The organism is Polaribacter gochangensis, from assembly GCF_046224025.1.
In the GTDB taxonomy this organism is placed as follows: Bacteria; Bacteroidota; Bacteroidia; order Flavobacteriales; family Flavobacteriaceae; genus Polaribacter; species Polaribacter gochangensis.
Map to the genome: position 1 here is coordinate 1 of NZ_JBJXRF010000004.1, position 57,671 is coordinate 57,671.

Annotated in this window: 55 protein-coding genes (1 of these 55 running past the window's edge); 30 read left to right on the forward strand and 25 right to left on the reverse strand. The window is 31.4% G+C overall.

Annotated features, from left to right (window positions below):
- Positions 1-172: 172 nt before the first annotated feature.
- Positions 173-874: a DUF4294 domain-containing protein gene (locus tag ACEWL1_RS10370; RefSeq protein WP_409233237.1), complete on the reverse strand. Its 702-nt coding sequence runs from the start codon at positions 872-874 to the stop codon at positions 173-175.
- 165 nt (positions 875-1,039) lie between these two features.
- Here ACEWL1_RS10370 and ACEWL1_RS10375 point away from each other — a divergent pair, with 165 nt between their 5' ends.
- The 3 genes from ACEWL1_RS10375 to ACEWL1_RS10385 are packed head-to-tail and all read left to right on the forward strand — an operon-like array spanning position 1,040 to position 3,834.
- Entirely contained in the window at positions 1,040-2,128 is a 1,089-nt protein-coding gene (locus ACEWL1_RS10375; protein ID WP_409233238.1) for a M42 family metallopeptidase, read from the forward strand.
- 2 nt (positions 2,129-2,130) lie between these two features.
- Positions 2,131-3,288: an aminotransferase class V-fold PLP-dependent enzyme gene (locus ACEWL1_RS10380; RefSeq protein ID WP_409233239.1), complete on the forward strand. Its 1,158-nt coding sequence runs from the start codon at positions 2,131-2,133 to the stop codon at positions 3,286-3,288.
- 9 nt (positions 3,289-3,297) lie between these two features.
- Positions 3,298-3,834: an NUDIX hydrolase gene (locus ACEWL1_RS10385; RefSeq protein ID WP_409233240.1), complete on the forward strand. Its 537-nt coding sequence runs from the start codon at positions 3,298-3,300 to the stop codon at positions 3,832-3,834.
- Positions 3,835-3,854: 20 nt separating this feature from the next.
- Here ACEWL1_RS10385 and ACEWL1_RS10390 read toward each other — a convergent pair whose 3' ends face one another.
- The 9 genes from ACEWL1_RS10390 to acs form a co-directional block, all read right to left on the reverse strand.
- Entirely contained in the window at positions 3,855-4,235 is a 381-nt protein-coding gene (locus ACEWL1_RS10390) for a hypothetical protein (RefSeq protein WP_409233241.1), read from the reverse strand.
- A gap of 21 nt (positions 4,236-4,256) precedes the next feature.
- A complete protein-coding gene (locus ACEWL1_RS10395; RefSeq protein ID WP_409233242.1) occupies positions 4,257-4,646 on the reverse strand; it encodes a GreA/GreB family elongation factor in 390 nt (129 codons plus the stop codon).
- A gap of 14 nt (positions 4,647-4,660) precedes the next feature.
- Entirely contained in the window at positions 4,661-5,956 is a 1,296-nt protein-coding gene (locus ACEWL1_RS10400) for a Glu/Leu/Phe/Val family dehydrogenase (protein WP_409233243.1), read from the reverse strand.
- Between the two features lie 8 nt (positions 5,957-5,964).
- A complete protein-coding gene (locus ACEWL1_RS10405; RefSeq protein ID WP_409233244.1) occupies positions 5,965-6,156 on the reverse strand; it encodes a hypothetical protein in 192 nt (63 codons plus the stop codon).
- Between the two features lie 174 nt (positions 6,157-6,330).
- Positions 6,331-7,656 (reverse strand): sigma-54-dependent transcriptional regulator, encoded by a 1,326-nt coding sequence (locus tag ACEWL1_RS10410; RefSeq protein ID WP_409233245.1) that lies wholly within the window; start codon positions 7,654-7,656, stop codon positions 6,331-6,333.
- A gap of 3 nt (positions 7,657-7,659) precedes the next feature.
- Entirely contained in the window at positions 7,660-8,760 is a 1,101-nt protein-coding gene (locus ACEWL1_RS10415; protein ID WP_409233246.1) for a sensor histidine kinase, read from the reverse strand.
- Positions 8,761-8,838: 78 nt separating this feature from the next.
- A complete protein-coding gene (locus tag ACEWL1_RS10420) occupies positions 8,839-9,582 on the reverse strand; it encodes a hypothetical protein (protein WP_409233247.1) in 744 nt (247 codons plus the stop codon).
- A gap of 51 nt (positions 9,583-9,633) precedes the next feature.
- On the reverse strand, positions 9,634-11,400 hold the full coding sequence (locus tag ACEWL1_RS10425) for an ABC transporter ATP-binding protein (RefSeq protein ID WP_409233248.1): 1,767 nt from the start codon (positions 11,398-11,400) through the stop codon (positions 9,634-9,636).
- Positions 11,401-11,558: 158 nt separating this feature from the next.
- Entirely contained in the window at positions 11,559-13,469 is a 1,911-nt protein-coding gene (acs, locus tag ACEWL1_RS10430) for an acetate--CoA ligase (protein WP_409233358.1), read from the reverse strand.
- Positions 13,470-13,519: 50 nt separating this feature from the next.
- Here acs and ACEWL1_RS10435 point away from each other — a divergent pair, with 50 nt between their 5' ends.
- Entirely contained in the window at positions 13,520-14,299 is a 780-nt protein-coding gene (locus ACEWL1_RS10435) for a sulfite exporter TauE/SafE family protein (RefSeq protein WP_409233249.1), read from the forward strand.
- Here ACEWL1_RS10435 and ACEWL1_RS10440 read toward each other — a convergent pair.
- From ACEWL1_RS10440 to ACEWL1_RS10460, 5 genes are all read right to left on the reverse strand, one after another.
- Positions 14,296-14,772 (reverse strand): hypothetical protein, encoded by a 477-nt coding sequence (locus tag ACEWL1_RS10440; RefSeq protein ID WP_409233250.1) that lies wholly within the window; start codon positions 14,770-14,772, stop codon positions 14,296-14,298. The two genes, ACEWL1_RS10435 and ACEWL1_RS10440, sit on opposite strands and share 4 nt — an antisense overlap.
- Complete coding sequence (locus tag ACEWL1_RS10445) at positions 14,773-15,573, reverse strand: endonuclease/exonuclease/phosphatase family protein (protein ID WP_409233251.1); 801 nt, start codon at positions 15,571-15,573, stop codon at positions 14,773-14,775.
- A complete protein-coding gene (fabV, locus tag ACEWL1_RS10450) occupies positions 15,574-16,761 on the reverse strand; it encodes an enoyl-ACP reductase FabV (RefSeq protein WP_409233252.1) in 1,188 nt (395 codons plus the stop codon). It lies immediately after the preceding gene.
- Between the two features lie 123 nt (positions 16,762-16,884).
- Positions 16,885-17,838: a phosphoribosylaminoimidazolesuccinocarboxamide synthase gene (locus ACEWL1_RS10455; protein WP_409233253.1), complete on the reverse strand. Its 954-nt coding sequence runs from the start codon at positions 17,836-17,838 to the stop codon at positions 16,885-16,887.
- 62 nt (positions 17,839-17,900) lie between these two features.
- Positions 17,901-18,848, reverse strand: coding sequence for a PhoH family protein (locus tag ACEWL1_RS10460; RefSeq protein ID WP_409233254.1), 948 nt, complete (start codon positions 18,846-18,848; stop codon positions 17,901-17,903).
- A 244-nt stretch (positions 18,849-19,092) separates the two neighbouring features.
- On the opposite strand from ACEWL1_RS10460, the gene ACEWL1_RS10465 reads away from it, so the two are divergent.
- The 11 genes from ACEWL1_RS10465 (at position 19,093) to ACEWL1_RS10515 (ending at position 28,879) form a co-directional block, all read left to right on the forward strand.
- Positions 19,093-19,923: an SAM hydrolase/SAM-dependent halogenase family protein gene (locus tag ACEWL1_RS10465; protein WP_347173751.1), complete on the forward strand. Its 831-nt coding sequence runs from the start codon at positions 19,093-19,095 to the stop codon at positions 19,921-19,923.
- Between the two features lie 17 nt (positions 19,924-19,940).
- A complete protein-coding gene (locus ACEWL1_RS10470; protein WP_409233255.1) occupies positions 19,941-20,237 on the forward strand; it encodes a putative quinol monooxygenase in 297 nt (98 codons plus the stop codon).
- A gap of 38 nt (positions 20,238-20,275) precedes the next feature.
- Positions 20,276-20,812 carry a GNAT family N-acetyltransferase gene (locus ACEWL1_RS10475; RefSeq protein ID WP_409233256.1) on the forward strand — a complete coding sequence of 179 codons (537 nt, stop codon included), beginning with the start codon at positions 20,276-20,278 and terminating at the stop codon, positions 20,810-20,812.
- A gap of 1 nt (position 20,813) precedes the next feature.
- A complete protein-coding gene (gldF, locus tag ACEWL1_RS10480) occupies positions 20,814-21,533 on the forward strand; it encodes a gliding motility-associated ABC transporter permease subunit GldF (protein WP_409233257.1) in 720 nt (239 codons plus the stop codon).
- Positions 21,526-23,166 carry a gliding motility-associated ABC transporter substrate-binding protein GldG gene (gene gldG / locus ACEWL1_RS10485; RefSeq protein WP_409233258.1) on the forward strand — a complete coding sequence of 547 codons (1,641 nt, stop codon included), beginning with the start codon at positions 21,526-21,528 and terminating at the stop codon, positions 23,164-23,166. The genes gldF and gldG overlap by 8 nt, the downstream gene beginning before the upstream one ends.
- A 133-nt stretch (positions 23,167-23,299) precedes the next feature.
- A complete protein-coding gene (locus tag ACEWL1_RS10490) occupies positions 23,300-24,490 on the forward strand; it encodes a paraquat-inducible protein A (protein ID WP_409233259.1) in 1,191 nt (396 codons plus the stop codon).
- A 63-nt stretch (positions 24,491-24,553) separates the two neighbouring features.
- Positions 24,554-24,772, forward strand: a complete 219-nt coding sequence (locus tag ACEWL1_RS10495; protein ID WP_409233260.1) for a DUF1059 domain-containing protein — start codon at positions 24,554-24,556, stop codon at positions 24,770-24,772.
- A 21-nt stretch (positions 24,773-24,793) separates the two neighbouring features.
- Positions 24,794-25,681, forward strand: a complete 888-nt coding sequence (locus tag ACEWL1_RS10500) for a dienelactone hydrolase family protein (protein ID WP_409233261.1) — start codon at positions 24,794-24,796, stop codon at positions 25,679-25,681.
- 6 nt (positions 25,682-25,687) lie between these two features.
- Positions 25,688-26,557, forward strand: a complete 870-nt coding sequence (locus ACEWL1_RS10505) for a phosphatase PAP2 family protein (protein WP_409233262.1) — start codon at positions 25,688-25,690, stop codon at positions 26,555-26,557.
- 4 nt (positions 26,558-26,561) lie between these two features.
- On the forward strand, positions 26,562-27,680 hold the full coding sequence (locus ACEWL1_RS10510; RefSeq protein ID WP_409233263.1) for a hypothetical protein: 1,119 nt from the start codon (positions 26,562-26,564) through the stop codon (positions 27,678-27,680).
- Positions 27,677-28,879, forward strand: a complete 1,203-nt coding sequence (locus ACEWL1_RS10515) for an MFS transporter (RefSeq protein ID WP_409233264.1) — start codon at positions 27,677-27,679, stop codon at positions 28,877-28,879. Before ACEWL1_RS10510 ends, ACEWL1_RS10515 begins: the two co-directional genes overlap by 4 nt.
- Positions 28,880-28,904: 25 nt before the next feature.
- On the opposite strand, the gene ACEWL1_RS10520 is transcribed toward ACEWL1_RS10515, so the two are convergent.
- The 4 genes from ACEWL1_RS10520 to ACEWL1_RS10535 all read right to left on the reverse strand — a co-directional run bounded on the left by ACEWL1_RS10520 (position 28,905) and on the right by ACEWL1_RS10535 (position 34,209).
- Positions 28,905-29,105 carry a helix-turn-helix transcriptional regulator gene (locus ACEWL1_RS10520; protein ID WP_409233265.1) on the reverse strand — a complete coding sequence of 67 codons (201 nt, stop codon included), beginning with the start codon at positions 29,103-29,105 and terminating at the stop codon, positions 28,905-28,907.
- Entirely contained in the window at positions 29,095-29,565 is a 471-nt protein-coding gene (locus tag ACEWL1_RS10525) for a hypothetical protein (protein ID WP_409233266.1), read from the reverse strand. Before ACEWL1_RS10525 ends, ACEWL1_RS10520 begins: the two co-directional genes overlap by 11 nt.
- 152 nt (positions 29,566-29,717) lie before the next feature.
- Entirely contained in the window at positions 29,718-31,388 is a 1,671-nt protein-coding gene (locus tag ACEWL1_RS10530) for a sodium:solute symporter (RefSeq protein ID WP_409233267.1), read from the reverse strand.
- Positions 31,389-31,677: 289 nt separating this feature from the next.
- Positions 31,678-34,209: a PIG-L family deacetylase gene (locus ACEWL1_RS10535; RefSeq protein WP_409233268.1), complete on the reverse strand. Its 2,532-nt coding sequence runs from the start codon at positions 34,207-34,209 to the stop codon at positions 31,678-31,680.
- A 497-nt stretch (positions 34,210-34,706) separates the two neighbouring features.
- Here ACEWL1_RS10535 and dnaN point away from each other — a divergent pair, with 497 nt between their 5' ends.
- The 15 genes from dnaN to ACEWL1_RS10610 all read left to right on the forward strand — a co-directional run bounded on the left by dnaN (position 34,707) and on the right by ACEWL1_RS10610 (position 52,987).
- Positions 34,707-35,825: a DNA polymerase III subunit beta gene (dnaN, locus tag ACEWL1_RS10540; protein ID WP_409233269.1), complete on the forward strand. Its 1,119-nt coding sequence runs from the start codon at positions 34,707-34,709 to the stop codon at positions 35,823-35,825.
- A 263-nt stretch (positions 35,826-36,088) separates the two neighbouring features.
- A complete protein-coding gene (locus ACEWL1_RS10545) occupies positions 36,089-36,685 on the forward strand; it encodes an acyl carrier protein phosphodiesterase (RefSeq protein WP_409233270.1) in 597 nt (198 codons plus the stop codon).
- 91 nt (positions 36,686-36,776) lie between these two features.
- Positions 36,777-38,465 carry a gamma-glutamyltransferase gene (gene ggt / locus ACEWL1_RS10550; RefSeq protein WP_409233271.1) on the forward strand — a complete coding sequence of 563 codons (1,689 nt, stop codon included), beginning with the start codon at positions 36,777-36,779 and terminating at the stop codon, positions 38,463-38,465.
- Positions 38,466-38,530: 65 nt separating this feature from the next.
- Positions 38,531-38,950, forward strand: coding sequence for a VOC family protein (locus tag ACEWL1_RS10555; protein WP_409233272.1), 420 nt, complete (start codon positions 38,531-38,533; stop codon positions 38,948-38,950).
- Positions 38,951-39,817: an RluA family pseudouridine synthase gene (locus ACEWL1_RS10560; protein ID WP_409233273.1), complete on the forward strand. Its 867-nt coding sequence runs from the start codon at positions 38,951-38,953 to the stop codon at positions 39,815-39,817.
- Positions 39,818-39,834: 17 nt separating this feature from the next.
- Positions 39,835-40,353 carry a DinB family protein gene (locus ACEWL1_RS10565; protein WP_409233274.1) on the forward strand — a complete coding sequence of 173 codons (519 nt, stop codon included), beginning with the start codon at positions 39,835-39,837 and terminating at the stop codon, positions 40,351-40,353.
- A 2-nt stretch (positions 40,354-40,355) separates the two neighbouring features.
- A complete protein-coding gene (locus ACEWL1_RS10570) occupies positions 40,356-41,015 on the forward strand; it encodes a pyridoxamine 5'-phosphate oxidase family protein (RefSeq protein WP_409233275.1) in 660 nt (219 codons plus the stop codon).
- Between the two features lie 34 nt (positions 41,016-41,049).
- Complete coding sequence (locus tag ACEWL1_RS10575) at positions 41,050-42,327, forward strand: hypothetical protein (RefSeq protein ID WP_409233276.1); 1,278 nt, start codon at positions 41,050-41,052, stop codon at positions 42,325-42,327.
- A 16-nt stretch (positions 42,328-42,343) separates the two neighbouring features.
- Positions 42,344-43,426, forward strand: a complete 1,083-nt coding sequence (locus ACEWL1_RS10580) for an AI-2E family transporter (RefSeq protein ID WP_409233277.1) — start codon at positions 42,344-42,346, stop codon at positions 43,424-43,426.
- 12 nt (positions 43,427-43,438) lie between these two features.
- On the forward strand, positions 43,439-44,617 hold the full coding sequence (locus ACEWL1_RS10585; RefSeq protein WP_409233278.1) for a THUMP-like domain-containing protein: 1,179 nt from the start codon (positions 43,439-43,441) through the stop codon (positions 44,615-44,617).
- A 277-nt stretch (positions 44,618-44,894) separates the two neighbouring features.
- The gene (locus tag ACEWL1_RS10590) at positions 44,895-46,520 is read left to right on the forward strand and encodes an NADH-ubiquinone oxidoreductase-F iron-sulfur binding region domain-containing protein (protein ID WP_409233279.1); all 1,626 of its coding nucleotides are present in this window, start codon (positions 44,895-44,897) and stop codon (positions 46,518-46,520) included.
- 4 nt (positions 46,521-46,524) lie between these two features.
- Positions 46,525-49,239 carry a formate dehydrogenase subunit alpha gene (fdhF, locus tag ACEWL1_RS10595; protein ID WP_409233280.1) on the forward strand — a complete coding sequence of 905 codons (2,715 nt, stop codon included), beginning with the start codon at positions 46,525-46,527 and terminating at the stop codon, positions 49,237-49,239.
- Complete coding sequence (gene fdhD / locus ACEWL1_RS10600; protein WP_409233281.1) at positions 49,226-50,041, forward strand: formate dehydrogenase accessory sulfurtransferase FdhD; 816 nt, start codon at positions 49,226-49,228, stop codon at positions 50,039-50,041. The genes fdhF and fdhD overlap by 14 nt, the downstream gene beginning before the upstream one ends.
- 6 nt (positions 50,042-50,047) lie before the next feature.
- Positions 50,048-51,595 carry a hypothetical protein gene (locus tag ACEWL1_RS10605; RefSeq protein ID WP_409233282.1) on the forward strand — a complete coding sequence of 516 codons (1,548 nt, stop codon included), beginning with the start codon at positions 50,048-50,050 and terminating at the stop codon, positions 51,593-51,595.
- Positions 51,596-51,673: 78 nt separating this feature from the next.
- Positions 51,674-52,987 carry a dipeptidase gene (locus tag ACEWL1_RS10610; RefSeq protein WP_409233283.1) on the forward strand — a complete coding sequence of 438 codons (1,314 nt, stop codon included), beginning with the start codon at positions 51,674-51,676 and terminating at the stop codon, positions 52,985-52,987.
- A 47-nt stretch (positions 52,988-53,034) separates the two neighbouring features.
- On the opposite strand, the gene ACEWL1_RS10615 is transcribed toward ACEWL1_RS10610, so the two are convergent.
- The 6 genes from ACEWL1_RS10615 to ACEWL1_RS10640 all read right to left on the reverse strand — a co-directional run.
- A complete protein-coding gene (locus ACEWL1_RS10615) occupies positions 53,035-53,865 on the reverse strand; it encodes a DNA/RNA non-specific endonuclease (protein WP_409233284.1) in 831 nt (276 codons plus the stop codon).
- A gap of 83 nt (positions 53,866-53,948) precedes the next feature.
- Positions 53,949-54,359, reverse strand: a complete 411-nt coding sequence (locus tag ACEWL1_RS10620; protein WP_409233285.1) for a VOC family protein — start codon at positions 54,357-54,359, stop codon at positions 53,949-53,951.
- Positions 54,360-54,371: 12 nt separating this feature from the next.
- Complete coding sequence (locus tag ACEWL1_RS10625; protein ID WP_409233286.1) at positions 54,372-54,659, reverse strand: hypothetical protein; 288 nt, start codon at positions 54,657-54,659, stop codon at positions 54,372-54,374.
- A gap of 47 nt (positions 54,660-54,706) precedes the next feature.
- Positions 54,707-55,681, reverse strand: a complete 975-nt coding sequence (locus ACEWL1_RS10630) for a deoxyhypusine synthase family protein (RefSeq protein ID WP_409233287.1) — start codon at positions 55,679-55,681, stop codon at positions 54,707-54,709.
- The gene (speB, locus tag ACEWL1_RS10635) at positions 55,671-56,615 is read right to left on the reverse strand and encodes an agmatinase (RefSeq protein WP_409233288.1); all 945 of its coding nucleotides are present in this window, start codon (positions 56,613-56,615) and stop codon (positions 55,671-55,673) included. Before speB ends, ACEWL1_RS10630 begins: the two co-directional genes overlap by 11 nt.
- On the reverse strand, positions 56,605-57,671 hold the 3' portion of the coding sequence (locus ACEWL1_RS10640; RefSeq protein WP_409233289.1) for a type III PLP-dependent enzyme domain-containing protein. 331 nt of this gene lie beyond the right edge of the window; the window shows 1,067 of its 1,398 coding nt (coding positions 332-1,398); its start codon lies off the right edge, out of view — the gene reads right to left on this strand; it ends in the stop codon at positions 56,605-56,607. The genes speB and ACEWL1_RS10640 overlap by 11 nt, the downstream gene beginning before the upstream one ends.

Below are 57,671 nucleotides of genomic sequence, written 5' to 3' on the forward strand. Positions count from 1 at the left end.
AGACCAAACTTATCCCTTAGCGGCTGCAAATATACACCCCTTTTTAAACCTCACAATACCTAATCCAATCTTTTTTTAAAACCAAAACTTAAAACTCTATAAACCCAATACTTAACAAACAAAAAAAAATAAAAAATTTTTAAACTAACTTATATTTACCACTGATTAGGCTTTATTTTTTTGCTTTCGCAAACATTCTTTTATATTCTTCTACATCAACATACCCTTTAAAAACAAGATACATCTTATCTAAGTCTATTTTTAATTTAGGCTCTTGTTCAATTAATAATTCTTTAATAAAGGCTCTTTGTAAAATATCTTCAATTAAATAATCTTCATTAATAGTTTCTGGATGATATTCTGATTTTAAAGACATCTTAAAAAGGTTGGCAGTTGTATTGTACCAAAATGCTCTCCAGCCACTTCTTAAATCCTTTATCTGATCGTATGTTGTTCTACCTGTTTGTCGATGAATTAATTTAATTAAAATTCTCCCTTCAGTTCTTGTCATACTTTTTAGTTGCTCGGTAAATTCACCTTCTAAATAACGCTGAATAATTTTAATGTATTTTTTCTTATTTCTATTCCCTTTTATTTTACTCAATCTTACGTTTAATGTATCCAGTCTTTTAGAGGCAAGAATAGCAAAAGGATAGGCTTTAAAAACTTTTTTCCTAAACCAGTAGTAGTAATTAATGTCTTCTCTACTCTTGAACTTAGTTTTCGGCAATAGTTTTACCTCATCTAAATCAATTGTTAATGTATCTCCGATTTTAATTAAAATGTATTTTTCTGATAATGGGATAGAATCTTTTTTCTGCCCGAAAGAAGTAACAGAAAACAACACTATATATATATATGCAAAAATTTTCAAAACATCTACCTTATTTATAACTGCAAATATATTACAAAATGACAGGATTAAATCCTCTTTAATTGTTAAGAGAATTAAAAAATCAATGATAATGAGCTAAGTTTCTCCATATTTATACTTCATTAAATAAAAATCCTATTATTTTTACAAAAAAGAGAAAATATAATGGCAAAAAAATCAATCTTAAATAAAAAATCAATTTCATTTTTAGAAAAATATTTAAACAACGCTGCTCCTACTGGTTACGAATGGGAAGGTCAAAAAATTTGGATGGATTATCTAAAACCGTATGTTGATGAATTTATTACAGATACATACGGAACAGCAGTTGGAGTTATCAATCCAGATGCAAAATTTAAAGTAGTTATTGAAGGGCATGCAGATGAAATTTCTTGGTATGTAAATTATATTTCTGATAATGGATTAATCTACGTGATTAGAAACGGAGGATCAGATCATCAAATTGCACCTAGTAAAATTGTAAATATTCATACCAAAAACGGAATTGTAAAAGGGGTTTTTGGTTGGCCAGCAATTCACACCAGAGATAAAGCTAAAGAAGAAGCTCCAAAACCAGAAAATATTTTTATCGATACTGGTTGTGCTACAAGAAAAGAAGTAGAAGCATTAGGAATTCATGTTGGTTGTGTAATAACCTATCCGGATGAATTTCATATTTTAAACGGAGATAAGTTTGTTTGTAGAGCGCTAGATAATCGAATGGGCGGATTTATGATTGCAGAAGTTGCTCGTTTATTAAAAGAGAACAAAAAAACCTTGCCATTTGGGTTGTATATTACTAATTCTGTTCAAGAAGAAATTGGTTTGCGCGGTGCAGAAATGATAACCAATACAATTCAACCAAATGTTGCTATTGTTACTGATGTTACACACGACACCACAACTCCAATGATTGATGTTAAAAAAGCTGGTTATTTACAATTAGGAAAAGGGCCAGTTGTTGCATATGCGCCAGCAGTTCAACAAAAATTACGTGATTTAATTACAGCAACTGCAGAAGAAAATAAGATTCCGTTTCAACGTTCTGCTTTATCTAGAGCAACCGGAACAGACACTGACGCTTTTGCTTATAGCAATGGCGGAGTTGCATCTGCATTGATTTCATTGCCGCTTCGTTATATGCACACAACTGTAGAAATGGTTCATAGAGATGATGTTGAAAATGTAATTAAAATGATTTATGAAACCTTGTTAAAAATTAAAGACGGAGAAACGTTTTCTTATTTTGAATAAGTATGAGTTTACTAGATCAAAAACACTTGTTCGATATTCCTAAAGGAATTCATTATTTAAATACCGCTAGCCTTTCTGCTTCTTTCAAGTCTGTTGAAGAAGCAGGAATAAAAGCTGTTAAAGAAAAAAGTAAACCATATCTAATTCCGGTTACAGATTTTTTTGACCCAGTAATCAAACTTAAAAAATTATTTGCACAACTTATTGATGCTGATGATTATAATAGAATAGCAAATATTCCTTCTGTTTCATACGGAATGGCAACAGTTGCAAACAATATCAAGTTAAAAAAAGGTGATGAAATTGTACTTGTCGAAGAGCAATTTCCTAGTAATTATTATGTGTGGGAAAAACTAGCCACAAAATATAATGCAACCATTAAAATTGTAAAACAGCCAACAACTCAAAAGAATAATGGCAACAATTGGAATGAAGCCATTTTAGATACCATCAACGATAACACCGCTTTTATTGCTCTAGGAAATATTCATTGGGCAAACGGAACCATTTTCGATCTAAAGGCAATCAGAAAAAAAACTACAGAACACAATGCACTTTTAATTGTTGATGGGAGTCAATCTATTGGCGCAATGAAATTCTCTATAAAAGAAATTCAGCCAGACGCGTTAATTTGCGCAGGCTACAAATGGCTCTTTGGCCCTTATGGATGTGGTTATGCTTATTTTGGAAAATATTTTGATGATGGAGAACCCATTGAAGAAAACTGGTCGAATCGTTTTAATAGCGAAAATCTAAGTGATTTAATTAATTACGAACCCAAATACAAACCGTTAGCAAATAGGTATTCTGTTGGTGAGCATGCCAGTTTTATTTATGTCCAAATGCAAATTGCAGCACTTCAACAAATTATAGAATGGACGCCAAAAGCAATACAAGAATATTGTAAAGAAATTACTTTCGATTTTACAAAAACAGTTACAGAAAATGGTTGTGTTATTGAAAATTCGAATGCTAGAGCACATCATTTATTTGGAATTCAAATTCCGGAGAAGATTAATAAATCAACCTTAAAAGAAACACTTGCTAAAAACAATGTTTTTGTTTCATTTAGAGGAAACTACATTCGCGTTTCTTGTCATTTATTTAATACTTCTGCGGATTTAAAAGCTTTATCTGACTGTATTTTATCAACTTTATAACCTACTATTTTGGATGAACTTATAGATGTTTTAACTTCAGAAGGAAAACCAACTGGTACAACTGTTTTAAAATCAGAAGCACACCTAAAAGGGTTGTATCATGCAACTGTACATGTTTGGCTGTATACAGACAATCAAAAAATTCTACTTCAAAAAAGAGCTTCTGTAAAAAAAGTTTTTCCAAATCTTTGGGATGTTTCTGTTGCCGGACATATCGGAGCAGGAGAAAAAATAGAAACTGCTGCAGTTAGAGAAATTAAAGAAGAAATTGGAATATCGATTAAAGAAGCTGATTTAATAAAAATTGGCTTGCGAAAAGATGAGATCGTGCATCCAAACGGAATATTAGACAACGAGTTTAAGCATCTTTATATATATAAATTAAATAAGAAATTATCAGAATTAACAATGCAAGTTGGTGAAGTTGATGATTTGCAATTGTTTGATGCTTCTATATTAAAAGACACCACAAAACATGGAAGTTTTATGGTGCCTAATTTCAGAAATTATTACGATTTTATTTATGATCAATTAAAAACTAAGTGAAAATAATTACACAATAAATTTTACTCAGTTAACAGACTTAATAAAACCTTCTCTTTTAACTTTCTATAACCTTTGATATGCTCTAAATACAAAAATCTTGTACTTTCATGCTCATTTAAATAATACAAATCACAAGCTACATCATCACATTCATTTAGCTTCTCTGTTTCATTTCTAGCGTTATAAAGTTGAGTTATCAATTCAGAATTTTTTTCAATCATTAATAATAACTTGTCTCTTAAATTTCTGTTTTTTATTAAGTTAGAGGCTATTTTAGCCAACTTATCACATTCTTCTGTCACATAATTAACATGAGAAATCCACACATCTAACTCTCTAAAACTTCTACTCTGAATAATCTGTGTTTCAGAATCATAATCTGTATAAGTATTTGATTGCATAGTATTAATTTTAATATTCGACTACATTTTAACATCTAAAATCTCTAAAGATTTTATTCCTCCTGGAAACTCCCATTGTATTACGTCTCCTTTTGCATATCCCATAACAGCAGAGCCCATTGGCATCAGTATTGATATTTTCTTTTCGGCAATGTTGCTTTTTGATGGCACTACAAGCTGAAAAGTATTTTTCCAATTACTATCTTCTGAACTCACAGTAACTAAAGAATTAAAACGAACTACATCAGTATGCATTTCTTCTTCATCTAGAAAAATCGCTTCTTTTAACTCTTCTCTTAGTTTTAAAATATGATTTTTAACGGTAGTTTCCTTTTGTTGTTCCTCAATATTTAAAAGTTGTTTAAGTACTAGAAACTCTTTTTTTTCAATCACTAACTTTTCATATTTCATTTCCCTAATTTTATTTATGGAAAAATTCCACGTTGAACATAAGCTCTTTCTATTCGCTCAATTGCAATTACATATGCAGCTGATCTCATATCTAACTTTCTGCTTTCCGACATATTTAATACTTTGATAAAAACTTCTCTCATTTTTTTATCAAGTTTTGCCATAATTTCATCAAGCTCCCACAATTCTCCGTTTCTATTTTGTAACCACTCAAAATAACTCCCAATAACACCACCAGAATTACATAAAATATCAGGAATAATAGAAACTCCTCTTTCTAATAATAAATTTTCAGCCTCATTGGTTGTTGGCCCGTTTGCTCCTTCTGCAATTAAAAATGCTTTTATTTTTGATGCATTGTCTTTAGTAATTTGATTTCCTAAAGCTGCAGGAATACAGATATCGCAATCTAAACCAAAGAAATCTTCTTTATTAACTTCTGCTGTATTTGTAAACCCAACTAAACTTCCGTTATTAAATTTCACATATTCTGATAAGTCGTTTACCTTAATTCCTTCAGGATTTGTAATAGAACCAAATGCATCTTGAACTCCAACCATTTTTGCGCCTTCTTTTTCTAAAAAGTGAGCTGCCCAAAAACCAACATTTCCAAATCCTTGAACAATAAATTTCTTGTCTTTAAGGTTAACGTTTTTTTGTTCTGCCCAAAATTTTATATTTAAAAACACTCCATAACCTGTTGCTCTATCTCTACCTTCTAAACCTCCCGATCCAATTGGCTTTCCAGTAACAACATGCTGATTTCTTGATCTTTCTGCTGGAGCTTTTGTAGACATATATGTATCTGCAATCCAAGCCATTGTTTGAGCATTGGTATTTACATCTGGAGCAGGAATATCGTGTTCTGGTCCAATATTGTCTCCTAAAGCAAAAGTAAAACGTCTTGTAATACGCTCAAGTTCAGATTCAGAATATTTTTTAGGATCCATTTGAATTCCTCCTTTTGCTCCACCATAAGGCAAACCAGTTAAAGAAGTTTTCCAAGTCATCCACATAGCTAATGCCTTTACAGCATCAATATCAATTGTTGGATGATATCTTAAACCTCCTTTATAAGGGCCAAGTGCATTGTTGTGTTGTACACGATATCCTTTAAAGATTTCTACATCACCATTATCCATACGAACAGGAAAGTGTATGATTAACTCATTATTTGTTATTCCTAATATTTTTTTAATATTCGGGTTTAAGTTTACCAAATCTGATGCTGCATCAAATTGTTGCATCACATTGTACAACATCCCTTGTTTTGGTTCCTTTTTTTGTTTTAATTCTGCTGTTACGTTCATTTTTTAAATTAAATAAGTTCTAATTCTCTTTTGCTTTTGATTGCATTAAAATCATTAATTATTGTTGTAGACGTTTTGTTTTCTGATTCTTCTTCTTGTTCAAATTCGCTACAAGACCAAATAAAAACTTTATTTGATGTTAAAGTGCAAGCGTTAAGATGAATACAAGTACTACATAAACTTCTTTTGTAAGTGTCCATAAATTATAATATTTGAATATGGTATCTCCATTTGCAACAGGCGTACCAAAAAAACACCCTAAATAAAACAAATGCATAAGCGGGTGGTTATTAAGTAAATACAGAATAAAACTAAGAGTTGTTAAAATTTTAATTGGGTAATTACTACCCAACTGATGCATTTCTACTCGTTCTTTATTTTAATTTTTCTCGAAGCGTTTTTCTATCAATTTGAAGAATTTCAGCAGCTTTTGTTTTGTTATTTCCTGTGGCTGCTAAAACTTTAATGATGTAGTTTTTTTCAAGCTCTTTTAAAGAGATTAATTCTTCTGTTTTAGAAAAATCTATTTGGTATTTTACATATTCCGGTAGGTGTTCTACTTCTACAGATTTATCGCACATAATTACTGCACGTTGAATTACATTCTCTAATTCTCTGATATTTCCAGGCCAATGATATCTTTGTAGAATCTCTATAGCTTCTGAACTTATTTTTAAGAACTTATCTTTGTATTCGATTCCGTATTTAAAAAGAAATTTTTCTACTAGTAACGGAATGTCAGACAGTCGTTCTGCTAATGTGGGTACATCTATTTGTACAACGGTTAATCTATAATATAAATCTTCTCTAAATCTTCCTTTTTTAATCAATTCTTGTAAGTTGATATTGGTAGCTGCAATAACACGAACGTCTACTCTTTCTACTTTTTGAGTACCAACCCTTACCACTTCCTTTTCTTGTAAAACTCTAAGCAAACGCAACTGAGCAGCTAATGAAGCATTTCCTATTTCATCTAAAAATAAAGTTCCTTTATCAGCAGCTTGAAAAAATCCTGATCTGTTTGAATCTGCTCCTGTAAAAGCACCTTTTACATACCCAAACAATTCTGACTCTAATAAATTTTCTGGTATTGCCCCACAATTAACAGCAATAAAAGGCGCGTTAGAGAATTTTCCCATATAATGTATCGAACGCGCTACCAATTCTTTTCCTGTTCCGCTTTCTCCAGAAATAAAAACCGTTGCTTTATTATCTTTCAATCGTTCAATAATATCTGTAACCTTCTCAATTGCTGGTGAATTCCCAATCAATTCTCCATAAGATTTTTTTACCGCCTTTTTATCAATTTTAATTGGTCTTGCAACTTTTACAGGGTTTTCTAAAGATTTTAAAACTGCTGTCTTTAATTCATCTTTTGTAAAAGGTTTTGTAATGTAATCTACTGCGCCAGATTTCATTACTTCTAGCGCTCCATCAATAGAAGGAAAACCTGTAACTACTAATTTCTGAATGTTCGGAAAATGTTCTGACGCATATTTTATCAATTCTAAACCATCTACTCCTGGCATTTGTAAATCTGTAATTAATAAATCGATCGATTGATCTTTAAGTATCTGTAATGCCTCTTTTACAGAAATGGCTTTATATGTATGGTAATTTAAAGATTGCAAATGACGTTGAATAAGTTCAAGTATATGAATATCATCATCAACAATTAAAATGTTTTCTTTATGTAACATTGTTTATTTTTTTGGAAAACTTATTATAAAAATAGTTCCTTTAGGTTTATTTGGCTTGTATTTTATAGTTCCTCTATGGCTTTTTACAATTCCATGAACAACACTTAAACCAAGACCAGAGCCTTCTCCGACTGGTTTTGTTGTATAAAAAGGGTTGAAAATATTGTCTGTAGATGCTTTTGCAATTCCGACACCTTCGTCTGAAATTTGCAATTGTATGTTTTTATTTTTTTCTACAACAGAAATGCCAATCTTACCCTGTAAAGGTGAAAAATAAATGGCATTAATCACTAGGTTAAAAATGACCTGAGTCAATTGAATTTTATCAACTTTTAATTCAATATTTTCTTTATTAAAATCGAATTTGCATTGAATATTCTTTTTTCTAAAATTTGGTCCCAACAAACTAATTGCCTCCGTAATTACAGGAACACAGTTTATCACTTCCATCTCTTGTGGCATTTCGCAAGAAAAAAACATTAATTTTTTTACAACTTCTCTAGAATAAATGGCGCTATTTATTACTTTCTGTAAATCTTTTGCACCAACTTTATCCTCTTTAAATCGTTCTTTTAGTAGTTCTGTGAAACCTAAAATATTAGCCAAAGGTGTATTTAGTTCATGTGCAATTCCGGCTGTAATTTCACCTAAAATAGACAATCTATCTACACGTTCCATTTGTCTTTTAGAAAGAATTTCTTTTTCCTTTATCTGTTTGCGTTCAAAAAGATCTCCTATTTCAGAAGCTATTTTATTTAGCAATAATTTTTCTTCTTTTAAAAAAGCATTCTGAGAAAATTCTAATTTTGGATAACCGACTTTTATAGAGCCAAAAACTTCACCAAATACTTTTATTGCAGACAAAATAAAAATAGCTTCTAAGTTTTGTTGGCCTTTTGCAATGTTATATTCTTTGGTTTCTATTTCTACAAAAGCTGCTTTTGGAAACCTTACTGCTGATTTTACATTGGTTGCAATTCCTTTTAAGATAACTTCTTCATCAGTAAAGTCTCCATTTCTAATTAACGAACTCACATTATACAAACAAGTTAATTCTTTAATCCTCTCATTTAATTTATCTTCAGTTGATGTGTTTTGATCCATCTCTTTAAAAGGTTTTGTAAATATAGAAGTTCTGAAATACTAAATATCTATGAAGAGTACTATTTAATAAATGAAACACTATTTTGTAGGCTTTTCGAAAAAAGCATCTGATATTTTTGAGTTACTTATTAGTGGTAACGTAAATTCTGTTGCAGCTCTTTTAGGCTCAGTTGGAACGCCAAGACTATCTTGTTTGTACCACGTTATCGATTTTGGCAACAACAATCCGTTTACAGAATTCCAATTGTCATATCTAATGATGCTGTATTTTTCTGATGGTTTTTTAGAACTAAACGTTACTGTATATGCCAACCATTCCATTTGATAAGTATCTTTGTTGTAATAAATAAGATAATTATCATCTGGTGATGAACCAACATTCGCTTTATATGAAATTTTAAATCCGGGATAACTTTTCCCTTCAAATACTAAATCTGTAGTTTTTTCATACAAAATTCCATCATCCGCTAATACGAAAGGCATTGCATAAAAATAGAAATACAAATTGTAATAAAAATCTTTATTTCCTTTAAAAGAAGTTGAATCTTTTTGAGTTAACCAAACTTCTTTCCCATCAAAACCTAACGAATAATTTGGCGTATTAATAGCTATTTTTCGAGATTGTAAATCAGTTGTATGCACCTCTTCTCCTTTGTTAAATGACAACGTTTTAGCTTTTCTCCAAGCTTCAATTCCGCCATGTTTTTCAAAAACGTTTGCTAATTCATTTGGATAATTTTCATTTTTCACTTCGTTCTTTGGTTCATTTTTACATGAAACTAAAATTGTTGCAATAATAAATAATACGAGTATTTTCTTCATTAGTTATGGTTTTAAATCAAAGTCGAAAATCTAAATAAATACTTACACTTTTTAGATTTTCGATTGATATGTATACAATTCAAAATATCTACCTTCTTTTTCTATCAGTTCATCATGAGTTCCACGTTCCGCAATTTCACCAGCTTCAATCACTAAAATTTGATCTGCTTGTTTAATGGTACTCAATCTGTGTGCAATCACAATCGTGGTTCTGTCTTTTATCAATTCCGATAAACTTTTCTGAATCAACGCTTCACTTTCTGTATCTAAACTAGAAGTTGCTTCATCTAAAATAATAATTTTAGGATTCGCTAAAATTGCTCTTGCAATTGCCAAACGCTGACGTTGTCCTCCAGAAAGTTTGACACCTCTTTCTCCAATTAACGTATCTAAACCATCTTCAAAACGATCTGTAAATTCATTAACATAAGCCGCTTCTACAGCATTTTGTAATTCATCTTCTGTGGCATTTGGTCTCGGAAATAAAATGTTCTCTTTGATCGTTCCTTCAAATAAAAATTCATCTTGCAAAACAACGCCTAAATGTTTTCTATAACTATTTAACTTTACTTTTGACATGTCATTATTGTCAATAGTTACTTTCCCCGATTTCGGATTTAAAAATGTAGCAGACAATCCTGCAATAGTAGATTTTCCTGAACCAGAACTCCCAACCAAAGCGGTAACAGTTCCTTTTGGAACAACAAAACTAATATTATTTATAACTTCTTTTCCTTCTTCATAAGAAAACGAAACATCATCAAAAACCAATTTTCCTTCAATACTTTCTAATTCAATTGTTCTGTTTTCATCATCTTCTTCTGCTTCCATATTCATCAATTCTTCAGTTCTGTCTAAACCTGCTAAGGCTTCTGTTAATTGACTTCCAATATTACTCATTTGTACAATTGGCGCAATCATAAAACCAAGAATCAAAGTGAAAAATAAAAACTCACCAGAAGTCATACTGTCATTGATCATATAATAACCTCCAATTCCCATAATTCCAGTTGTTGCAACACCTATTAAAAATGTTGATGAACTGGTCATAATTGCGGTTGCCGTCAAGCTTTTTTTCACGTTTTGAAACAATTTTTCAACTCCAGTTTCAAAAACTTTATTTTCTTGTTCTTCAGCATTAAATGCTTTTATCACTCTTACACCTGCTAATGTTTCTGTTAATCTTCCTTTTACCTCTGCATTTATTTTTCCACGAGTTCTAAAAATCGGACGTATAAATTTGAATGCTTTTAATGCTACCAAACCAAAAATAGAAATTGGTAGAAAAACAAATAATGTCATCCACGGATTTAAATTGATTAAAATTATCAATGAAATAACCGCTGTAATGGTACCTCCAACTAACTGCACCAGACCTGTTCCTATTAAATTCCGAACACCTTCAACATCACTCATTATTCTAGAAACCAAAGCTCCAGATTTTGTGTTATCAAAAAAACTAATGGGCAAAGACAACACTTTCTTTTGTACCTGTGCTCTAAGTTCAGATATTAAATATTGCGCTTGTACACTTAAAATTCGGGTTAATAAAAAGGAGGTTATAGCTTGTAATACAATAGCGATTATTACAATTCCTAAAAGTGAATATAATTTATCAAAATCTTTATTTGGAACCACGTCATCTAGTAATATTTTACTTTGCCAAGGTAAAATTAAACCTGAAAGACTCTTTATAACGATTAAAATCAATCCAATAAAAACTAAATTTCTTCTTGGCCAAATAATTGTTTTAAAGGCTTTCCCCATAGAAACTTTAGGTTTCTTTTTCTTTTCTGATGATTTGCTATAGTGCTGCATGTATGTTTTTATGTTCTTAAAGTGTACGTTCTTATTTGTCAATATACATGCCACGAACTATGAACATGACACATTTACAAAATTGTTTTTCTTGATGTTAAGTAATCAATTTCAAATAAAAGCTCCTTTAAAGGAGCTTTTTAGAAATTAAAACTTTTTTACAATCTTTTATCAATAATACTTTGCACAACATCCGGATTTAATAAGGTAGAAATATCTCCTAAATTATCCATTTCATTGTGTGCAATTTTTCGTAAAATTCTACGCATTATTTTCCCAGAACGTGTTTTTGGCAATCCATCTGTAAACTGAATCTTGTCTAATTTTGCAATCGGACCAATGTGTTCTGTAATTATTTGGTTGATTTCTTTTCGTAAATTATTATGATCTCTCGTTTCTCCAACATCTTTTAAAATCACATAACCATACAATGCATTTCCTTTTACATCATGCGGAAAACCAACAATGGCACTTTCTGCAACTGCAGGATGTTCGTTAATGGCATCTTCAATTGGTGCCGTTCCTAAATTATGTCCAGAAACAATAATTACATCATCTACTCTACCTGTAATTCTGTAATAACCAACTTCGTCTCGCAAAGCGCCATCACCTGTAAAATACATATTATCAAAAGCTGAAAAATAGGTTTCTTTATAGCGCTTGTGATTTCCCCAAATTGTTCTTGCCATTCCTGGCCAAGGAAATTTAACACATAAACGTCCTTCAACTTGATTTCCTTTTAATTCATCGCCATTTTCATCCATCAACGCAGGTTGAATTCCGATAAAAGGCAATGTTGCATACGTTGGTTTTGTTGGTGTTACATACGGAATCGGAGTAATCATAATTCCGCCCGTTTCTGTTTGCCACCAAGTATCTATAATCGGACTTTTCTTTTTACCAATATTGTCATTATACCAATGCCAAGCTTCTTCATTAATCGGTTCACCAACCGAACCCAACACTTTTAAGGATGATAAATCATATTTATCAACCAATTCAGTTCCTTGTTTTGCCAGCGCTCTAATTGCAGTTGGCGCTGTATAAAACTGATTTACTTGATGCTTTTCTATAATTTTCCAAAAACGTCCAAAATCTGGGTAATGAGGAACGCCTTCAAATAAAACTGTTGTTGCTCCATTTGCTAACGGTCCATACACTATATAAGAATGTCCAGTAATCCAACCAATATCTGCTGTACACCAATACACATCGTTCTCTGTATATTGAAAAGCATTTTTAAATGTATACGCGGTATACACCATATAACCGGCAGTTGTATGAACCATTCCTTTTGGCATTCCTGTAGAGCCAGAAGTGTACAAAATAAATAGCGGATCTTCAGCGTCCATCACCTCGGCTTTTCCTTCTTTAGATGCATTGTCCAATAAAGGTTGTAACCAAAAATCTCTTCCTTCTTTCATCAAAATATCAGAATTGATACGTTTTGCAACCAACACATTTTCTACTCCAAGACAACTTTCTAATGCTTCATCTACAATTCCTTTTAAGTCGATTGTTTTTGCACCACGATAAGATCCATCAGCAGTAATAACCATTTTACAATTAGAATCATTTATTCTTGTTGATAATGCTTTGGATGAAAATCCTGCAAAAACTACTGAATGTATGGCGCCAATTCTGGCACAAGCCAAGGTTGAAATTGCTAATTCTGGAATCATCGGAACATAAATACAAACACGATCTCCTTTTTGAACCCCTTTACTTTTCAGCACATTTGCAAACTGATTTACACGTTCATACAATTGTCTATAACTGATGTGTTCTGCTGCTTCATCTGGGTTGTTTGGTTCAAAAATAATTGCCGTTTTATCTCCACGAGTTGCTAAATGTCTGTCAATACAATTTTCTGTAATGTTTAATTTTGCTCCTTTAAACCATGCAACTTTTGGTTTAGAAAAATCCCAACTTAAAACGGTGTCCCATTTTTTTCTCCATAAAAAATGTTCTTCTGCAATTTCTTCCCAAAAATTTTCTGGTTCTCGAATCGATTTTCTATAAACTTGATAATATTCTTCTAAATGCTTGATATGATAATTACTCATTATTGTTTTATTATTCTTTAGACAATCTAAAAATAGAAAATTATATTTGCTTTATGAATTTTCAAGAAGTTTTATCTGTTATAAATACAAATTGGCATATTGTTTTATTGTTTTTTACAATCGCGATGTTGTATTCTTCAGTTGGCTTTGGTGGCGGCTCTAGCTATTTAGCGGTGTTGGCATTAACAGGTTTGGCTTTTACACAAATTAGAGCAACAGCTTTGTTATGCAACATTGTTGTCGTTATTGGAAACGTATTTTATTTTCATCAACAAAAAACATACAATTTTAAAAAGGTAGTTCCCCTTGTTTTATGTAGCATCCCTTTTGCATTTATTGGCGGATATTTAAAAATCAGTCAAACCTTCTTTTTTATATTATTGGGTTTTACCTTGTTATTTGCAGCAATTACGATGTGGATTTCTAAAAAAATTGTAGCATCCGAAGAAGAAAAAACAAAACTAAATCTTTCAAAAAATGCTGGTTATGGTGGGTTTATCGGTTTTATTTCTGGAATGGTCGGAATTGGAGGCGGAATTTTCCTAGCGCCATTATTGCACTTAACCAATTGGGACTCTCCAAAAAAAATTGCTGCAACAGCAAGTTTGTTTATTTTGGTAAATTCTATCGCTGGTTTGGGCGGACAATATGTAAATCCGGAGTTTACAATTGATTGGAATCTAACAATAGTTTTACTAATTACCGTTTTTATTGGCGGACAAATTGGTAGTAGATTTAGCTCTAAATTCTTACAGCCAATTCAATTAAAAAAGGCAACCGCTATTTTGATTGCCTTTGTAAGTATAAGAATTTTATGGAAATATTTATTTTAAGAACGTAATTCTTCAATTTCTTGCTGATAATCGTATTGTAAATCTTCGTGTAAAGAGCCAACTGCTTTCTGAATTAATATTACTTGTCTTTCAAAGGTATTTGTAAGTCTTGGACTTTTATTTATTGATGGTCTAAAAGTCTTTAATTTCTGACAGAAATACATCAACAATTCTACTTCTGTTTCTTTATTTTGAGAATACCGAATAAACTTTTTTGTCAGGGTTAAAATTTTTCGAACGCTTTTTCTGATGTAAAAATAACTATTGGTATTAATTTGTTCAAACAAATCGTCAATCTGTTCTTTAACGCTTTCTATATAATTTTCTTCATTAGAAGATTCGAACAATAAATACGTTAGTAATTCTTTGTTCTCTTTTTTAAATTTTGATAAACGCAAACATAGCTCAATCAATTCTTTTGAGTTTTTATAACTCAATTCATCTTTGATTTTTTTTACCGTTACCGCTTTCATCTATTTCTGTAATTCTAAAGTCACCAAATATGCACAATGATCTGAAGCAATGGTGTCGCAAATAGTTTCTTTCGAAAGTACTTTCCATTTGCTCTTTGGATAATACATCACGTAATCAATTTTTTTAATGGGTTTATCAGAAGGAAAAGTCAATAATGGATTCGATTTATTATAGGAAGCTTTCCAAAAAGATTCTAAAATATTGATGGTTCTACTATTTGGCGTATCGTTTAAATCTCCAGTTAAAATTGTTGGATATTTATTATCAGAAAACACTTTATTAATAGCTGTTGCTTGTGAGACTCTATCTGTATCTTCTTTTAAATGATCTAAATGAGTTCCGATAAATGAAATGGTGTCACCAGATTTTAACACCGTAGTAATTTCTAAAGCAGCTCTTGGCTCATTTCCTTTTGTGTAAGGCAACGCAACATTTCTGGTTGACAAAAATGAATATTTAGACAAAACGCCTTCTCCATATTCGCCTCCATCATAATACATGGCTCTACCAAAAATTGACGCCATTTTTGTACGATAACCCAACTCTGTTGGCAAATCGTATTTCTTGGCTCTGTTGGTTTTAAAATCTACTTCTTGTAAGGAAACAAAATCGGCATCTGCTTTTTTAATGACGTTGGCGATAATATCTAAATCAAAACTTCCGTTAGTCGTTTTTCCATGAAGAATATTAAAACTCAACACTTTTACAGTTACTTTTTCTATACCTTTTTTTTGAGCAAAAAGTGTACCTGAAAAAAGAAAAATAATTAAAAATGGTATGAATTTAAATTTCCTCAACATTTAATGTTCACTAGGAATTTCTACCATTTCGTTTACATCAGCATCATAATCTACTCCATCAACTTTAAATCCGAATAAATTAAAGAAATCATCACTATATCCTTTTAAATCTCCTATTTCAGATAAATTTTCTGTAGTTGCAATTTGCCATAATTTATCAACTTCTGCTTGAACGTCTTCACGCATTTCCCAATCATCAATTCGTATTCTTCCTCTAGCGTCAAGATTTAAATCACCACCAAACAAACGTTCACTATATAATCGTTGAATTTGCTCAATGCATCCTTCATGAATTCCTTTTGATTTCATAGTTTTATACAACAAAGAGATATAAAGAGGGATCACAGGAATTGCAGAACTGGCTTGTGTAACCAATGCTTTATTTACAGAAACAAATGCTTTTCCTCCAATTGATTTTAAATCATCAGAAATTGTAAAAGCGGTAGCTTCTAAATGATCTTTTGCTGCGCCAATAGTACCTTTTCTATAAACCGCTTCTGTCAATTTTGGTCCAATATAAGAATAGGCAACAGTTGTTGCGCCTTCAGACAATAAATTTTCAGCTTTTAGAGCATCCATCCACATTTTCCAGTCTTGGCCACCCATAACTGCAACGGTATTTGCAATATCATCTCCCTCGGCAGGATTGATAGAAACTTCTGTTACATTTCCTGTATGAAAATCTACTGTTTTGTTTGAAAAAACACCACCAATTGGCTTCAAAACAGATTTGTAACGAACTCCAGTGTCTGGATGTGTTCTTACCGGTGATGCAACACTATAAATTACCAAATCAACTTGACCTAAATCATTTTTGATCATGTCTAAAGTCTGACGTTTGATTTCGTTAGAAAACGCATCGCCATTGATACTTTTTGCATACAAACCTGCTGCATGAGCGTGTTTTTCAAAAGCTGCAGTATTGTAATAACCAGCAGAACCTGTTTTCCCTGGTGATGAAGGTTTGTCAAAATACACTCCAATTGTAGCTGCTTCAGATCCAAAAGCACTAGAAATTCTAGATGCCAACCCAAATCCTGTTGATGAACCAATCACCAACACTTTTTTTGCGCCTTTAATTTTTCCTTTTGATTTTACATAGTCAATTTGATTGATTACGTTTTGCTCACAACCTGTAGGGTGTGCAGTTAAACAAATAAATCCTCTTGTTCTTGGTTCTATGATCATAATTTGGTTGTTTTATGTTTTTATTTTGATTCAAGTTGTCATTTTAGACGTTAGGAGAAATCTCAAAAAAGAGGTTTCAAATATGAGATTCCTCCTCATTCTTCATTCGGAATGACAAACCTGTTATTTGTTTGGAGTTAAAAACTCCGTTACATTTTTATTAATTCTTTCTAATACATTTTCTGTAGTTGCTTTTACAAATGTTTCACCTGTAATTTGCTCATACAATTCTATATATCGATTTGATATTTCTAAAATTTTCTCATCAGACATTGCTGGAATTTGCTGGCCATCTTTTCCTTGAAATCCATTCTCTATCAACCACTGTCTTACAAATTCTTTAGATAGCTGTTTTTGATTTTCACCTTTTTCTTGACGTGCTTCATATCCATCAGCATAAAAATAACGAGAAGAATCTGGCGTGTGAATTTCATCAATCAATACAATTTTACCTTCTTTTGTTTTTCCAAATTCGTATTTTGTATCCACCAAAATTAAACCGCGCTGTGCAGCAATTTCTGTTCCTCTGGCAAACAATTTACGTGTATAATCTTCTAAAACCAAATAATCTTCTTCAGAAACAATATTGTTGGCCAAAATGTCTTCACGAGAAATGTCTTCATCATGTTCGCCATTGTCTGCTTTTGTTGATGGTGTTATAATTGGCATCGGGAATTTGTCATTTTCTTTCAAACCTTCTGGCATTATTACTCCGCAAAGCATTCTTTTACCTGCTTTGTATTCTCTTGCTGCATGACCAGATAAATATCCACGAATAACCATTTCTACTTTAAAAGGTGAACATAAGTGACCAATTGCTACGTTTTCATCTGGAGTTGCCACCAACCAATTTGGAACAATATCAGCAGTTTCGTGCATCATTTTTGTTGCAATCTGATTTAAAATTTGTCCTTTAAACGGAATTTGACGTGGAAGAATTACATCAAAAGCTGACAATCTATCGGAAGCAATCATCACCAATACTTCGTCATTTATATTATAAACTTCTCTTACTTTTCCTTTGTACACAGATTTCTGTTTCGGGAAATTAAAGTTGGTTTCGTTAATTGTATTCATTAATTGTTGTGTTGTTGTTGCCTGCAAAAGTAAACTAAAGACTTTTTATGAACAACAAAAAACTATTCCGTTTCTATACTTTTATATGCTTTGATAATACTTTTTACCAATCGATGACGAATTACATCTTTATCATCTAAATACACTTGTGCTATTCCATCAATATCTTTTAATGCCAACAACGATTCTTTTAAACCAGAAACTTGTTTTCTTGGCAAGTCAATTTGCCCAGGATCACCATTAATCACAAACTTGGCATGCTTTCCCATTCTGGTTAAAAACATTTTCATTTGATTGTGCGTGGTGTTTTGTGCTTCATCTAAAATAACAAATGCATTGTCTAATGTTCTTCCACGCATAAATGCCAATGGTGCAATTTGTATCACTCCTTTTTCTAAATATGACTCTAATCTTTCATGGGGAATCATATCACGTAAAGCATCGTATAAAGGTTGCATGTACGGATCTAATTTTTCTTTTAAATCTCCAGGTAAAAACCCTAAATTCTCTCCAGATTCTACAGCTGGCCTTGTTAAAATGATTCTGCGAACTTCTTTTTCTTTTAATGCTTTTACAGCCAAAGCAACTGCTGTATAAGTTTTTCCTGTTCCGGCCGGACCAACAGCAAAAAGCATGTCGTTTTTCTGCATTAACGAAACCATTTTACGTTGATTTTCAGTTTGCGCTTTTATCAATTTACCACTTACGCCATGCACCAAAACCTCTTTTGCTTTTACATCTGTTCTTTCTTCTTTTCCTGTAGATGTTAAAATGCGTTCAATACTATTTTCGTCTAATTTATTGTACTTATTAAAATACTTCATCAGCATTTCCATCCGTTTTTCAAACTCGTTTAAAATTTCTGATTCTCCGAAAATTTTTAAATTATTACCTCTAGCAACAATTTTAATTTTTGGAAAGTGTTTTTTTAAGTGTGCAATGGTGCTGTTTTGAGTTCCAAAAAAATCTTTTGGATTGATGTCTGTTAGCTCAACAATTCGTTCTGTCAAATGATTCTATTTTAATAGGTTAACAATCTGTAAATTGAAATTAATTACATAAAATAAAATGAGATAAAATCTATCTACTTTTTATACAAGAAAATTACGGATAAAATTTTAGAATTGATTAGCTTTGTGTAAAATTTTTATGTTTTTTTTTAGATTCCCTTTTTCACGGGAATGACAATTTTAAACTGTGTTTAAGTAGTTCGCTTAAATGCTCTTTTTAAACTCATTAACAGGTGATTTTTACATGTCTTTAATAACTTTAACAACAGATTTCGGAACTAAAGATCATTTTGTAGGTGCTGTAAAAGGTGCTATCTACACAGAATTGCCGGATGCTAGAATTGTTGATATTACGCACGAAATTTCTCCTTTTAGCATTACAGAAACAGCATATATTTTAAAAAATTCTTATAAAAGTTTTCCCGAAAAAAGCATTCATATTGTTGGTGTAGATGCAGAATTGAGTACAGAAAATAAGCACATTGCAATCTTGCTAGACAATCATTATTTTATTTGTCCAGATAACGGAATCATTTCCATGATTGCATCAGAAATTAATCCAACACAAATTGTAGAAATTAACATTCACGATCGTGTAGAAAGCAGTTTTCCTGTGTTAGATGTTTTTGTTCAAGTTGCTTGTTTTATCGCTCGTGGCGGAAGTCTAGGTGTCATCGGAAAAGAAATTCAGACCTATAAAAAAATGACTGAAATTCAGCCTAAAATCAATGCTAATGAAACTCAAATTATTGGTAGTGTTATTTATATTGATAACTACGGAAATGTCATCAGTAATATCAGCGAAAAATTATTTTCTGATATTGGAAAAGGAAGAAACTACAAAGTAATTGCAAGACGTTATACTTTTGATAAAATCAACAAAAAATACAACGAAATTATCAATTACGAAATTGATGAAAATAGAAATCATTACGATGGCAATAGATTGGCTATTTTTAATTCTGCCGGATTCTTAGAAATTGCCATTTACAGAAGTAATTTAAATACTGTTGGTGGTGCTTCTTCTTTATTAGGATTGGATTACAGAGATACTGTAATGGTAGAATTTTATTAATCTTTTAAGAAATAAAAATGTTTGTTAGAATTGTAAAAATGGGATTTCATGAAGAAAATGTAGCCGCATTTTTAGACATTTTTGAGAACAAAAAAGAGAAAATAAGAAGCAATAAAGGTTGTCAGTTATTAGAATTGTATCGCGATAAAAAGGACCCAACCATTTTCTTTACCTATAGTTATTGGGAAACCGAACAAGATTTAGAAAACTACAGAAATTCTGATTTATTTAAAGTTGTTTGGGCAAAAACCAAAGCATTATTCAATATAAAACCAGAAGCTTGGAGTGTTGATAAAACGGTGAGTTTACCGTAAACAATTTTCAGTTATCAATTAAGAATGAACAGTTATTAATGAAGTCATTTTCTTTTACAGTTTTTCCAGAAATTAACACAGAACGTTTATCGTTACGTCAATTAAATACTGATGATGCTGATGTGATTTTTAAATTGCGTTCAAACAAAGAAATTAACAAATTTATCTCTAGAAAAACACCAAAAACTCTTGAAGAAGCAGCAGATTTTATTGCTGTTTGTCATCAAGAATTCAAAAAAGAAAATCGTATTTTTTGGGTAATGGAACTCAACGAAACCAAACAAGTAATCGGAACAATTGTGTATCACAATATTTCCTTAAAAAATGATTATGCAGAAATTGGGTACGAATTACACCCAATATTTCATCAAAAAGGGTTGATGAATGAAGCGATGGAAGCTGTAATTGAATTTGGAAAAACAACAATGCAATTAAAAACAATTGAAGCATTTACGCATCAAAATAATATCGCTTCTATAGCGTTGTTAGAGAAACACTGTTTTGTTTTTCAACCAGAAAGAAGAGACGAAGGTTTTGAAAATAATCGTATTTTTCGTCTCGAATTAAATCAATAATATGTCTCCAATCCTTAGAAAAGAATTCAATTTATTTTTTGCTTCGCCAATTGCTTATTTAGTAATCGGAGTTTTCTTGTTGGTAAACGGATTGTTTTTATGGGTTTTCAAAGACGACACCAATATTTTAAATGCTGGTTTTGCCGATTTAAACAGCTTCTTTTTATTAGCACCTTGGATTTTATTATTCTTAATTCCGGCAATAACCATGAAGAGTTTTGCTGACGAATTAAATGCTGGAACCATAGAAACGTTGCGCACAAAACCAATTACAGATTGGCAAATTGTGTTGGGTAAATTTACCGCATCGCTCCTATTAATCGTAGTTGCTTTAGCACCAACATTAACTTATGTGTATACAATAATTCAGTTAGGAAATCCCATTGGAAATATCGATTTAGGAAGCACCATTGGTTCGTACATTGGTTTGTTGTTTTTAGCAGCAACATACACTTCTATAGGATTGTTTACATCAACTTTTTCTAAAAATCAGATTGTTGCATTTATTTTAGGCGTTTTTATAACTTTCTTTTTATTCTACGGATTTGATGCCATTTCAGGAATCTTTCCATCCAATAGTTATACCATTCAGTTATTAGGAATCAATGAACATTTTAAAAGTATCAGTCGTGGAGTTATTGACACCAGAGATGTTTTGTACTTTATTTCTGTCAGTGTTTTCTTTTTATTACTAACTAAAAACCAGTTACGTAATGTCTAAGAATTTAAAATTTATTGCAAAATTAGTACTTGGTTTACTGTTGATTAATTTTTTAGGAAATCAATTTTACAAACGATTTGATTTAACACAAGACAAACGCTACACGTTAACAAACACAACAACTTCAATCATTAAATCTGTTGATAAGGTTTTAAATGTAAAAGTGTATTTAGAAGGTGATTTTCCTTCGGAGTTTAAGCGTTTGCAAATTGAAACAAAACAGTTTTTAGAAGAACTAAGAGCAGTAAATTCTAACATCAGAATTCAGTTTATCAACCCAGATACTTTTAGAGAAGAGTTAATAAAAAAAGGATTGATTCCGAGTAGATTAACTGTTGAGGAAGACGGAAAACTATCGGAAGCTATTATATTTCCTTGGGCAGAAATATCTTATCAAAATAAAGCTAATTTGGTGAATTTATTACCGAGCTCAAACGCTAATTCGCAAGACGAACAATTGCAAAATGCCATAGAAAGTTTAGAGTTTTCCTTTGCAAGCGCCATTAATAATATCAACCGAAAAAACAAACAAAAAATTGCAGTACTTTCTGGAAATGGTCAGCTAGAAGATGTTTATTTATATAGCTTTTTAAAAGATGTTGCCACCAAATATAGTTTGGCGAAATTTACCTTAGATTCTGTGTTGACAAATCCACAAAAAACATTAAAAGATTTATCGAGTTTTGATTTGGCAATTATTGCAAAACCAACCATTAAATTTTCTGATGAAGAAAAATTAACGCTCGATCAGTTTATAACAAATGGAGGAAAAACGTTGTGGATGATTGACAATGTACAAGCAGATCAAGACAGTTTATTGCAAACAGGAAAAATGCTTGCGTACCCGAGGGATTTGAATTTAACCGATTTATTATTTGCCTACGGAGTAAGAATTAACACAACAATTATTAAAGATTCTTATGCAGCAAAAATTCCGTTAGCAACCGGAAATGTTGGCAATCAAACGCAGTTTCAATATTTACCTTGGGTTTTTCATCCGTTGGTAAACGGAAATGCAGATCATCCAATTACAAAGAATATTCGCCCTGTACGTTTGCAATTTACTACTCAGATTGACACCTTAAAAAACAACATCAAAAAAACGCCTTTATTGGCAACATCTTTATTGTCTGGAAAATTAGGAACACCAAATTTTGTAGATTTAAAAACGATTGCTGATGAACAAAATCCAAACGAATATAAAAGCGGGAAACAATTAACTGCTGTGTTGTTGGAAGGCAAATTTAACTCTGCTTACAAAAACAGAATAAAACCTTTTAAAACATCGCTTTACAAAGAGCAAAGTACTGCAAACAAAATGGTTGTTATTGCAGATGGAGATATTGCAAAAAATCAAATTTTAAAAAATCAACCCTACGATTTATCAACCGATAAATGGACGCAAGAAACCTTTGGAAACAAAGAATTTTTATTAAACACAGTAGATTATTTACTGGATGATGATGGCTTAATCAACCTGAGAAATAAATCACTAAAAATTAATTTACTTGACAAACAAAAAGCTTTTCAAGAACGTTCTTATTGGCAATTTTTTAATGTTCTTTTACCTTTACTTTTATTAGCTATCTTTGGTTTTGTATTTAATTATTTAAGAAAAAGGAAATACACTTAAAAGTTAAATTGTAACAAACAAGTTAACTTTTCGTCGTTTTATTAATACCTAAATACTTCTTTTAATAATGAATCAGTCTAAAACATTTTTTCTCGGCATATTGTTTTTAGTTGCAATTTTTGCATCCTTTAAAATGTATAAAAGTGAGCAAATTCAGGCACAACATAAAAATGATTTAATTGAACTTTCTGGCGTTCAATATGGTTTATTAAATGTTGATACTTGGGAAAACTTATTGGCAGACATTATTGTTGTTAAACTTAAAGATTTTGAAAATGATGATGCTGATGACGAAGAAATGAAGAAAAACGTTTCTGGTTTATTAAAAACTTTGATTGATGATTATGAAAAGACGGTAGAAAAGAAAAATGCTGGTGGACTTTTTGCTTCCGTAAAAAAAACACTATATGCTTCTGCTTTTGACGGAATTAGAGATGATATTCCTGCGCTTACCGAAAAAGTAATGGCATTTTTAGATGTTAAAAATAATAAAGACGGAATTAAAGAATATATTGTTTTACTCTTAAAAAAGTACACAAATAATTCTTTTTCGAGAACAGATTACTCGAAAGTAAATACAATCATCAAAAAACACGAAGGTACAACTAGCGAAAACACAGCTGCTATTTTACAAGAAAAAATCACCACTAAAAACAAGGCATCAAAAATTTACAAGGTTGTTTTAATAATCGCTTTTTTCGGATTTGTTTTACTGCTTTTCTTCGCTAAAAATTTTTCGAAATTAGCATATTTAATAACTATCTTTTTTAGCTTTCTTTTACTGTTTTTGGGAGTTACATTACCAATGATTGAAATTGATGCTCGTATTTCTGAAATTAGTTTTTCGTTTTTAAATGAAACTATTATTTTTAAAAATCAAGTGTTGTTCTACAAAAGTAAAAGTATTTACGAAGTGGTAACATTAATGATGGCACAACGTAAATTTGATTTAATTGCAGTTGGAACATTAATCTTTTTGTTTAGTGTGTTGTTTCCAATCACAAAATTAATTTCTTCAATCTTATTTTTAAGTAGTCAAAAATTAAAAGAGCATAAAATCATTCGGTTTTTCATTTTTAAAACGGGTAAATGGTCAATGGCAGACGTTTTTGTAATTGCAATCATTATGGCGTATATTGGTTTTGAAGGAATTGTTACCGATCAACTAAATCAATTAGAATCGTTTACTGAATCTGCAGACATTTTAACAACAAACAATTCTAGCGTTCTCTTCGGATTCTTTTCTTTTACGGCTTTTGTATTGTTAAGCATTGCCATTTCTCACAAACTACATCAAAATAAAGCTACTCTAAAAAACATTTAATAGAGAAAGTCATACATTTTAACTATTTTTAGTTTTTAATTAATCTTTTTGATGATGAAAACAATGACTTGTAAACAATTAGGTGGCGCTTGTGATGTAGCTTTCTCTGCAACTACTTTTAAAGAAATTGCAGAATTAAGCAAACAACACGGAATGGAAATGTTTCAAAAACAAGACGTTGCACATCTGCAAGCCATGGGAAAAATGCAAGAGTTAATGCAATCTCCAGAAGCGATGCAACAATGGTTTTCTGAACGTCAAAAAGAATTTGAAGCGTTGTAAAATTTTAAAAACAAGCACATCATGAAAAAACTAACCAAAGAAGACATTTCTCCAGAAGTTTTTGATTTATATGACGATTATGCTCATAATAAAATCGACAGAAGAGGTTTTATAGAAAAATTAGGATTGTACGCAGTAGCAGGAATTACCGTTCCGTCTTTACTAAGTTTTATGTCGCCAAATTACAAAGACACAAGTACTGTAAATTCTGATGATGAACGCATAGATTCTGATTACATCAATTACAATTCTCCAAAAGGTGGCGGAACTATAAAAGGATTGTTATCAACTCCAAAAAATGTTTCTAAGAAATTACCCGGAGTTGTAGTTGTTCACGAAAATCGTGGATTAAATCCATATATTGAAGATGTTGGTCGTAGAACTGCTGTTGATGGTTTTATTTCGTTAGCTCCAGATGCTTTAAGTCCGCTTGGTGGTTATCCAGGAAATGATGATGATGGAAGAACTATGCAACGCAAACGCAATCAAAATGAAATGTTAGAAGATTTTATTGCAGCATTTGAATATTTAAAAAATCATAAAGATTGTAACGGAAAAATTGGAGTTGTTGGGTTTTGTTTTGGCGGATGGATTTCGAACATGATGGCTGTTAAAATTCCTGATTTAGCTGCTGCAGTACCATATTACGGAAGACAACCAAATGATGAAGATGCAGCAAAAGTAAAAGCACCTTTATTACTACAATATGCAGGTTTAGATAAAAGAGTAAATGCAGGTTGGGAAGCTTATGAGAAGGTGTTAAAAGCAAATAATATTGAACATCAAGCACATTTTTATCCAAATGTAAATCATGGTTTCCATAACAATACAACGCCAAGATTTGACAGACCAGCAGCATATTTATCATGGAAAAGAACGATTGATTTTTTTAAAGAAAAGCTGAGTTAAGTATTTATGAAAAGATTTCTTAAAATCGATTTCCTTTTTTTAGGATTTCTTTTAGTTACAACCATTTTATTAATTTGCTCTTGGAATCAAACAGAAAATGTTATTGAATTATTAATTGTAAGAGGAATTGTTTTTACATTGAGTTTGGGTTTTATTTTTTTAAATCCGATTGTAAAATTTTCTCTATTTAATCTTTTTAGAAATATCTATCCAGTAATATTTGCTGGATATTTTTATACAGAAACTGTACATTATAATAAATTGTTTTTTAATAATTTAGATTCCATTTTTATAGAAATTGATCAATGGCTTTTTGGTTTTCAGCCAAGTATCAAATTTTATGAATATTATTCTAGTTCATGGTTTTCAGAACTCATGTATTTTGGATATTTTTCATTTTATTGTATCATTATTGGCTTTATTTTTTCCATTTTATTTAAAAGGAAAACTTTTTTTTTAGAAAATGTGTTTAAAGTTACTTTTTCATTGTTATTTTTCTATTTTATTTTTGCTCTTTTCCCTTCTGCAGGCCCACAATTTTATTTCGATGTACCAGAAAGAACAGTTCCAACAAACGGTTATATTTTTCAAAAAATAATGCATGCAATTCAAGCTAGTGCAGAACAACCAACTGGAGCTTTTCCAAGTTCTCATGTAGGTGTAACAGTAGTTATTTTACTATTGGCTAGAAAAACAATGCCGTTGTTTTTTAAAATTTGTTTGCCAATAACTTTCCTTTTAATTCTATCAACTGTTTACATCAAAGCGCATTATGCAGTTGATGCAATATTCGGACTTTTAATTGCGCCATTCATCTTATATGTTGCAGATTTTGTGTATCATTATCAATTCAAAAAGAAAATTTTTTCAAAATAATTTTATGATTCATCTTAGAGAAGTAGAAAACTATAAAGATTTAAGAACTTTTATAAAACTACCTTATAAAATTCATAAAAATCATAAAGAATGGTTGCCACCGTTAGTAACAGATGAATTTAAAGTGTTTGATAAAAAGAAAAATCATTCTTTTGAACACTGCGACACCATTATGTATTTAGCATTTAAAAACGGGGAAGTTGTTGGGCGAATCATGGGGATTATCAATCATGTTTACAACAAAGGAAACAATGAAAAGAATGCTCGTTTTTGCTATTTAGAATGTTATGATGATGCTGAAGTTTTTGATAAACTAATTGAAGCAATTGAACTTTGGGGGAAAGAAAAAAATATGGAAAACATTGTTGGTCCATTAGGTTTTTCTGATAAAGATCCACAAGGTTTTTTATTAAAAGGTTTTGATGACCCTATGACTGTTATGGTTACAAATTGTAGTTTTGACTACATGATTCCACATACTGAAAGAAACGGGTTTAAAAAGAAACTAGATTTGTTTCAATATCGAGTTCAGCTTGAAGAAAAAACAGCAGACATTTATATCAGAATTGCAGAACGCGCAACAGCTAGAGGTTTTAAAATTGTAGCGTTTACAAAATCAAAAGAAATAAAACCATACGTTAAAACGGTCTTTAATTTAATCAACGAAACATACACAGATATTTACGGCTTTGCTCCTTTAGATGATAGAGAAGCAACAGAGTTTTCGAACAGGTTTTTACCATTATTAAATCCGAATTATATCAAATTGGTAAAAGATAAAAATGATGAAGTTGTTGCCTTTGTTGTAGCAATGCCAAACATAAGCGAGGGTTTTAAAAAAGCAAACGGAAGAATTTTACCTTTCGGTTTTTTGCATATTTTAAAAGCGTTAAAAACATCTACACAACTAGATATGTTGTTGGGTTGTGTAAAGCAAAATATTCAAAATTCTGGCTTAGATGCTTTAATGGCAGTTTCGCTATTTGATTCAGCCAGAAAAGGAAATTTAACTGTAATGGACAGCCATTTAATTATGGAAGATAATATAAAAATGCGCGCAGTGATGGAACGCATGAATCACGAAGTATATAAGAAATATCGAATTTTCGAAAAAGCTTTATGAATATAAAACCAACACTTGGCTTAAAAGAAAATTGGGTTCAGTTTACAATTTTGGTAATTGTAAATGCTTTTGTTGGCGGAATGGTTGGTTTAGAACGTACTATTTTTCCAAAATTTGCCGAACTCGAATTTGGCATCGCTTCTAAAACTGCAATGCTGTCTTTTATTATTGCATTCGGAATTACAAAAGCAATTACCAATTATTTTACAGGAAAATTAGCCAACAAATACGGTCGAAAAAACTTGTTGATTTTAGGTTGGTTTTTTGCAATTCCCATTCCTTTTATTTTGATGAATGCTACACATTGGAATTGGGTAATTTTCGCCAATATTTTATTAGGAATCAATCAAGGTTTAACTTGGAGTAGCACTGTTGTTATGAAGATTGATTTAGTTGGAGAAAAAGACAGAGGTTTGGCAATGGGAATTAACGAATTTGCTGGTTATTTTGCAGTCGGGGTTGTGGCTTTTTTAACCGGAATTGTGGCGCAGAAATACGGCATAACTCCATATCCATTTTATATCGGAATTGGAATTTCTATTGTTGGATTATTACTGTCGATTTTGTTTGTAAAAGACACACGAAAATTTGTAAATCAAGAACAAAAAATCGACACCACAAAAAAGTTAGAAAACGTCTTTTTAGAAACCACTTTTAAGAATAAAAATTTAAGCGCAATTACGCAAGCTGGTTTGGTAAATAACTTAAATGACGGAATGATTTGGGGTTTATTACCCATTTTATTAATCAGTTTGCAATTCGACACCAAAAGTATTGGAATTATTGCTGCGGTTTATCCTTCTGTTTGGGGAATTGGACAATTATTCACAGGGAAAATGTCTGATGTGTATTCTAAAAAGAACATGTTGTTTTGGGGAATGTTATTGCAAGGAATTGCAATTACTTCAATCGTGTACACAACCAACTTTTTAAGTTTGGTTTTTATTGCAGCTATTTTAGGATTAGGAACTGCGTTGGTGTATCCAACATTTTTATCAGCAATTGCAGCAACTACTACTCCAACACAACGAGCAGAAAGTATTGGCGTATTTCGTTTATGGCGAGATTTAGGATACGCAATTGGCGCTATTGTATCAGGAATTATTGCTGATGTTTGGGGAATTGAATACGCCATTATTTCCATCGGAATGATTACAATTCTATCTTCTTTTGTCATTAAGTTTAGAATGACGGAATAAAAAAACAACCTTTCTGCTGTTTGTATTAATCATCATCTTCTAATGTAAATATATTTTCTACCGGTTCATTAAACAGTTTTGCAATTTTCAACGCCAACACTGTAGACGGAACGTATTTTCCTTTTTCTATTGCATTGATTGATTGTCTTGTGACTCCAATTTTATCAGCTAAATCAGCCTGCGTTAATTCGTGAATTGCTCTTTGTACTTTTAATCTATTCTTCATGATGCAAATATTTTGATTTTAACACACTAAAACGGATGACAAAAAACAACAATGGTGTAAACATATTAAAAAATAATATATGTAAGAAACTCGTATCATACACAAATAAAATTGCAATAAATAAAATGCTATAATTTACAAACAATGCCCAAACTAACGAGTCTTTTCTCAATTTATAAATAAATTCATCTTCAATTTTCTCTTTGGTAAAACCAATTAGAAAACCACCGACAATGATGAATATTGAAACCAATTCATCAAAAAAACCATTTTCAATAATCTTAAAAAATGAAGGGTCCTTAAAAATTGGGTCATCATAGATTGATAGCACTTTTATTTTTAAAATTTCTGTCGGTTCAAAATCTGTAGCAATAATAAAAAGTCCACCTAAAATACCTAAGATGAATAAAATCCAACCTAACTTTTTGTATTTGTTTGGTAATAAATAATTTGTCTTCATATTTTCTGATTTTAATATTATGAGACAAATGTAATAAAAATATTACAAAAAGTATAGTTTACTTTACTTTATGTAATATAAAAGTTACTTTAAGTCATAAAAAAAGACAGAAACTGAGTTACTGCCTAATCTTTTAAGGTTATAAAATATTTTCAATTTACCAACTCAACTTTTCTTTTGATAGTAGTTTGTAAAAGAATTGCAATTCCCATTACCAATGCGCAACCCAACAAGTTTAGCCATAAATATGGCAACCAATCTAATAAGAATACAGCAATAATTATTACCTGTGTAATTAAGGCAGCAATAAATACGGCATTTCCTTTCACAAATTTGATAAAGAAGGCTAACAAGAAAATTCCAAGCACATTTCCATAGAAAATAGAACCGATAATATTTACCAACTGAATTAAATTATCAAACAAATTGGCAACACAGGCAACTAAAATGGCGAGAATTCCCCAACCTAGCGTAAACCATTTCGACATTTTCACATAATGTTCTTCTGATTTGTCTTCTTTTACATTTCGTTTGTATAAATCGATGGCTGTTGTACTTGCCAACGCATTTAATTCTGATGCTGTTGATGACATTGCTGCGGACAAAATAACTGCTAATAATAGGCCAATTAATCCTCGAGGTAAATTATTTAAGATAAAGTGAATAAACACGTAATCTTTATCATTCGTTTCAACAGAGTCATCCGCTTTACTAATAACTACTTTTGCTTGTTCTTTTAATTCTACACTTTTAATTTCTAAAGCTTTAATTGCGGCTTTATCACTTGCCTGAACACCATTTAAAACAAGTGCTTTTTTATCGGCTTCGATTTGTTTATATTGGTCTTCCAATCCTTTATATTCAGCAGCAAATTCAGAATTCATCACTGCTTCACTAGCAGTTGGGTTAAAGTTTAAGGGAGCAGCATTGAATTGATAAAAAACAAAAACCATCACTCCAACTAACAGAATAAAAAATTGCATTGGAACTTTTAACAATCCGTTAAATAACAAACCTAACTGACTTTCACGTACAGATTTTCCTGATAAATATCGTTGAACTTGACTTTGATCTGTTCCGAAATAAGAAAGCATTAAAAAAGTTCCGCCTAAAAAACCTGTCCAAACAGTATATCTATTTGATAAATCAAACGAAAAATCGAGCACTTCCATTTTTCCGCTTGCACCAGCAATATCCAGCGCTTTTGTAAATGAAATATCTTCAGGAAGCTTGTCAACAATCATAAAAAAAGCAACCAACATTCCGAAAAAGATAATCACCATTTGTTGTTTCTGAGTAACATTTACTGCTTTTGTTCCGCCAGAAACTGTGTAAATAATTACCAAAACTCCGATGATAATATTTAACGAAACCAAATCCCAACCCAACACAGCAGATAAAATAATTGCAGGGGCAAAAATGGTAATTCCGGCTGCCAAGCCACGTTGAATTAAAAATAAAATAGCGGCTAAGGTTCTTGTTTTTAAATCGAAGCGTCCTTCTAAATATTCGTAGGCTGTATAGACTTTTAATCGATGATAAATCGGAATAAAAACCAAACAAATAATTACCATAGCAATTGGCAATCCGAAGTAAAATTGCACAAATCCCATTCCACTATGAAATGCTTGTCCTGGGGTTGATAAAAAAGTAATCGCACTTGCTTGTGTTGCCATAACCGACAAACCAATTGTCCACCATTTTGTATCATTTCCACCCTTGATATAATCTTGTACACTCGTATTTTTCCTTGTTTTATAAGCACCAAAAATCACAATAAATGATAAGGTAGCAGACAGTACAATCCAATCTAATAATTCCATAATTTATGTGCTTAATTTGAAAAATATGTGGTGATAAAATAAAATAGAATGATATATATAAAATTGGCAATCAACACAACGCTGTATATTTTTTTCCAAGGACGTTTTTCGGTTTCCATAATTTCTATTCTTTATGTTATATTAAAATTGCCATATCGTGTGAATTTGATGTCCGAAAGGAAAATCAAATTAGTATCGAGACATCTTTTTGTTTAAAATGTTCTCGATACAATTTTTTCGATTTCGACTACGCTCAATCTAAAAAAAATCACTCGAACGGACATTCTAATTATTCTTTAATTTTTTCTTCTTTTTTTATATTCTCTTTTCCAATAGACAACATATTTGCAAAGATTTTATACGCTCCAGAAACGCCAGCTGGCAATTCTCTAAAGAAACTTAATCCTGTGTAGATATAATGTCCTTTTCCGTGTTTTGCGACCAATAAACTTCCGTTTCTTGCTGGTTCTCCTTTATCATTCATAGATAAAATCGGTGTAAACTCTTTTCCCCAAGAATTCGGAAAATACAAACCGCGTTCTTGCACCCAACCATCAAAATCTGACGCTTCTATTTTATTTGGAAAATTTAATAGCGAATGCTTTTTCGCCAACATTCTAACTTCAGCAGTTTCATCGGTAACTCGATCTCTAGAAATTTTTAAGTGATAAGGTGCTCCAACATCAATTCCGCTTCTTCCACTAGTATTGTATTGCACAATCATGTTTCCTCCTTTTTCTACATAATCTAACAAGAATTTTTGTTTAAATTTTAAAGCATCAACTGTGTTATAGGCTCTAATTCCAAGAACAACAGCATCAAACTTATGTAAATTTTCATCATTAATTTCTGTTGGGTCAATTGTAATTACGTTATAACCTATTTGACGTAAACTTTCTGGAATTGCATCTCCAGCGCCAGCAATATAACCGATATAGCTTCCGTTTTTCTGAATATTTAATCGAACAATTTTTGCTTCAGAATTCAATAATACAGATTGCTTCGGAATGTGATTGTAATTAATTTCTATCAATTCTTTGGTAAACGTTTCACCATCAATAGTTGCAATACTTTTTAAAATTCCTTCCGATTGATTTGCCGGTGGAGTTACCATAAAATCTACCGTTACATTATCGCCTTTTTGAGCGATAGAAAACGGAATTTGTTTCGGAGAAATTGTCCAATTTGCTGGTGTTTCTAAACTGACAAAACCACGTACATTTTTTGTTCCTGCTCTTACTGAAACCTCAACTTTTTGTGGTGTATCATCAGAAAAAATAATGACTTTATTATTCAGTTTTGTAGTTACTTTTGGTAATACTTCAAATGGTTCGTAAATTTCGCCAACATCACTTCTAGAATATCTGTACACTACATCTTTTGTAAATGAAATAGTATGTTCCCAAATATTTAAATTGAATTCAACTTGCAATGGGCTATCTGATTCTGGTTTTCCAATTTGCAATTGATTGTCAACAGCATACATTCCTAAAGTTCCTTTATTTTGCAACCAATACGGGTCTGAATACGGTTTGTTTTTTAATTGAATTTTATCTGTAATATTTACACGAACATTATTTTTTAATTGCTTTTCTGCCGATTTAACTGTTGTAACTCCGTTTTCTATAAAGCTATAACTATCAAAAAATGTTGTGATATCGCTTCTGTTTAATACTTCAATTTTTAAGGTAACTTCTCCGTTTGGCGTTGTGCTCGAATTGGTTGCAGAAACTTCTAAATACAATCCAGCAGCAGCTTCAATAATTTCTTTAATCTGTTTGTTTTTGATTTTTCTCCAATGCGAATCTTCCAACATTTGAATTTTATCATACGCTTTTAATAATGCTGGTAAATGTTTCGACGGATTCGAGAAATCGAAATTCTTTTCTACATCATATAAAATTGCACCAATTTCTCCGCCGCCTTTGATCCGATTCCAAGTGGTATTGATACCCGAAAAAATATCAGAAACATCTTTTGGTTTATCGCCTTTTAAAAACTCAACATATTCTAATTGACTTCCACGTGTTGTTAATCTCCCAAAACCTTGACATAAATGTTGGCTGCTTGCCAATGCCGCAACTTCGTTATTAGACAACCCTTTTAACGGATAATAAGTACCCACATCAAATCCTGTTAATTTTCCTTCGGTTGCTTTTTTAAATTCTGCATCGCTATTAAAGAAAAAGCGTCCTGTATTATAAAACAAGCGTTTGGGTTGCCAGGTTTCGGTGTATTTTAATTGACTTGAGTATTTAGTTGCATCGTTTGCTAAATCAAAAGCTTCGACACTTAAAAGTGCAGAAGTTGTGTGATGACCGTGTGTTGTTCCTGGAGTTCTATGATTAAATCTGTTGATAATTACATCTGGCTTAAAAGTTCTAATTGCCCAAACTACATCGCTCAATACTTTGTCTTTTTCCCAAAACTCTAACGTTTCTTTTGGATGTTTAGAATATCCAAAGTCATTGGCTCTTGTAAATAATTGTTCGCCGCCATCAATTTTTCTTGCTGCTAATAATTCTTGTGTTCTTATTAAACCCAACAATTCTCTAATTTCTGGACCGATTAAATTCTGACCGCCATCGCCACGAGTTAAAGACAAATATGCTGTTCTTGCTTTTTCATGATTTGCCAAATACGAAATTAATCGAGTGTTTTCATCATCTGGATGTGCAGCAATATATAAGGCCGAACCTAAAAAGTTTAATTTTTGGATTTTTTCGTAAATCTGATTAGAAGATAATTTTTGTGGTTTTTGAGCTTGAAGTGATAGAAACAAAAACAAAAAAGGGAATAGAATTAAAATTCTTTTCTTCATAGTATAATGTATAAAAAATGTCTGGTCGAGTACAGTCGAGACCTAAAAAAACCTCTCGACTCTGTTCAAGGAGACACTAAATTAGTTGTTCAGCTAAAAAATAATCAAAACAAATATAGTATTTATATGTTTTAGTAAGAGTTCATAAAAAAAGCATTAACATAATTATAACGTTTCTTTTATGGATGTTTTTTGTTTGAATTTATCATCTTATATCTAAAGAAAAAGGAACACTTCGTTACAAGAGACAAGAAACAAGACTTGATTGTAACTAAACGAGAAACATTCATCAGAAAATTATAAAAACAAAGTTCTAAAATCTAACCATCAAGCGGTCTCTTTTCTTTTGTCTTAACTGTTTGTATTGATCTTAAAAACTGTTGATAAAAATATTTTTAAAATCACTTATTTAGAATATATTTGTAGTTCATATCTTTTTTGAAAAACTGAGTGTGAAGTGTTTGACTTTTTAGTCTTTACCTAAAAAAACAAAATCAATGAAATTTATAGTATCAAGCTCGCAATTATTAAAGCAACTTCAAGTACTTGGAGGCGTAATTAATAGCAATAATACATTACCCATTTTAGATAATTTCTTATTTGAATTATCAAAAAACGAATTAAAAATTTCTGCATCAGATTTAGAAACAACCATGAGTGCTGTTGTAGAAGTAGAATCTGACTCTAAAGGTTCTATTGCAGTTTCTGCGCGTTTGTTATTAGACACGTTAAAAACATTTCCAGACCAGCCTTTAACGTTTAAAACTGAAGGAGAAAGCGCCATTGAAATTAGCTCTGATCAAGGAAAGTACGACATGGCATTTTTTAGCGGAGAAGAATTTCCGAAGGCTGTTTCATTATCTGCTCCAAGTACCACTGTAATTCCGTCTGCTATTTTAGCAAACGCAATTTCTAAAACAATTTTTGCTGCTGGAAACGATGATTTACGTCCGGTAATGAGTGGAGTGTTCTTTCAGTTTAGTCCAGAAAGTTTAACATTTGTTGCAACTGATGCTCACAAATTAGTAAAATACACGCGTACTGATGTTACTGCAAATGAAAGTGCAGAATTCATTATGCCAAAAAAACCGTTGAACTTATTAAAAGGAATTTTAAATGGTTCTGAAAGCGATGTTTCTATAGAATACAACAGCTCTAACGCAAAGTTTACCTTTGACAATTTTGTGTTGGTTTGTCGTTTAATCGACGGAAAATATCCAAATTACGAGGCGGTTATCCCGAAGGAAAACCCAAATAAATTAACAGTTGATAGAGCATCATTTTTAAACTCTGTAAAGCGTGTGTCTATTTTCTCTAGCAAAACAACACATCAAATTAGATTGAAAATGGCAGGAACAGAATTAAACATTTCTGCAGAAGATTTAGATTACGCAAATAAAGCTATTGAGCGTTTGTCTTGTGATTATCAAGGAGACGACATGCAAATAGGATTTAACTCACGTTTTTTAAGCGAAATGTTAAACAACTTAAATGCAAACGATGTGTTGATAGAAATGTCTTTACCAAACAGAGCCGGAATCTTAACACCAATTGACGGAACAGACGAAGGAGAACAAGTAACCATGTTGGTGATGCCAGTGATGTTGAATAGTTAATTTTAGATTGTTAGAATCTTAGATTTATAGACTTTTAGACACAAGAATCAAGACTGTCATTGCGATCCCGATTACTCGGGAGTGGCAATCTCACTAATACTATTTAAAACCACAACTTTTAGTTGTGGTTTTTTTTGATAACCTCTTCGTTTAATTAACTATACTGTCATTCCGACTGAAACGGTGGAATCTTATCAAGTAGATTTTTCGACTTCATTTCATTTCGCTCAAAATGACAATTATTTTTGCTTACATTTACTTCAATGAATTTCCTAGCACACTTATATTTATCAGAAAATAACACCAATATTTTAATTGGTAATTTTATTGCAGATCATATTCCGGGAAATAACTTTACACATTTGCATCCAGAGATTCAAAAAGGAATTTTATTCCACCGAGAAATAGACACGTTTACCGATGCACATAAAATTGTGCGCAAAAGCAAACGCAGATTACACCCAAGATACAGGCATTATAAAGGCGTAATTATTGATATTTTTTACGATCATTATTTGGCAAAAAACTGGCAGTTGTATGCTGATATTCCGTTAAAAACATTTGCACAAAACGTTTATACATTACTACAAGATAATTATGAAATTCTTCCAAAAAAAACAAAACATTTATTACCTTTTATGGTAGAACATAATTGGTTGTACAATTATCAATTTACAGAAGGAATTAAAGTTGTGCTAAACGGAATGGACAATAGAACCAAACAAAAATCTCTAATGCGTTTTGCCATTGAAGATTTAGAAAACTTACACCAAGAATTTGAAGAAGATTTTACACTTTTCTTTGAAGATTTGCGATTATTTTCTAAGCAAAAATTAAAAGAAATCTCAACAATCACGTAATTCGTAATCCATAATTCGTCATTATTTAAAGATTTACGTATCTTTTCCAACCAAAAACTAAAAGAACTCAATCAAAATTAACAAATACATCATGAAAAAATTACTTTCAATCCTATTCATAGCAATTCTATTTGCAAATTGTACAGATAAAAACGAAGCTAAAATTACAGGTTTAATTGCCGAAAAAGCAATGGTTGTTTCTGCACGTGTAGAAGCTTCTCAAATCGGATCTGACATTCTAAAAAAAGGAGGAAATGCCTATGACGCAATGGTTGCAACGCAATTGGCTTTAGCTGTTGTGTATCCGGTTGCTGGAAATATTGGCGGTGGCGGATTTATGGTTTACAGAGCAAATGATGGAAAAACTGGAGCGTTAGATTTTAGAGAGAAAGCACCTTTAACGGCGAGCCGAGATATGTATTTGGATAAAGAAGGAAATGTAATTCCGGGCAAAAGTAGTTTCGGAGTACATTCTGTTGGAGTTCCTGGAACTATTGCAGGAATTTTTGAAGTATATAACAAACTTGGAAGTTTACCTTTTGAAGAATTGATTCAGCCGTCAATCGACATGGCAAGAAACGGTTTTAAAGTTACAAAAAAACAAGCAAGTGCTTTAAACGGAACACGTAAACGTTTTGAAAAAGCAAACAATTATAAAATTTTGTTTGATAGAGAATGGAAAGAAGGAGATTTATTACAACAAGAAGAATTAGCACAAACTCTAGAAAGAATTAGAGACAACGGTCAAGATGGATTTTATAAAGGAAAAACCGCAGAATTATTTGTGAATTATGTGAAAGAATTAGGCGGAATTATTTCTTTAGAAGACTTGGCAAAATACACTGCTGTTTGGCGTAAACCAATTGAGTTTACTTATAAAGGTCATAAAATTATTTCGATGACATTGCCTGCAAGTGGCGGAATTTGTATAGCACAAATTTTAAAATCGATTGAACCTTATGATTTAACAAACATCAAACACAACTCAACAAAATATGTACAATTATTAACAGAAGCAGAACGTAGATCGTACGCAGATAGAGCACATTATTTAGGTGATATTGATTTTGTAAATGTACCAACAGATAGTTTAATTGCAGATTCGTATATTAAAAGAAGAATGAGTACTTTTTCTTGGGACAAAGCAACAAAATCATCAGATGTTTCTAATGGAAAAATCTTAGGGCACGAAAGCGATCAAACAACACATTACTCTATCATCGATCAGTTTGGAAATTCAGTTTCTGTTACTACAACTTTAAATACAGGTTACGGTTCTAAAGTATTGGTTAAAGGTGCTGGATTTTTCTTAAATAACGAAATGGATGATTTTAGTGCAAAACCTGGCGTGCCAAATGTTTTTGGTTTATTAGGCTCTACTGCAAATGAAATTGCTCCAGAAAAAAGAATGTTGAGTTCTATGACTCCGACTATTGTTGAAAAAGATGGGAAGCTAAGAATGGTTGTTGGAACTCCTGGAGGTTCTACAATTATTACTTCTGTGGTACAAAACATTGTTAATGTTATCGATTATAATATGGGAATGCAAGAATCTGTAAACAAAGCACGTTTTCACCACCAATGGATGCCAGACAATGTTAGAATGGAACCAAACGGATTTGATAGTATTACCAAAGCAAATTTAAAGAAATTAGGATACGAAATCATTGAAAGAAACTCCTTAATTATTGGTAGAGTTGATGCAATTTTAGTATTGCCAAACGGAAAATTAGAAGGTGGCGCAGATCCTCGTGGAGATGATGCTGCAGTTGGATTTTAATCAATTAACAATGATCAATTTACAACTTTGAACCTTTGAACCTTTGAACCTTTGAACCTTAAATAATGACACAACCATTTCACTTAGCAATTCCCGTACAAAATTTAGAAAAATGTAGAGCATTTTATAGAGATGTTTTACAATGTACAGAAGGAAGAAGTTCTGAATCTTGGGTAGATTTTAATTTCTTCGGACATCAACTAGTAATTCATCAAAAAGATGGAGTTTTTAAAGAAGAATCAAATACAAATCCTGTAGATGGACACGATGTTCCTGTTCCGCATTTTGGCGTGGTATTAACTTGGGATGATTGGCAAGATTTATCAAAAAGATTAAAAGCAGCAAATACTCAATTTGTAATAGAACCAACAATTCGTTTTCAAGGAAAAGTAGGAGAACAAGCAACTATGTTTTTTAATGATCCAGAAAATAATGCTTTAGAGTTTAAAGCTTTTAAAGACATGAGTCAGTTGTTTGCAAAATAAATGCAACTCACAGAAACTCATATTGCTTTAGAATTAGAAACCCCGATTCGGTTACAAGAATATGCCGTTGGTATTTTTAATACAATTCCCACAAAATCTGGAATTAAAAAAGCCATCAAAAAAGAACTGGTTTTTGTAAACGGAAAGTTGGCTTCTACCGCACTTTATATTCATGGCGGAGAAATTATTGAATTATTTTCAACTGAAAAATCAACTGATTTTAAACGATTAGAACTTCCGTTAGAAGTGTTGTTTGAAGATGATTATTTAGCCATTATTTACAAACCATCAGGAATTGTAGTCAGCGGAAATAAATTTGTAACTATTGCAAATGCTTTGACCCAAAACCTGCAAAAAAGCAATCAAATTGATGCTGTAAAACCGCAACCCATTCACCGGTTAGATTATCCGACTTCTGGAGTTTTGTTAATCGGAAAAACAAGTTCATCAATACACACATTAAGTAAGTTGTTTGAAAACAAGGAGATTCAAAAAACATATTACGCCATTTGTATTGGTGAAATGAAATCATATGGAAACATTAACAACCCGATTGAAAACAAAGAATCTGAAACTGTTTTTGAAGTAATAGAAACCGTTCCTTCAAAACGATTTGGGTTTTTAAATTTGGTAAAACTAACTCCAAAAACAGGAAGAAAACATCAATTAAGAATTCATTTATCAGCATTTGGAAATCAAATTTTAGGCGATAAAGAATACGGAAACCCTGATTTTATTTTAAAAGGAAATGGTTTGTATTTACACGCTTCTACATTAGAATTTACACATCCTTTTACACAAAAAGAAATATCAATTTCAAAAGAATTACCTAAAAAATTTAAGAAGATTTTTACAAATCAAAATTAACAATCAAAAAAAATACAATGATAAAATCAGAAATTAAAAAAGCAGAATACAATGAATATTACGAAAGTTATATTGGTTTACTAGATGGTAACACTGAATTATTAGATGGTTATTATAAAGGTAAAAAGATGATGGAAGATTTTATCAAATCCATTCCTAATGATAAAATGACATATCGTTATCAACCCGAAAAATGGAGCATTATTGAGGTTATTCAGCACCTAATAGACACAGAACGTATTTTTATGTATCGTTGTTTTAGAATTGCTAGAAACGACAGTACCGAATTGGCTGGATTTGATCAAGATGTGTATATCACTCCTTCAGAAGCAAATTCAAAAACAAAAGCACAAATTCTTGAAGAATTCTCATCAAACAGAAATTATTCTATTTCATTATTAAAAAGCTTGTCAGAAAAAAACTTAGCATTTGTTGGTAGTGCAAATGGCGGGAATGTTTCTGCAAGAGCTGCTGCATTTATAGTTTTGGGTCATGATGTTCATCATACAAACATTATTAAAGAACGTTACTTATAAAAATGAAAGAGTATTCTAAATCAAAATTAAACCGTGTAAAACGAGGTCAGATTAGAGCAACCTATGATGTTGAGAAAATCAACACCATTTTAGACGCTGGTTTTTTATGTTACGTTGGTTATATTTATGACGGAAAGCCCATTACAATTCCGATGGCATACACAAGAAGAAATGATAAAATTTATATTCACGGTTCAACCGCAAACAGAATGTTATTATCCATTTTAGAAAGTGAAAAAACCTCAATAACTGTAATGCATTTAGACGGATTAGTTTTAGCGCGTTCTGGATTACATCATTCTGTAAATTACAGATCTGCAACACTTTTTGGAAGTTTAAAAAAGATTGAAAATGATGCAGAAAAAACAGAAATTCTTGGTTGGATTGTAAATCAAATGGTGCCAAATCGTTGGGATTCTTTAAGAACAATGTATCAAAAAGAATTAGATAGAACTTTGGTGGTAGAATTTACAATTGAAACTGCATCCGCAAAAATTAGAGATGTTGGAGTTGCTGACGAACCCGAAGATTATGAGTTGCCAATTTGGGCAGGAATTGTGCCAATAAAACAAGTGGCAGGGTCTCCAATTTCTGACGATAAATTAATTGATGGAGTTGAAATTCCAAAACACATACTAGAATTCTATAATGCAAATAAATAATAGTAAATTAGCTTTCTAAGAAATTTACTGTTCAATGAAAAAAGTTTTAAAAGCAATAGGAATAATTTTGGCGCTGCTAATTATAGTTGGTGCCCTTTTTTATGTAGTAAATAATGAAAGTTTACCTACCGGAATTAAAGGTGAAAAAGCCGAAGCTTTAGCTTCTAAAATGATGAAAGCTTTAAACTACGAAGCGTATAAAAAAACAGAAGTTTTAAAATGGAGTTTTAGAGGAAAACATTTTTACAAATGGCATAAACCTGAAAACATTGTTGAAGTTTCTTGGGATAATAATAAAGTGGTTTTACACACAAAGCAACCAGAAAAATCTGAAGTATTTGTTTCAGATAGCAAAACCGAAAATCAACAATTAATTCAACAAGCAACTGATTTTTTTAATAATGAAAGTTTTTGGTTGGTAGCTCCGTTTAAAATTTTTGATGCCGGCGTAGAAAGAAACATTGTAAAACACAACGACAAAGATGCGTTGCTTATTACGTACACTACTGGCGGATCAACGCCTGGAGATTCGTATTTATGGATTTTAAATGAAGAGGGTTTTCCAACAAGTTTTAAAATGTGGACAAGTAGTATTCCGATTGGAGGAATTGAAGCTTCTTGGAACGATTGGAAAAAAACCGAAGCTGGATTTCAATTGCCAACAAAACACAAATTGAGTTTATTTGGAATGGAATTAGACATGGGAGATGTAAAAGCATCCAATCCAAAAGCAGACGCATTAGCACATAAAATTCTAAATACAATTAAACATGAAGCGTACAAAAAAACACGCTATATAGAATGGAGTTTTGGCGGAAGAAGATCTTACAAATGGGACAAAAAAGAACATATTGTAGATGTAAATTGGGATAAAAACAAAGTGATTTTACATCCAAATAATTTAGAAAAAAGCACCTTATTTGTTGACGGAAAAGAAAGTTCGGAAGACAAAGAAAAATTAGTTAAAAGAGCAGAATCAATGTTTAATAATGATAGTTTTTGGCTAGTTGCTCCACATAAACTTTTTGAAGACGGAATAATTAGAAACCTTGTAAAAATTGATGGAAAAGCAGCTTTAAAAGTAAAATATACAACTGGTGGATCTACACCCGGAGATTCTTATATCTGGATTTTAAATGATGCTTTTTTACCAATACAATATTTAATGACAGTTCCTAGCATGAAAATGGATCAAGTACCTGCAACTTGGGATGATTGGTTTACAACAACATCTGGAACATTATTACCAAAAAGTCACACCTTCACTGGAGGAAGAAAATTAAGCATGGGTGAAGTTAAAGCTTATAATTAAAAGTTATATTTATACCATGAATTCGAAAAATATCTCAAACGGAATTTTAAGAGCAATTGCAATTATTATAGGAATTGCACTTCTACTCTACTTTTTATATTTAATCCAGTCTGTAATTATTTATGTAATTATCGCTGCGGTAATTTCCTTAATTTCCAGACCAATCATTCGGTTTTTAAAACGTAGATTAAAGTTTCCAAATACAATTGCAGTAATTGCAACCATGGTAATTTTAGTGAGTTTACTTGTCGGAATTATCAGAATGTTTATTCCGCTAGTGATAGAACAAGGCGAAAGTTTGTCGTTATTACACACAGAAAAACTGCAACAAAATTTACAAGATGTAATAAATCAAGTAGATCGATATTTTGCAACCAAAAACATCAATCTATTATCAGAATTAAAAAATGTTGATTTTTTATCCGGATTTCAAGCAATTCCTAATTTATTAAATTCTGTTGCAAGCGCTTTAGGAACTTTAAGTGTTGGGCTATTTTCAGTGCTGTTTATTTCATTTTTCTTTATGAAAGACAGTCAGTTGTTAATGAACGCTATTCTTACAATTTTACCTAAAAGAAGTGAAAATAAGTTTTCAAAATCTACAGAAATCATCAACAATTTATTATCAAGATATTTCATTGGTTTGGTGTTACAAATATCAATTCTGTTTATTTTCTATACAATTACCTTATTAATTTTTGGCATTAACAATGCAATTGTCATTGCTTTTTTATGTGCATTGTTAAATTTAATTCCGTACATCGGTCCAATGATAGGCGCAATAATAATGTTCTTATTATCGATGTCTAGTAATTTAGGGCAAGATTTTCAAACAGAAATATTACCAACTACTTTGTATGTAATGATTGGTTATTTTATCGCCCAAATTGTAGATAATTTCTTTAGTCAACCAATTATCTTTTCTAAAACAACAAAATCACATCCCTTAGAAATTTTCTTGATTATTATTATTGGAGGGTTGTTATTTGGTATTGTTGGAATGATAACTGCTGTACCAATGTATACTGCGTTAAAAGTAATCTTAAAAGAATTTTTAGCAGACAATAAAATTGTTAAATCACTAACAAAAGATATTTAAAATACTCTTTTTTTGAATCCAGCTATTCTACATCCAGATGTACAACAATTTATTTCTGATCATTTAAATACAGATATTTCAAAACTGTTATTTAAAGGAAGTCCGTTTAAATCTGTTTCTGTTCAAGAATTAGCAACTCAAATCGTTTCTAAGAAAAAATGTGAGAAAAAACTACCAACTTGGTTCAAAACAAAAAACATCTATTATCCTGCAAAAGTTCATATAGAACAAACATCCTCAGAAGTTACTGCAAAGTACAAATCATCAATAATAACAGGAGATTCTGTCATTGATATCACAGGTGGATTTGGTGTAGACACGTACTATTTCGCTAAAAAAACCAAAAACGTAACTCACTGTGAATTAGATACTAACTTATCAACAATTGTTAACAACAATTATCAACAATTTAATATTGAGGGGATTGAGTTAATTTCTGGAAACGGAATTGTTTATTTAAAAAATTCTTTAGAAAAATATGATTGGATTTATATCGATCCTTCAAGGCGAGATTCTGTTCATAAAAAAGTATTTTTACTTAAGGACTGTTTGCCAAATGTTCCTGAGAATCTAGACTTATTATTTTCTAAATCTAATAACATACTCATTAAGAATTCACCGATTCTAGACATTTCAAAAACCATAGAAGAATTGCGTTTTGTCAAAGAAATTCATATTGTAGCTGTACAGAATGAAGTTAAAGAATTACTGTTTGTATTAGAAAAACACTACAAAGAAAGCATTCAAATAAAAACAATTAATTATACTAAAAATTTAACTCAAAAGTTTGATTATCAATATCTTAAAAACAACACGTCAGAATATTCTGAACCAAAAAAATATGTATACGAACCAAATTCTGCCATTTTAAAATCGGGAGGGTTTCATGAAATAAGTGCACAGTTTAATGTAGAAAAATTACATCCACATTCTCATTTATATACTTCTGATAATTTAATTGAATTTCCTGGAAGAACTTTTTTGGTAGAGAATAGTTGTCCGTACAGTAAAAAAGAAATTAAAAAATATTTAAAAGAAAATAAAGCAAATATAACTACCAGAAATTTTCCTGAAACTGTTGCTCAAATCAGAAAAAAAACAAAGATTAAAGAGGGTGGTTCTTCGTATTTATTTTTTACAACCTTAAAAAATGAAAAACTAAAAGTGCTCGTTTGTTCACAAGTTTTTTAACAGTTTTTTATCAAAAAACAATTGCTTCTCACTCAAAATAAGCAACTTGCAAATATTCAGCAAGTTTATTCGTTATATTTGCTATAGATTATGTTCATCATAATTTCAATAAACGGTATGTTTTATTTTTAGGGGTATAAAACATGCTGAAAGCCTTGAATTTTTTCAAGGCTTTTTTTGTTTTTAAAAAATCCTTAATAAAACAACACATAAAAGTAGTTTAGTATTCTTCTTAGTTGTAATATTTTATTAAATTTAGGCTTTTATAAAACAAAGCATGGCAAATAAAAATATTAGAACGTTATCATCTAGAAAAGAATTAGAAGAAAATCTATTTGAAAACATCGCAAAAGCATCACAAAAAGAAAACTCTAAAGAAGAACTTCAAGAGCTTGCAAAATCCTTTATGGTTGATGATTCTGTAGTTTTAGGAACAAGTACTTTTTACGATTTCACAAGAGAAACCAATAAAAATAAAAAAGTACATGTTTGTTCTGGAACGGCTTGTATGGTGGCTAATTCTCAAAACGATCTAAATAAAAATTTAGAAAAGCATTTTAGTTCAGATCAAATTGGTCACGCAGCTTGTGTTGGTAGATGTCATACTAACAATGCATTTATGTATGATGACAAAACCTATAATGCTTCCTCTGCTGAAGAAGTAGAAAACATCATTAAGAATAAAAAGTATCAAATAAATGACTATAAAGTAGCAGCTAATACAACGCCTATTTTAACTTCAAAAATAGATAATGTTGCTGCCTTTTATCAATTAGCAGAAAAACATAAAGAGAATTCTCAAAATGTCATTCAGCAATTAAAAACATCAAACTTAAGAGGTCGTGGTGGTGCAGGTTTTCCGTTTTGGTTCAAGTTAGATGCCGTTATAAAAGAAAACAATAAACAAAAGTACATTGTCTGTAATGCTGATGAAGGTGATCCAGGAGCGTTTTCTGATATGTATTTAATGGAACATCAACCGCACAAAGTGTTGTTCGGAATGTACATGGCTGGTTTAACAGTTGGTGCAAACACTGGTGTTTTATATATCCGTGGAGAATATCCAGATTCTATCAGAATTGTTGATGAAGCAATACAAGAAATCAAAGACAAAAATTTAATCGGAGATTTTAGATTTAAAATTATTCGCGGACAAGGTTCTTATGTTTGTGGAGAAGAAACCGCATTATTAAGTTCTATTGAAGGATTACGACCAGAAGTTCGTGTTCGTCCACCATATCCAGCACAATATGGTTTATATGGAAAACCGACAGTATTAAGTAATGTAGAAACATTTGCCAACATTCATTGGATTTTAGAAAATGGCGGAGAAGCTTATGCTGCCTTAGGAAAAGGACAATCTACAGGAACAAAATTAGTTTCGTTAGATAGTTTTTTTAAAACACCAGGAATGTATGAAATAGAAATGGGAACGCCTTTACAAACTATTTTTGATGATTTTGGTGGCGGATTTAAATCCGAAGTAAAAGGATTACAAATTGGTGGTCCGCTTGGCGGGATAGTACCCCTGCATAAAATGAAGGAATTAACCTTAGATTTTGAATCGTTAAACACCAACGGTTTTTTATTAGGGCATGCAAGTTTTGTATCGATTCCGGTTGATTTTCCAATGATTAAGTTTTTAGAACATTTAATGGAGTTTACTGCGGATGAATCTTGCGGTAAATGTTATCCGTGTAGAATTGGTTCACACAGAGGAATGGAAATGTTACAAAAAGCACAAACTTCTGACTATAAAATAGACAAGGTTTTGTTTGATGATTTATTAGAAACCTTAGAAATTGGTTCTTTATGTGCTTTGGGTGGTGGAATTCCGTTGCCTGTAAAAAACGCATTGCAGTATTTTCAGGATGAATTAAAAGGATATTTTACAAACAACTAGGAATATGAAAGCATTTATAAATAATATTGGCTACGAATTTAATTCTGGAGAAACCATTTTAGATTTTGTAAGAAGAATTGAAAACAATAAAGATGCAATTCCGACCATGTGTCAAGATGATCGTTTAGAAAATTTTGGTTCTTGTAGGGTTTGTTCAGTAGAAGTTGCTCGTGAAAAAGACGGTCTAACTAGAACCATGGCTTCTTGTCATACTCCAGTCGGAGAAGGTGTATACATTTATCACAATACAGATAAAATGAAACGCCTTCGTAAAAATATTGTGGAGTTAGTTTTAACAGATTACCCATCTGATAAAGTCTTTCCTCCTGAAAACAAAAAAGCAACCCCTTTTCAAGAAACGATTGCTCAAATCGGGATTCCGAATGTACGTTATCCAGAAGGTTCAAATCATTTGGATATTGAAGTAGACAGAGCGCATCCATATATAAAATCAGATTTATCACAATGTATCAACTGTTTTCGTTGTGTTAGAGCTTGTGAAGAAATTCAAGGAGAAATGATTTTAGGAATGTCTGGGCGTGGTTTTGCCACCAATATTATCAAAGGATTTGATACTTCATTTGACGAGTCTGCTTGTGTTTCTTGTGGTGCCTGTGTACAAACGTGTCCGACTGAAGCATTGACAGATAAATACGAAACAAAAACCCTAATTGCTGATAAAACAGTAAGAACAACCTGTACCTATTGTGGAGTTGGATGTCAATTAGACGTTTCAGTAATTGATGGAGAAATCAAAGGAATTCAAGCTCCAGAAACTGCTGAAGTTAATGAAGGTCATACCTGTTTAAAAGGACGATTTGCTTTTGAATTTTACAATCATCCTGAGCGTTTACGCGAACCGATGATAAAGAAAAACGGCAAGTTTGAAGAAGTAACTTGGGATGAAGCTTATGATTATATTGCAACTAGATTAATTGACATCAAAAATAAATACGGAGCAGATTCGATTGGTGGAATTTCATCATCAAGAGCTACTAACGAAGAGAATTATTTAATGCAAAAAATGATTCGTGTTGCTGTTGGAACCAATAATATTGATGGTTGTGCGCGTGTTTGCCACGCTCCTACTGCTTGGGGAATGCAACAATCATTCGGAACTGGAGCTGCCACAAATTCTGTTGAAGATTTAAAACAAGCCGATGCAATCTTTATGTTTGGAGCAAATCCGATTAAAGGTCATCCAGTAACAGGAGCAAAAATTAAGCAAGCGTTTATGAAAGGAGTTACCTCAATTGTGGTAGATCCTATCAAAACAAAATTAGCCGAATTAGCCGATTATCACTTACAAATTAGACCAGGAACAAATGTGGCAATTTTAAATATGCTGGCGCATTATATTGTGAAAGACAATTTAGTTGATAACAACTTTATCACCTCATTCACAGAAAAATACGAAGAATTTAAATCTCATGTTGAAAACTTAAACATGGATGAACTTTCTGTCTTAACCGGAGTTGACAAAGAATTGGTTCGCAATGCTGCTCACGCATACGCAAAAGCAGAAAGAGCTATGGAGTTTCATGGATTAGGAGTAACAGAGCATTTTCAAGGAAGTAAAACAGTAATGCTACTTTCTAACCTAGCAATGATGACAGGTAATATTGGAAGAAGTGGTGTTGGGTTAAATCCGCTTAGAGGTCAGAACAATGTACAAGGAGCTGCAGATATGGGCGTACAACCACATCAAGGAGCTGGTTATTTAGATGTTACAAAATTAGACATTCAACAATATTATGCTGATAAATATGGTATTGAAAACATGCCAACTACCAATGGTTTAAAGATTCCAGAAATGCTAGATGCAGCAATTGATGGAAAAATTAAAGCTTTGTACATTATGGGTGAAGACACGATTATGACAGATCCAAACACCAATCATAGTATCAAAGCATTTGAAAATGTAGATTTGATTGTTGTTCAAGAATTATTTATGACAGCAACTACAGAAATGGCGGATGTTATTTTACCAGCATCATCCTATTTTGAGAAAAACGGAACCTTTACAAACGGAGAACGAAGAGTGCAACGCGTCAACAAAGTAATTGACCCAATTGGAAACACAAAACCAGACGGACAAATTATTATTGATATGATGAGTCGCTTGGGCTATGACCAACCAACAGGATTGACTTATGACGCAGCAAAAGTCATCGAAGAAATTGCTGATGTAATTCCGTTTATGAAAGGCTTATCTTGGGAACGTTTAGGTGAAAATGGATTGCAATGGCCAATTAATGAAGATGGAACCGATACAAAAATGTTACATATTGATGGTGCCTTTAAAAAAGGAATCGGAACTTTTCATCATTTTGATTTTGAAGAATCACCAGAAATAACAACACATGGGAAAAAATTCCCTTTCATCTTAACTACAGGAAGAGAATTAGAGCATTACAATTCTGGAACGATGACACGCAGAACCGACAATCAGAAAATATTAGCAAAAGACGTGTTAGAAGTGCATCCAAAAGATGCGATTAGAAAAGGAATTGAAGACAACGAAACAGTTCGAATATTTTCTGATAGAGGAAGTGTAGAAATTCCGATTAAATTTTCAAAAAATGTAAAACGTGGCGTGTTAAGAACAACTTTTCATCAACCAGAAGTATTTATTAACATTATCACTGGAAGTGTTGGAGATCAAGAAACCATGACACCAGAATATAAAGTTGTAGCAGTAGATTTTGAGCGAATATAATTTAAAAAATAAATCGTTTTTCAAATACGAAGGAATTCTTGTTTCGAACAAAAAACAACAAAAAGTTTCTGACGGAATCGTTGTAGAAGCTGCTTTGCAAATCAACATTAATAATGAATCCTATACGGTGGTGATGAGAACTCCTGGAAATGATTTTGAGTTGATAAGAGGTTTGTTGTATGCAGAAGATATTTACAAAGGAAAGGAGAATTTAATTTTTGAAATTATCAAAGAAGAAGGCAACGGTTTTTCGATTATAAACACCAACATTCCGAAAAAAAAATTAGGAAAAGGCTACTTAAACAAACGCACCTTATTGTCGGTTTCTTCTTGCGGAATTTGTGGAAAACAAGAATTAGATGACATCGAGTTAAAAGGTGAAACATTAAAAAGCAAGCAATTATTTTCTTCGGATCAAATTAAAGAAATGTCAAAAAAAATGACTTCTTTACAAGATACTTTTAAACAAACTGGCGGAAGCCATGCTGCTGCCGTTTTTAATAAAAAATACGAAATCCTTTCTTTAAAAGAGGATATTGGTCGTCATAATGCAGTTGATAAAGTTGTAGGTGATCTCATTCAGACCAACAAATTATCAAAAGCATATTGTATGTTGGTAAGTGGTAGAGTTTCTTACGAAATTGTTTCAAAAGCTTTTTTTGCGAAAATCGGGATTATCGTTGCTGTTTCTGCTTGCTCTAGTTTGGCTATCGATTATGCAAAAGAATTTGGAATTTGCTTAATTGGTTTTAGCAGAACTAATAAAATGACTATTTATGCAAATCCAACAAAAGTTATCTAATTTTAAATGAAAAAAATAGTTGTTTTCCTATTATTTTGTACCTATTCACAAGTACTGTTTTCTCAAGAAAAAGAAAGCATTCCAACTAAATTTACACAAAACGGATTTGCGAACTTAGATTATATTTCCGTAAAAATGCCAAATGATGAAGATGGAAATCCTGAGATAAATATGGGTTTAACAGGAATACATTACAATCTTTTAATAAACAAATCTTTATATGCTGGTTTGGGTTTTTATGGCTCTGTAAACGGGCAACGTGGTGGCTTATTTACACTTGGAATGAATCTTGGAATTAAAAAAAATATTTCTAAAAATTTATTTATTGATGCGGGTTTTCATTTTGGCGGTGGTGGCGGAGCTTCTGCTCCTGATGGTGGTGGTGCATTTATTTTACCGCATCTCAATTTTGGATATCAATTCAAAAAAATTTCAACAACGTTGGGTTATAGTGCTATCAACTTCATAGACAAAGGAAATATTACTAGCAATCAATTTAGAGTAGGAATTCAAATTCCTTTATCATATGATTATGTTCCTTTTAAAAACAAAGAACACTCTTTTTCAACAGAAAAATTAAAAAACACCAAGTGGAATCAATTTTCAAAACGGATTTCATTACAATTTCATGTAGATAATTTAAGTCCATATGGAGATTCTCAATTAACAGATTACACTTCATTAAAAGGTAAAACGATTCGTTTAGCAGGGTTTGAAATCACTTCATATTTCTCCAATAATTGGTTTGCATATTTTAGAGCTGACGGTGCTTTCCATGGAATTCAAGGTGGATACATGGATTTATTTATTGGAACGGGTTATCAGTTTTCCATGAATAAAAACAGCACTAATATTCTAACAAAATTTGCTATTGGAGCTGGCGGTGGCGGTGGCGTAGATTCTGGTGGTGGTATTTTAATTTATCCAGATATTTCTTTAGAACAAAAAGTCTATAAGAACATTTATTTATCAATTAGTAAAGGGTATTTATTAAATCCAAATCAACATTTTACAAGTTCAACATTAAGTTTTGGTGTAAAGTACTATGCAAATCAACAAGGAATCAAACAGAAAAATAACACCTATTTTAATTCTTCAAAGTTTAAGGGAATAGAAGTTTCTATCGGACAAGAATTGTATTTGAATGCACAAAGAATGTTACAACCAACAGAAAATTTACATCAAATTGCAATGCAAATAAATGTGTTTTTAAATAAAAATGTATACTTAGCGGGTCATACTTCATTTGCTAATTTTGGAAACGCTGGTGCTTATGCAGAAGGAATTGTTGGAATTGGATACCAAACAAATTCGTTGCTAAATAATAAAGTTCAAGTTTTTACTCAACTTTTAGCAGGTGCCGCTGGCGGTGGTGATATTAGTACAGGTCAAGGATTAATCATAAAACCAAGCATCGGATTTAATTATCAGTTAAATAATAAATTGAGCTTTAAAACTTCTATCGGTAGGGTCAAAGCTAACGGTGGCCGTTTAAATAGCACAAGCTTAAACGTAGGTGTAAATTACAGGTTTAGCATTTTAACAGCTAATTAACAGTTATATATAATTTAGGACTTTAAAATATTTTATATTTATTGATTATAAAAATTTCAACTAATAAAAACTAACTTCATGAAAAATTTAAAACTTTTAGTAGCGTCGCTTCTACTGATTGTTTCTTGTAAAACAGAAACCAAAAAAAATGATGACACTATGTCTGCCGAATTACTAGCAAAAGCGAAAGGTATTCACGAAAGAGTGATGACATTAGATACTCATAACGATATTAATGTCAATAATTTTACTGATGAAAAAAATTACACTCAAGATTTAGGAAACCAAGTAAATCTTCCTAAAATGATAGCTGGAGGATTAGACGTTTCTTGGTTTATTGTATATACGGGTCAAGGAGATTTAACAGATGAAGGTTTTGACAAAGCATATAAAAATGCAATTTCAAAATTTGATGCAATTCATAAACTTACCAAAGAAATAGCTCCAGATCAAATTGAATTAGCTGTTACTTCTGCTGATGCAAGAAGAATTTACGCATCAGGAAAAAAAGTGGCAATGATTGGTATCGAAAATGGATATCCTGTTGGAAAAGATATAAAAAGAGTAAAAGAATTTTATGATTTAGGAGCAAGGTACATGTCTTTATCTCATAACGGACACAGTCAATTATGTGATTCTAACACAGGAGAAAGAGATGACAAATGGTTGCATGGTGGCGTGAGTGATTTAGGAAAAGAAGTAATCAAAGAAATGAATAAATGGGGAATTATGCTTGATGTTTCTCATCCATCTAAAGCATCTATGAAAGATATGATTGAGTTAACAAAAGCGCCATTAATTGCTTCACATTCTTCTGCAAGAGCTTTATGTAATCACAGTAGAAATTTAGATGACGAGCAATTAGGTTGGATTAAAGATAACGGTGGAGTTGTACAAACTGTTGCATTTAATTCGTATGTAAATACAGAGAAGCATGCGGCATACAATAAGGCGGCTACTGCTTTTATGGAAGAAATTGCTAAAGAGCAAGGCTTTACAATGATGTCTAGAGCAGACGCTAGAAAATTAGACGAAAAAGCACAAGAAGCTTATTATGCACAATACATGAAAATCAGAAAATTAGCACAAGAAAAAATGGCTGAAAATCCTGATAAATTTGATCCAGTAAATGTTGCTGATTTTGTTGATCATATAGATTATATGGTGAAGAAAATTGGAATTGACCATGTTGGAATCAGTTCTGATTTTGACGGTGGTGGTGGTGTTGATGGATGGAACGATGCATCAGAAACTTTAAATGTTACTGTAGAATTAGTAAAAAGAGGATATACGGAAGCAGAAATTGAAAAACTTTGGAGTGGTAACTTATTAAGAGTTTTAGATAAAGTGCAAGAAGTTGCTCAAAAAATTCAAAACGGAGAAGAAGTTTAATCTCTTTCCTTATAAAATAATGTAAAGCTCGTTTTAAAAAACGAGCTTTATTTTTGCAAAAAATATTGATAATTAGAATTGCTTTCTAATTGATTTTGAATAGTGATATCTAGTTGATGAAAAAAGTTTAACCCTGTAACTTTTTCAATACTATCAATAGAAACACTAAAAGAAGATACATTACTATTTGATTTTTCGTTTTTTAATAAAAATCCAATTCCAAATAGTTCTTCTTTGTGAAACCTAATAATCGACTTGTAATAATAGCGAGGAACTGTAACTTGGCTCTCTCCTATTCTACCTAAAGGGTTATTAAAAACTGGACCTGTTACAACGTATAAAGAATCGCTAATTGAAATCCAGCTTCGTATTTCTTCCTCTAATTTTTTCCATATTCCTCTATTAAATGATGGGTTTTGCGGACTCATATTACTCATATAAAAACTTTCGCTCATCGTTAAATCATTAAATGACATTGTTTTTGCTGGCGCTAAATGTCCTCTGTCATAACCAGAATTCCTATAATCTTTTAAAGTAGAAGAACCTGTTGCTACTTGTAAATCTTCTCTAAAATTATCTTTTCTTTTTACTGAATCATTTATAGAATTTTTAAATAATTTATACGCAGCCCACTCAGCTTGTTCATCTTTTTCGCTATAAGAAAAGCTGTATTGTAGATGATTTACTATTTGATTTTGGGTTGAAGCTGGTTGTATAAAATCGACAAAAACCTTTTTTAAAGGAACAATTGAGTCTACAGTTAGATGTCTTTGTTCTGTTTTTAACGCATTCATATCACCTTTATCATTAGAATAAAAATAATAGGCAACAACACATAAAAATACAATCAATATAAAAAGAAGAATTCGTTTTATCATTAGAACAATATAGATGATAAAAATAAGAAAAGAGCCATTGAAAAAAACAAAAAAACCTTACAAAACTGTAAGGCTTTTTATTATTAAGAAAATATGGTTTCTTGTTTTATAAAATGTTTGAACTCTACAACATATCCATTTGGATCTTTCACAAAAAACGAAATATGCTCTCCATTTTTATCTTTTAAAAAAGCTGTTTTTTCAATGAAGATAGTTTTAGAAGCGTGCAGTTTTTCATAAAGATTAGACCAAATTTCTTTTGATAAAATTACACCAAAATGAAAAGAGGGTAAAATTGTGCCTTCAAATTTGTAATTTTTAAAAGCAAAATTAAAATCCCCAGATTTTGTAAACGTTATTTGATGGTTGTACAAATCAACATCTAACCATTGATTTGTATTTCTGCCTAATTTTGCACCAAGAATATTTATATAGAAGTTTTTTGTACTTTCTATTCCTTTGCAAGGCAACGACAAATGAAATAATGCATTCATATGATATCTGTTTTAAAAATCCTCCTTGGTTTCATCGATGTCATCATTTAACGCAAAATCATCTTCTTCAAAAGAATCTTCATCTTCTGCATAATCTTCCATCGTTTGTTCTAGTCTAGAACTAATTTTAACTAAAAAAACTGTGTCTTCTGTTTTTACTTCTACTGCTTTTATAGTTTCTCCTTTGGCGTTCTTAAAAGAAATTACATCAGAGTAGTCATATCCGTCTGGATACTTCTCTACCAACATATCTAATATGTCTGTAGTTAGCTTTGCATAATCAACTATTACTCGTTTCATTTTAATTTGTTTTTATTGTATGGCATTTAGAAATGTACATGTTTAATTTACATTTCTAATAAATAAGCAAAAATTAATGGTGCAACAATTGTTGCATCACTTTCTATAATAAACTTAGGAGTATCAATATCTAATTTTCCCCATGTAATTTTTTCATTCGGAACGGCTCCAGAATACGAACCGTAACTTGTGGTCGAATCTGAAATCTGACAGAAATAACTCCAAAATGGTGTATCTGGTCTTTCCATATCTTGATATAACATCGGCACTACACAAATTGGAAAATCTCCTGCAATTCCGCCTCCAATTTGAAAAAAACCAATTCCGTTTGCAGAATTATCTGTATACCAATCTGCCAAAAACGTCATGTATTCAATGCCAGATTTCATAGTAGAAGCTTTTAATTCTCCTTTCATTACATAGGATGCAAAAATATTTCCCATAGTTGAATCTTCCCAACCAGGCACAATAATTGGTAAGTTTTTTTCAGCTGCTGCATACATCCAAGAATCTTTAATGTCTATTTCGTAATGCTCTTCTAAAACACCAGACAACAATAATTTATACATGTATTCATGTGGTAAAAACCGCTCATCTTTAGCTTCAGCTTCTTTCCAAATTTTTACAATATGTTTTTGTATTCTTCTAAATGCTTCTTCTTCTGGAATACAAGTATCGGTAACACGATTTAGCCCTTTTTCTAACAAATCCCATTCGTCTTGCGGAGTTAAATCTCTATAATTAGGAACACGTTTATAATGAGAATGTGCAACTAAATTCATAATATCTTCTTCTAAATTTGCTCCTGTACAAGAAATAATATGCACTTTATCTTGACGAATCATTTCTGCAAAAATCTTCCCTAGTTCTGCAGTACTCATCGCTCCCGCTAAAGAAACTAACATTTTAGATCCGTTTTTTAATTGTGCATCATATCCTTTTGCTGCATCAACTAAAGCAGCTGCATTAAAGTGCAAAAAGTATTTTTCTATAAATTCTGTTATGGGTTTATTAGAAGTCATCGTCATCATTTTTAAATTTTGATAATTTACTAAACGGATTGTCAGAATTTACTAAATCATCTGTATCATACGTATCATCATTTGACATAAATTTATAACTTAACATTTTATAAAACAATTTTGCAGCTAAAAAATCTGAAGATTTCTCTGTTGGATTTGGACATAATTCTACCATATCAAAACCAACTACATTTTTTTCTTCAAACACTTTCTTTAAAAATTCTAGCGTTTCGTAATAAAATAATCCTCCTGGTTCTGGTGTTCCTGTTGATGGCATTAATGAAGGGTCTATTGCATCTAAATCAAACGTAATAAATACATTGCTTGTTAATTGATCGATCACATCATCCATCCAACCTTCGTTTACAACCATATCATGCGCAAAGAAAACTTTATCCAAATTCATTACTCTTTTTTCAGAGACATCCATAGATCTGATTCCGACTTGCACCAAATTTGTAGTTTGATTTGCTTCATAAACCGCACAAGCATGATTACAAGTAGAGCCTTCGTATTCTTTACGTAAATCTGCATGTGCATCAATATGCAACACAGATAAATTATCGAAACACTCGTTAAATGCTCTAATGGTACCAATAGAAATTGAATGTTCTCCCCCAAAAAGTGTTACAAATTTATTCTTATTGATATAATACTTTGTTGTTTGATGTACAGCATCTACCATAGCTTCTGGTGATGAATTTTCTGTAATTGCATCTGCTAAATAAACACCTTCTTTGTATACTTCAGAATCGGTTTCTATATCATACAATTCCATGTTCTCTGAAGCGTCTAAAAAAGCTTCCGGTCCTTTATCTGCTCCTTTTTGCCATGTACTTGTCCCATCATAAGGAACAGGGATTAAAACAATTTTTGATTGCTCTATTTTTGAAAAATTTTCAGGGATTCCTGCGTACGTTTTACTAGTTTTCATATCCTAATATTGATAATAATTCTTTACTTTTTTGTTGTTCTTTAAATACTTTGGTTGTAACGTTTCCATTACGGTCTTTGTTTATTAAAATGTGTTTTGGATGCGGAATTAAACAATGTTGTAAACCACCAAAACCGCCAATAGATTCTTGATAAGCACCTGTGTTAAAAAAACCAATATACAAAGGTTTTTCTTTTTCATAAATTGGCAAATAAATGGCATTTATATGTTGTTCAGAATTGTAATAATCGTCACTATCGCATGTTAAACCACCTAATAAAACACGTTCATATTGTCTGTTCCATTTATTAATTGGCAACATGATAAAACGCTTGTTTATTGCCCAAGAATCTGGTAATGTTGTAATAAATGATGAATTAATCATGTTCCAACGTTCTCTATCATTTTGTTTCTTTTGATACAATACTTCGTAGATGGCACCGCCAGCTTCACCAACTGTAAAACTTCCAAATTCTGTAAAAATATTTGGCACAGGAACATCTGCATTTTTACACGCTTCATTAATTTGATTGATGATTTCATCAATCATATATTGATAATCATACTCAAAAGCTAACGAGTTCTTAATAGGAAATCCGCCCCCAATATTTAAACTATCTAACGTTGGGCATGCTTTTTTTAACTTGATGTAAACACTGATACATTTCAATAATTCATTCCAATAATATGCATTATCTCTAATGCCTGTATTGATAAAAAAATGCAACATTTTAAGTTCTACTTGCGGATTATCAGCAATTTCTCTTTCATAAAAGGATACAATATTTTTGTAGCCAATTCCCAATCTACTTGTATAGAATTCAAATTTTGGTTCTTCTTCTGATGCTATTCTAATTCCTACTTTAAACTTCTTGTCTGTTTGTTCTTGAAGCAAGGGTAATTCTTCATAATTATCAATAATCGGAATACAGTTTTTGTGATTTGAGTTTATTAATTCACCAATATTTTCTATGTATTGATTTCGTTTAAAGCCATTACAAATAATAAAAGTATCGTCTTTTATTTTTCCTTCAGCTTTTAAATTTTTAATAATAT

What these genes read in the sequence shown, in the direction of transcription:
- ACEWL1_RS10375 (WP_409233238.1), top strand. Translation starts at nt 1,040, where the DNA reads ATGGCAAAAAAATCAATCTTAAATAAAAAATCAATTTCATTTTTAGAA.
- ACEWL1_RS10380 (WP_409233239.1), top strand. Translation starts at nt 2,131, where the DNA reads ATGAGTTTACTAGATCAAAAACACTTGTTCGATATTCCTAAAGGAATT.
- ACEWL1_RS10390 (WP_409233241.1), bottom strand. Translation starts at nt 4,235, where the DNA reads ATGCAATCAAATACTTATACAGATTATGATTCTGAAACACAGATTATT.
- ACEWL1_RS10395 (WP_409233242.1), bottom strand. Translation starts at nt 4,646, where the DNA reads ATGAAATATGAAAAGTTAGTGATTGAAAAAAAAGAGTTTCTAGTACTT.
- ACEWL1_RS10400 (WP_409233243.1), bottom strand. Translation starts at nt 5,956, where the DNA reads ATGAACGTAACAGCAGAATTAAAACAAAAAAAGGAACCAAAACAAGGG.
- ACEWL1_RS10405 (WP_409233244.1), bottom strand. Translation starts at nt 6,156, where the DNA reads ATGGACACTTACAAAAGAAGTTTATGTAGTACTTGTATTCATCTTAAC.
- ACEWL1_RS10410 (WP_409233245.1), bottom strand. Translation starts at nt 7,656, where the DNA reads ATGTTACATAAAGAAAACATTTTAATTGTTGATGATGATATTCATATA.
- ACEWL1_RS10415 (WP_409233246.1), bottom strand. Translation starts at nt 8,760, where the DNA reads ATGGATCAAAACACATCAACTGAAGATAAATTAAATGAGAGGATTAAA.
- ACEWL1_RS10420 (WP_409233247.1), bottom strand. Translation starts at nt 9,582, where the DNA reads ATGAAGAAAATACTCGTATTATTTATTATTGCAACAATTTTAGTTTCA.
- ACEWL1_RS10425 (WP_409233248.1), bottom strand. Translation starts at nt 11,400, where the DNA reads ATGCAGCACTATAGCAAATCATCAGAAAAGAAAAAGAAACCTAAAGTT.
- ACEWL1_RS10435 (WP_409233249.1), top strand. Translation starts at nt 13,520, where the DNA reads ATGAATTTTCAAGAAGTTTTATCTGTTATAAATACAAATTGGCATATT.
- ACEWL1_RS10440 (WP_409233250.1), bottom strand. Translation starts at nt 14,772, where the DNA reads ATGAAAGCGGTAACGGTAAAAAAAATCAAAGATGAATTGAGTTATAAA.
- ACEWL1_RS10445 (WP_409233251.1), bottom strand. Translation starts at nt 15,573, where the DNA reads ATGTTGAGGAAATTTAAATTCATACCATTTTTAATTATTTTTCTTTTT.
- fabV (WP_409233252.1), bottom strand. Translation starts at nt 16,761, where the DNA reads ATGATCATAGAACCAAGAACAAGAGGATTTATTTGTTTAACTGCACAC.
- ACEWL1_RS10455 (WP_409233253.1), bottom strand. Translation starts at nt 17,838, where the DNA reads ATGAATACAATTAACGAAACCAACTTTAATTTCCCGAAACAGAAATCT.
- ACEWL1_RS10465 (WP_347173751.1), top strand. Translation starts at nt 19,093, where the DNA reads ATGTCTTTAATAACTTTAACAACAGATTTCGGAACTAAAGATCATTTT.
- ACEWL1_RS10470 (WP_409233255.1), top strand. Translation starts at nt 19,941, where the DNA reads ATGTTTGTTAGAATTGTAAAAATGGGATTTCATGAAGAAAATGTAGCC.
- ACEWL1_RS10475 (WP_409233256.1), top strand. Translation starts at nt 20,276, where the DNA reads ATGAAGTCATTTTCTTTTACAGTTTTTCCAGAAATTAACACAGAACGT.
- gldF (WP_409233257.1), top strand. Translation starts at nt 20,814, where the DNA reads ATGTCTCCAATCCTTAGAAAAGAATTCAATTTATTTTTTGCTTCGCCA.
- gldG (WP_409233258.1), top strand. Translation starts at nt 21,526, where the DNA reads ATGTCTAAGAATTTAAAATTTATTGCAAAATTAGTACTTGGTTTACTG.
- ACEWL1_RS10490 (WP_409233259.1), top strand. Translation starts at nt 23,300, where the DNA reads ATGTATAAAAGTGAGCAAATTCAGGCACAACATAAAAATGATTTAATT.
- ACEWL1_RS10495 (WP_409233260.1), top strand. Translation starts at nt 24,554, where the DNA reads ATGACTTGTAAACAATTAGGTGGCGCTTGTGATGTAGCTTTCTCTGCA.
- ACEWL1_RS10500 (WP_409233261.1), top strand. Translation starts at nt 24,794, where the DNA reads ATGAAAAAACTAACCAAAGAAGACATTTCTCCAGAAGTTTTTGATTTA.
- ACEWL1_RS10505 (WP_409233262.1), top strand. Translation starts at nt 25,688, where the DNA reads ATGAAAAGATTTCTTAAAATCGATTTCCTTTTTTTAGGATTTCTTTTA.
- ACEWL1_RS10510 (WP_409233263.1), top strand. Translation starts at nt 26,562, where the DNA reads ATGATTCATCTTAGAGAAGTAGAAAACTATAAAGATTTAAGAACTTTT.
- ACEWL1_RS10515 (WP_409233264.1), top strand. Translation starts at nt 27,677, where the DNA reads ATGAATATAAAACCAACACTTGGCTTAAAAGAAAATTGGGTTCAGTTT.
- ACEWL1_RS10520 (WP_409233265.1), bottom strand. Translation starts at nt 29,105, where the DNA reads ATGAAGAATAGATTAAAAGTACAAAGAGCAATTCACGAATTAACGCAG.
- ACEWL1_RS10525 (WP_409233266.1), bottom strand. Translation starts at nt 29,565, where the DNA reads ATGAAGACAAATTATTTATTACCAAACAAATACAAAAAGTTAGGTTGG.
- ACEWL1_RS10530 (WP_409233267.1), bottom strand. Translation starts at nt 31,388, where the DNA reads ATGGAATTATTAGATTGGATTGTACTGTCTGCTACCTTATCATTTATT.
- ACEWL1_RS10535 (WP_409233268.1), bottom strand. Translation starts at nt 34,209, where the DNA reads ATGAAGAAAAGAATTTTAATTCTATTCCCTTTTTTGTTTTTGTTTCTA.
- dnaN (WP_409233269.1), top strand. Translation starts at nt 34,707, where the DNA reads ATGAAATTTATAGTATCAAGCTCGCAATTATTAAAGCAACTTCAAGTA.
- ACEWL1_RS10545 (WP_409233270.1), top strand. Translation starts at nt 36,089, where the DNA reads ATGAATTTCCTAGCACACTTATATTTATCAGAAAATAACACCAATATT.
- ggt (WP_409233271.1), top strand. Translation starts at nt 36,777, where the DNA reads ATGAAAAAATTACTTTCAATCCTATTCATAGCAATTCTATTTGCAAAT.
- ACEWL1_RS10555 (WP_409233272.1), top strand. Translation starts at nt 38,531, where the DNA reads ATGACACAACCATTTCACTTAGCAATTCCCGTACAAAATTTAGAAAAA.
- ACEWL1_RS10560 (WP_409233273.1), top strand. Translation starts at nt 38,951, where the DNA reads ATGCAACTCACAGAAACTCATATTGCTTTAGAATTAGAAACCCCGATT.
- ACEWL1_RS10565 (WP_409233274.1), top strand. Translation starts at nt 39,835, where the DNA reads ATGATAAAATCAGAAATTAAAAAAGCAGAATACAATGAATATTACGAA.
- ACEWL1_RS10570 (WP_409233275.1), top strand. Translation starts at nt 40,356, where the DNA reads ATGAAAGAGTATTCTAAATCAAAATTAAACCGTGTAAAACGAGGTCAG.
- ACEWL1_RS10575 (WP_409233276.1), top strand. Translation starts at nt 41,050, where the DNA reads ATGAAAAAAGTTTTAAAAGCAATAGGAATAATTTTGGCGCTGCTAATT.
- ACEWL1_RS10580 (WP_409233277.1), top strand. Translation starts at nt 42,344, where the DNA reads ATGAATTCGAAAAATATCTCAAACGGAATTTTAAGAGCAATTGCAATT.
- ACEWL1_RS10590 (WP_409233279.1), top strand. Translation starts at nt 44,895, where the DNA reads ATGGCAAATAAAAATATTAGAACGTTATCATCTAGAAAAGAATTAGAA.
- fdhF (WP_409233280.1), top strand. Translation starts at nt 46,525, where the DNA reads ATGAAAGCATTTATAAATAATATTGGCTACGAATTTAATTCTGGAGAA.
- ACEWL1_RS10605 (WP_409233282.1), top strand. Translation starts at nt 50,048, where the DNA reads ATGAAAAAAATAGTTGTTTTCCTATTATTTTGTACCTATTCACAAGTA.
- ACEWL1_RS10610 (WP_409233283.1), top strand. Translation starts at nt 51,674, where the DNA reads ATGAAAAATTTAAAACTTTTAGTAGCGTCGCTTCTACTGATTGTTTCT.
- ACEWL1_RS10615 (WP_409233284.1), bottom strand. Translation starts at nt 53,865, where the DNA reads ATGATAAAACGAATTCTTCTTTTTATATTGATTGTATTTTTATGTGTT.
- ACEWL1_RS10620 (WP_409233285.1), bottom strand. Translation starts at nt 54,359, where the DNA reads ATGAATGCATTATTTCATTTGTCGTTGCCTTGCAAAGGAATAGAAAGT.
- ACEWL1_RS10625 (WP_409233286.1), bottom strand. Translation starts at nt 54,659, where the DNA reads ATGAAACGAGTAATAGTTGATTATGCAAAGCTAACTACAGACATATTA.
- ACEWL1_RS10630 (WP_409233287.1), bottom strand. Translation starts at nt 55,681, where the DNA reads ATGACTTCTAATAAACCCATAACAGAATTTATAGAAAAATACTTTTTG.
- speB (WP_409233288.1), bottom strand. Translation starts at nt 56,615, where the DNA reads ATGAAAACTAGTAAAACGTACGCAGGAATCCCTGAAAATTTTTCAAAA.